The 56,960-nt window shown below is 38.8% G+C and carries 60 protein-coding genes, 3 pseudogenes and 5 riboswitches (1 of these 68 cut by a window edge); of the genes and pseudogenes, 24 read left to right on the top strand and 39 right to left on the bottom strand.

Annotation, left to right across the window (positions count from 1 at the left end; all coding sequences use genetic code 11):
* The 4 genes from pdxS to MHH87_RS10965 form a co-directional block, all read left to right on the top strand.
* A protein-coding gene (gene pdxS, locus MHH87_RS10950) for a pyridoxal 5'-phosphate synthase lyase subunit PdxS (protein WP_340749343.1) crosses the window boundary here: on the top strand, positions 1 to 415 show its end. Its footprint begins 473 nt before the window's first position; the window shows 415 of its 888 coding nt (coding positions 474–888); its start codon lies off the left edge, out of view; it ends in the stop codon at positions 413 to 415.
* The gene (pdxT, locus tag MHH87_RS10955) at positions 415 to 1,005 is read left to right on the top strand and encodes a pyridoxal 5'-phosphate synthase glutaminase subunit PdxT (protein ID WP_340749344.1); all 591 of its coding nucleotides are present in this window, start codon (positions 415 to 417) and stop codon (positions 1,003 to 1,005) included. Before pdxS ends, pdxT begins: the two co-directional genes overlap by 1 nt.
* 460 nt (positions 1,006 to 1,465) lie before the next feature.
* A complete protein-coding gene (locus MHH87_RS10960; protein ID WP_340749345.1) occupies positions 1,466 to 2,326 on the top strand; it encodes a DMT family transporter in 861 nt (286 codons plus the stop codon).
* A gap of 230 nt (positions 2,327 to 2,556) precedes the next feature.
* Positions 2,557 to 4,503 (top strand): translation factor GTPase family protein, encoded by a 1,947-nt coding sequence (locus MHH87_RS10965; RefSeq protein WP_340749346.1) that lies wholly within the window; start codon positions 2,557 to 2,559, stop codon positions 4,501 to 4,503.
* A gap of 357 nt (positions 4,504 to 4,860) precedes the next feature.
* On the opposite strand, the gene MHH87_RS10970 is transcribed toward MHH87_RS10965, so the two are convergent.
* Positions 4,861 to 5,082, bottom strand: coding sequence for a phosphate-starvation-inducible protein PsiE (locus MHH87_RS10970; RefSeq protein WP_340749347.1), 222 nt, complete (start codon positions 5,080 to 5,082; stop codon positions 4,861 to 4,863).
* A gap of 214 nt (positions 5,083 to 5,296) precedes the next feature.
* Positions 5,297 to 5,410: riboswitch (FMN riboswitch) on the top strand.
* A 143-nt stretch (positions 5,411 to 5,553) separates the two neighbouring features.
* Positions 5,554 to 5,667, top strand: a riboswitch (FMN riboswitch).
* Between the two features lie 158 nt (positions 5,668 to 5,825).
* Positions 5,826 to 5,939, top strand: a riboswitch (FMN riboswitch).
* A 145-nt stretch (positions 5,940 to 6,084) separates the two neighbouring features.
* Here MHH87_RS10970 and ribE point away from each other — a divergent pair.
* The 3 genes and pseudogenes from ribE (at position 6,085) to ribH (ending at position 7,826) form a co-directional block, all read left to right on the top strand.
* Positions 6,085 to 6,714 (top strand): riboflavin synthase, encoded by a 630-nt coding sequence (gene ribE, locus MHH87_RS10975; RefSeq protein WP_340749348.1) that lies wholly within the window; start codon positions 6,085 to 6,087, stop codon positions 6,712 to 6,714.
* Between the two features lie 12 nt (positions 6,715 to 6,726).
* A pseudogene (ribB, locus tag MHH87_RS10980) lies at positions 6,727 to 7,314 on the top strand (3,4-dihydroxy-2-butanone-4-phosphate synthase); the annotation flags it as partial.
* Positions 7,315 to 7,355: 41 nt separating this feature from the next.
* Positions 7,356 to 7,826 (top strand): 6,7-dimethyl-8-ribityllumazine synthase, encoded by a 471-nt coding sequence (gene ribH / locus MHH87_RS10985; protein WP_340749349.1) that lies wholly within the window; start codon positions 7,356 to 7,358, stop codon positions 7,824 to 7,826.
* A gap of 153 nt (positions 7,827 to 7,979) precedes the next feature.
* On the opposite strand, the pseudogene MHH87_RS10990 reads toward ribH, so the two are convergent.
* From MHH87_RS10990 to MHH87_RS11050, 13 genes and pseudogenes are all read right to left on the bottom strand, one after another.
* Positions 7,980 to 8,166: pseudogene (locus tag MHH87_RS10990) on the bottom strand (hypothetical protein); the annotation flags it as partial.
* Between the two features lie 18 nt (positions 8,167 to 8,184).
* Positions 8,185 to 8,802 (bottom strand): nitroreductase family protein, encoded by a 618-nt coding sequence (locus MHH87_RS10995; protein WP_340749350.1) that lies wholly within the window; start codon positions 8,800 to 8,802, stop codon positions 8,185 to 8,187.
* Positions 8,803 to 8,946: 144 nt separating this feature from the next.
* Complete coding sequence (locus MHH87_RS11000; protein WP_340749351.1) at positions 8,947 to 9,540, bottom strand: NADPH-dependent FMN reductase; 594 nt, start codon at positions 9,538 to 9,540, stop codon at positions 8,947 to 8,949.
* Positions 9,541 to 9,847: 307 nt separating this feature from the next.
* Positions 9,848 to 10,276 carry a GatB/YqeY domain-containing protein gene (locus tag MHH87_RS11005; protein ID WP_340749352.1) on the bottom strand — a complete coding sequence of 143 codons (429 nt, stop codon included), beginning with the start codon at positions 10,274 to 10,276 and terminating at the stop codon, positions 9,848 to 9,850.
* A gap of 76 nt (positions 10,277 to 10,352) precedes the next feature.
* The gene (locus MHH87_RS11010) at positions 10,353 to 10,520 is read right to left on the bottom strand and encodes a hypothetical protein (RefSeq protein ID WP_340749353.1); all 168 of its coding nucleotides are present in this window, start codon (positions 10,518 to 10,520) and stop codon (positions 10,353 to 10,355) included.
* A gap of 742 nt (positions 10,521 to 11,262) precedes the next feature.
* The gene (locus MHH87_RS11015) at positions 11,263 to 11,922 is read right to left on the bottom strand and encodes a hypothetical protein (protein ID WP_340749354.1); all 660 of its coding nucleotides are present in this window, start codon (positions 11,920 to 11,922) and stop codon (positions 11,263 to 11,265) included.
* A gap of 155 nt (positions 11,923 to 12,077) precedes the next feature.
* Positions 12,078 to 12,731 (bottom strand): phosphate signaling complex protein PhoU, encoded by a 654-nt coding sequence (phoU, locus tag MHH87_RS11020; RefSeq protein ID WP_340749355.1) that lies wholly within the window; start codon positions 12,729 to 12,731, stop codon positions 12,078 to 12,080.
* A gap of 11 nt (positions 12,732 to 12,742) precedes the next feature.
* On the bottom strand, positions 12,743 to 13,564 hold the full coding sequence (gene pstB / locus MHH87_RS11025; protein WP_340749356.1) for a phosphate ABC transporter ATP-binding protein PstB: 822 nt from the start codon (positions 13,562 to 13,564) through the stop codon (positions 12,743 to 12,745).
* 12 nt (positions 13,565 to 13,576) lie between these two features.
* Positions 13,577 to 14,455: a phosphate ABC transporter permease PstA gene (gene pstA / locus MHH87_RS11030; RefSeq protein ID WP_340749357.1), complete on the bottom strand. Its 879-nt coding sequence runs from the start codon at positions 14,453 to 14,455 to the stop codon at positions 13,577 to 13,579.
* Between the two features lies 1 nt (position 14,456).
* Entirely contained in the window at positions 14,457 to 15,401 is a 945-nt protein-coding gene (gene pstC, locus MHH87_RS11035) for a phosphate ABC transporter permease subunit PstC (RefSeq protein WP_340749358.1), read from the bottom strand.
* Positions 15,402 to 15,556: 155 nt separating this feature from the next.
* A complete protein-coding gene (locus MHH87_RS11040) occupies positions 15,557 to 16,519 on the bottom strand; it encodes a PstS family phosphate ABC transporter substrate-binding protein (RefSeq protein ID WP_340749359.1) in 963 nt (320 codons plus the stop codon).
* Between the two features lie 348 nt (positions 16,520 to 16,867).
* A complete protein-coding gene (locus MHH87_RS11045) occupies positions 16,868 to 17,281 on the bottom strand; it encodes a response regulator (protein WP_340749360.1) in 414 nt (137 codons plus the stop codon).
* A gap of 61 nt (positions 17,282 to 17,342) precedes the next feature.
* Positions 17,343 to 19,559, bottom strand: coding sequence for a peptidoglycan D,D-transpeptidase FtsI family protein (locus MHH87_RS11050; protein WP_340749361.1), 2,217 nt, complete (start codon positions 19,557 to 19,559; stop codon positions 17,343 to 17,345).
* A 199-nt stretch (positions 19,560 to 19,758) separates the two neighbouring features.
* Between MHH87_RS11050 and crcB (MHH87_RS11055) the strand changes: the two genes are divergently transcribed.
* On the top strand, positions 19,759 to 20,124 hold the full coding sequence (gene crcB / locus MHH87_RS11055) for a fluoride efflux transporter CrcB (RefSeq protein WP_340749362.1): 366 nt from the start codon (positions 19,759 to 19,761) through the stop codon (positions 20,122 to 20,124).
* The gene (gene crcB / locus MHH87_RS11060) at positions 20,121 to 20,462 is read left to right on the top strand and encodes a fluoride efflux transporter CrcB (protein ID WP_340749363.1); all 342 of its coding nucleotides are present in this window, start codon (positions 20,121 to 20,123) and stop codon (positions 20,460 to 20,462) included. The genes crcB (MHH87_RS11055) and crcB (MHH87_RS11060) overlap by 4 nt, the downstream gene beginning before the upstream one ends.
* 53 nt (positions 20,463 to 20,515) lie before the next feature.
* Here crcB (MHH87_RS11060) and MHH87_RS11065 read toward each other — a convergent pair whose 3' ends face one another.
* Positions 20,516 to 21,121 carry a superoxide dismutase gene (locus tag MHH87_RS11065; protein WP_340749364.1) on the bottom strand — a complete coding sequence of 202 codons (606 nt, stop codon included), beginning with the start codon at positions 21,119 to 21,121 and terminating at the stop codon, positions 20,516 to 20,518.
* A 219-nt stretch (positions 21,122 to 21,340) separates the two neighbouring features.
* Positions 21,341 to 21,820, bottom strand: coding sequence for a DUF456 domain-containing protein (locus MHH87_RS11070; RefSeq protein WP_340749365.1), 480 nt, complete (start codon positions 21,818 to 21,820; stop codon positions 21,341 to 21,343).
* A gap of 204 nt (positions 21,821 to 22,024) precedes the next feature.
* Here MHH87_RS11070 and MHH87_RS11075 point away from each other — a divergent pair, with 204 nt between their 5' ends.
* The 4 genes from MHH87_RS11075 (at position 22,025) to MHH87_RS11090 (ending at position 24,844) form a co-directional block, all read left to right on the top strand.
* Positions 22,025 to 22,534 carry a DUF1189 family protein gene (locus MHH87_RS11075; RefSeq protein WP_340749366.1) on the top strand — a complete coding sequence of 170 codons (510 nt, stop codon included), beginning with the start codon at positions 22,025 to 22,027 and terminating at the stop codon, positions 22,532 to 22,534.
* 45 nt (positions 22,535 to 22,579) lie between these two features.
* Positions 22,580 to 22,915 carry a hypothetical protein gene (locus MHH87_RS11080; protein ID WP_340749367.1) on the top strand — a complete coding sequence of 112 codons (336 nt, stop codon included), beginning with the start codon at positions 22,580 to 22,582 and terminating at the stop codon, positions 22,913 to 22,915.
* Positions 22,916 to 23,137: 222 nt separating this feature from the next.
* Positions 23,138 to 24,253 (top strand): flavodoxin-dependent (E)-4-hydroxy-3-methylbut-2-enyl-diphosphate synthase, encoded by a 1,116-nt coding sequence (gene ispG / locus MHH87_RS11085; RefSeq protein ID WP_340749368.1) that lies wholly within the window; start codon positions 23,138 to 23,140, stop codon positions 24,251 to 24,253.
* Positions 24,254 to 24,265: 12 nt separating this feature from the next.
* Positions 24,266 to 24,844 carry a 5' nucleotidase, NT5C type gene (locus MHH87_RS11090; RefSeq protein WP_340749369.1) on the top strand — a complete coding sequence of 193 codons (579 nt, stop codon included), beginning with the start codon at positions 24,266 to 24,268 and terminating at the stop codon, positions 24,842 to 24,844.
* 180 nt (positions 24,845 to 25,024) lie between these two features.
* Here MHH87_RS11090 and MHH87_RS11095 read toward each other — a convergent pair whose 3' ends face one another.
* Positions 25,025 to 25,153 (bottom strand): hypothetical protein, encoded by a 129-nt coding sequence (locus MHH87_RS11095; RefSeq protein ID WP_340749370.1) that lies wholly within the window; start codon positions 25,151 to 25,153, stop codon positions 25,025 to 25,027.
* A 485-nt stretch (positions 25,154 to 25,638) separates the two neighbouring features.
* Between MHH87_RS11095 and MHH87_RS11100 the strand changes: the two genes are divergently transcribed.
* Positions 25,639 to 26,142, top strand: coding sequence for a 23S rRNA methyltransferase (locus MHH87_RS11100; protein WP_340749371.1), 504 nt, complete (start codon positions 25,639 to 25,641; stop codon positions 26,140 to 26,142).
* 218 nt (positions 26,143 to 26,360) lie between these two features.
* Here the strand turns inward: MHH87_RS11100 and MHH87_RS11105 are convergent, their stop codons facing one another.
* Positions 26,361 to 26,726, bottom strand: coding sequence for a DUF1878 family protein (locus MHH87_RS11105; RefSeq protein WP_340749372.1), 366 nt, complete (start codon positions 26,724 to 26,726; stop codon positions 26,361 to 26,363).
* 190 nt (positions 26,727 to 26,916) lie between these two features.
* Here MHH87_RS11105 and MHH87_RS11110 point away from each other — a divergent pair, with 190 nt between their 5' ends.
* The 3 genes from MHH87_RS11110 to MHH87_RS11120 all read left to right on the top strand — a co-directional run bounded on the left by MHH87_RS11110 (position 26,917) and on the right by MHH87_RS11120 (position 30,511).
* On the top strand, positions 26,917 to 27,315 hold the full coding sequence (locus tag MHH87_RS11110; protein ID WP_340749373.1) for a hypothetical protein: 399 nt from the start codon (positions 26,917 to 26,919) through the stop codon (positions 27,313 to 27,315).
* Positions 27,316 to 27,629: 314 nt separating this feature from the next.
* Positions 27,630 to 28,079: a helix-turn-helix transcriptional regulator gene (locus tag MHH87_RS11115; RefSeq protein ID WP_340749374.1), complete on the top strand. Its 450-nt coding sequence runs from the start codon at positions 27,630 to 27,632 to the stop codon at positions 28,077 to 28,079.
* Between the two features lie 260 nt (positions 28,080 to 28,339).
* A complete protein-coding gene (locus MHH87_RS11120; protein ID WP_340749375.1) occupies positions 28,340 to 30,511 on the top strand; it encodes an EAL domain-containing protein in 2,172 nt (723 codons plus the stop codon).
* Between the two features lie 102 nt (positions 30,512 to 30,613).
* Here the strand turns inward: MHH87_RS11120 and MHH87_RS11125 are convergent, their stop codons facing one another.
* Positions 30,614 to 31,261 carry an alpha/beta hydrolase gene (locus tag MHH87_RS11125; RefSeq protein ID WP_340749376.1) on the bottom strand — a complete coding sequence of 216 codons (648 nt, stop codon included), beginning with the start codon at positions 31,259 to 31,261 and terminating at the stop codon, positions 30,614 to 30,616.
* A 14-nt stretch (positions 31,262 to 31,275) separates the two neighbouring features.
* Complete coding sequence (locus MHH87_RS11130) at positions 31,276 to 31,842, bottom strand: DNA helicase (RefSeq protein WP_340749377.1); 567 nt, start codon at positions 31,840 to 31,842, stop codon at positions 31,276 to 31,278.
* 216 nt (positions 31,843 to 32,058) lie between these two features.
* On the opposite strand from MHH87_RS11130, the gene MHH87_RS11135 reads away from it, so the two are divergent.
* Positions 32,059 to 32,781: a TspO/MBR family protein gene (locus tag MHH87_RS11135; protein WP_340749378.1), complete on the top strand. Its 723-nt coding sequence runs from the start codon at positions 32,059 to 32,061 to the stop codon at positions 32,779 to 32,781.
* Positions 32,782 to 32,822: 41 nt separating this feature from the next.
* Here MHH87_RS11135 and MHH87_RS11140 read toward each other — a convergent pair whose 3' ends face one another.
* Positions 32,823 to 33,530 carry an O-linked GlcNAc transferase gene (locus MHH87_RS11140; RefSeq protein ID WP_340749379.1) on the bottom strand — a complete coding sequence of 236 codons (708 nt, stop codon included), beginning with the start codon at positions 33,528 to 33,530 and terminating at the stop codon, positions 32,823 to 32,825.
* Positions 33,531 to 33,720: 190 nt separating this feature from the next.
* On the bottom strand, positions 33,721 to 34,047 hold the full coding sequence (locus MHH87_RS11145) for a heme oxygenase (protein WP_340749380.1): 327 nt from the start codon (positions 34,045 to 34,047) through the stop codon (positions 33,721 to 33,723).
* A gap of 474 nt (positions 34,048 to 34,521) precedes the next feature.
* On the opposite strand from MHH87_RS11145, the gene MHH87_RS11150 reads away from it, so the two are divergent.
* The 3 genes and pseudogenes from MHH87_RS11150 to MHH87_RS11160 all read left to right on the top strand — a co-directional run bounded on the left by MHH87_RS11150 (position 34,522) and on the right by MHH87_RS11160 (position 38,490).
* Positions 34,522 to 35,973 carry a bifunctional metallophosphatase/5'-nucleotidase gene (locus MHH87_RS11150; RefSeq protein ID WP_340749381.1) on the top strand — a complete coding sequence of 484 codons (1,452 nt, stop codon included), beginning with the start codon at positions 34,522 to 34,524 and terminating at the stop codon, positions 35,971 to 35,973.
* A gap of 457 nt (positions 35,974 to 36,430) precedes the next feature.
* Entirely contained in the window at positions 36,431 to 36,970 is a 540-nt protein-coding gene (locus MHH87_RS11155) for a hypothetical protein (protein WP_340749382.1), read from the top strand.
* Between the two features lie 12 nt (positions 36,971 to 36,982).
* Positions 36,983 to 38,490 (top strand): annotated as a pseudogene (locus MHH87_RS11160) (SPFH domain-containing protein).
* A 124-nt stretch (positions 38,491 to 38,614) separates the two neighbouring features.
* Here the strand turns inward: MHH87_RS11160 and MHH87_RS11165 are convergent.
* The 14 genes from MHH87_RS11165 to MHH87_RS11230 all read right to left on the bottom strand — a co-directional run bounded on the left by MHH87_RS11165 (position 38,615) and on the right by MHH87_RS11230 (position 51,127).
* The gene (locus MHH87_RS11165; RefSeq protein ID WP_340749383.1) at positions 38,615 to 39,685 is read right to left on the bottom strand and encodes a branched-chain amino acid aminotransferase; all 1,071 of its coding nucleotides are present in this window, start codon (positions 39,683 to 39,685) and stop codon (positions 38,615 to 38,617) included.
* A gap of 89 nt (positions 39,686 to 39,774) precedes the next feature.
* Positions 39,775 to 40,818 carry a ribonucleotide-diphosphate reductase subunit beta gene (locus tag MHH87_RS11170; protein WP_340750973.1) on the bottom strand — a complete coding sequence of 348 codons (1,044 nt, stop codon included), beginning with the start codon at positions 40,816 to 40,818 and terminating at the stop codon, positions 39,775 to 39,777.
* Positions 40,819 to 40,824: 6 nt separating this feature from the next.
* Positions 40,825 to 43,038: a ribonucleoside-diphosphate reductase subunit alpha gene (locus MHH87_RS11175; protein ID WP_340749384.1), complete on the bottom strand. Its 2,214-nt coding sequence runs from the start codon at positions 43,036 to 43,038 to the stop codon at positions 40,825 to 40,827.
* Between the two features lie 213 nt (positions 43,039 to 43,251).
* Positions 43,252 to 43,433: riboswitch (cobalamin riboswitch) on the bottom strand.
* A gap of 133 nt (positions 43,434 to 43,566) precedes the next feature.
* Positions 43,567 to 44,235 (bottom strand): hypothetical protein, encoded by a 669-nt coding sequence (locus tag MHH87_RS11180; protein ID WP_340749385.1) that lies wholly within the window; start codon positions 44,233 to 44,235, stop codon positions 43,567 to 43,569.
* Positions 44,232 to 44,723 (bottom strand): ECF transporter S component, encoded by a 492-nt coding sequence (locus tag MHH87_RS11185; RefSeq protein WP_340749386.1) that lies wholly within the window; start codon positions 44,721 to 44,723, stop codon positions 44,232 to 44,234. Before MHH87_RS11185 ends, MHH87_RS11180 begins: the two co-directional genes overlap by 4 nt.
* 2 nt (positions 44,724 to 44,725) lie before the next feature.
* On the bottom strand, positions 44,726 to 45,139 hold the full coding sequence (locus MHH87_RS11190) for a bifunctional adenosylcobinamide kinase/adenosylcobinamide-phosphate guanylyltransferase (RefSeq protein ID WP_340749387.1): 414 nt from the start codon (positions 45,137 to 45,139) through the stop codon (positions 44,726 to 44,728).
* On the bottom strand, positions 45,079 to 45,690 hold the full coding sequence (locus MHH87_RS11195) for a histidine phosphatase family protein (RefSeq protein WP_340749388.1): 612 nt from the start codon (positions 45,688 to 45,690) through the stop codon (positions 45,079 to 45,081). The genes MHH87_RS11190 and MHH87_RS11195 overlap by 61 nt, the downstream gene beginning before the upstream one ends.
* A complete protein-coding gene (cobS, locus tag MHH87_RS11200) occupies positions 45,663 to 46,436 on the bottom strand; it encodes an adenosylcobinamide-GDP ribazoletransferase (protein WP_340749389.1) in 774 nt (257 codons plus the stop codon). Before cobS ends, MHH87_RS11195 begins: the two co-directional genes overlap by 28 nt.
* A gap of 12 nt (positions 46,437 to 46,448) precedes the next feature.
* The gene (locus tag MHH87_RS11205; protein WP_340749390.1) at positions 46,449 to 47,000 is read right to left on the bottom strand and encodes a bifunctional adenosylcobinamide kinase/adenosylcobinamide-phosphate guanylyltransferase; all 552 of its coding nucleotides are present in this window, start codon (positions 46,998 to 47,000) and stop codon (positions 46,449 to 46,451) included.
* A 63-nt stretch (positions 47,001 to 47,063) separates the two neighbouring features.
* On the bottom strand, positions 47,064 to 48,017 hold the full coding sequence (locus MHH87_RS11210) for an ABC transporter substrate-binding protein (RefSeq protein ID WP_340749391.1): 954 nt from the start codon (positions 48,015 to 48,017) through the stop codon (positions 47,064 to 47,066).
* Positions 48,017 to 48,562, bottom strand: a complete 546-nt coding sequence (locus MHH87_RS11215) for a hypothetical protein (RefSeq protein WP_340749392.1) — start codon at positions 48,560 to 48,562, stop codon at positions 48,017 to 48,019. Before MHH87_RS11215 ends, MHH87_RS11210 begins: the two co-directional genes overlap by 1 nt.
* A 227-nt stretch (positions 48,563 to 48,789) precedes the next feature.
* Positions 48,790 to 48,970: riboswitch (cobalamin riboswitch) on the bottom strand.
* A gap of 120 nt (positions 48,971 to 49,090) precedes the next feature.
* The gene (locus tag MHH87_RS11220) at positions 49,091 to 49,501 is read right to left on the bottom strand and encodes a Fur family transcriptional regulator (RefSeq protein ID WP_340749393.1); all 411 of its coding nucleotides are present in this window, start codon (positions 49,499 to 49,501) and stop codon (positions 49,091 to 49,093) included.
* A complete protein-coding gene (locus MHH87_RS11225; RefSeq protein ID WP_340749394.1) occupies positions 49,498 to 50,364 on the bottom strand; it encodes a metal ABC transporter permease in 867 nt (288 codons plus the stop codon). The genes MHH87_RS11220 and MHH87_RS11225 overlap by 4 nt, the downstream gene beginning before the upstream one ends.
* Positions 50,365 to 50,380: 16 nt before the next feature.
* Entirely contained in the window at positions 50,381 to 51,127 is a 747-nt protein-coding gene (locus MHH87_RS11230; protein ID WP_340749395.1) for a metal ABC transporter ATP-binding protein, read from the bottom strand.
* A gap of 103 nt (positions 51,128 to 51,230) precedes the next feature.
* Here MHH87_RS11230 and MHH87_RS11235 point away from each other — a divergent pair, with 103 nt between their 5' ends.
* On the top strand, positions 51,231 to 51,467 hold the full coding sequence (locus tag MHH87_RS11235) for a hypothetical protein (RefSeq protein WP_340749396.1): 237 nt from the start codon (positions 51,231 to 51,233) through the stop codon (positions 51,465 to 51,467).
* Between the two features lie 98 nt (positions 51,468 to 51,565).
* Here MHH87_RS11235 and dacB read toward each other — a convergent pair whose 3' ends face one another.
* From dacB to MHH87_RS11250, 3 genes are all read right to left on the bottom strand, one after another.
* Complete coding sequence (gene dacB, locus MHH87_RS11240; protein ID WP_340749397.1) at positions 51,566 to 53,005, bottom strand: D-alanyl-D-alanine carboxypeptidase/D-alanyl-D-alanine endopeptidase; 1,440 nt, start codon at positions 53,003 to 53,005, stop codon at positions 51,566 to 51,568.
* Between the two features lie 112 nt (positions 53,006 to 53,117).
* Positions 53,118 to 54,005 carry a deoxyribonuclease IV gene (locus tag MHH87_RS11245; RefSeq protein WP_340749398.1) on the bottom strand — a complete coding sequence of 296 codons (888 nt, stop codon included), beginning with the start codon at positions 54,003 to 54,005 and terminating at the stop codon, positions 53,118 to 53,120.
* Between the two features lie 12 nt (positions 54,006 to 54,017).
* Positions 54,018 to 55,322 carry a DEAD/DEAH box helicase gene (locus tag MHH87_RS11250; RefSeq protein WP_340749399.1) on the bottom strand — a complete coding sequence of 435 codons (1,305 nt, stop codon included), beginning with the start codon at positions 55,320 to 55,322 and terminating at the stop codon, positions 54,018 to 54,020.
* Between the two features lie 125 nt (positions 55,323 to 55,447).
* Between MHH87_RS11250 and vrrA the strand changes: the two genes are divergently transcribed.
* Both vrrA and MHH87_RS11260 read left to right on the top strand, forming a co-directional pair.
* Entirely contained in the window at positions 55,448 to 55,903 is a 456-nt protein-coding gene (gene vrrA, locus MHH87_RS11255) for a VrrA/YqfQ family protein (RefSeq protein WP_340749400.1), read from the top strand.
* An 88-nt stretch (positions 55,904 to 55,991) separates the two neighbouring features.
* The gene (locus tag MHH87_RS11260; protein WP_340749401.1) at positions 55,992 to 56,960 is read left to right on the top strand and encodes a 4-hydroxy-3-methylbut-2-enyl diphosphate reductase; all 969 of its coding nucleotides are present in this window, start codon (positions 55,992 to 55,994) and stop codon (positions 56,958 to 56,960) included.

Here is a 56,960-nt window from a genome sequence, read left to right on the forward strand (position 1 = left end):
TGTAGAAGCCGTTCGTCACATGCGAAAAGTTAATGCACAAGTACGTGCAGTTGTTGCGATGAGCGAAGATGAATTAATGACAGAAGCGAAAAACTTAGGTGCTCCATTCGAATTACTTTTAGAAATTAAACGTCACGGTGGTTTACCAGTAGTTAATTTTGCAGCAGGTGGGATCGCAACACCAGCCGATGCTGCACTGATGATGGAACTTGGCGCTGACGGTGTATTCGTTGGGTCGGGTATTTTTAAAGCAGAAAACCCTGAAAAATTCGCCCGTGCGATTGTTCAAGCAACAACGCATTACCAAGATTACGAATTAATCGCAGCCGTTTCAAAAGAGCTTGGCACACCAATGAAAGGAATTGAAATTTCAACATTGGCACCTAGCGCACGTATGCAGGAGCGTGGCTGGTAATGAAAATTGGTGTTCTTGCCTTGCAGGGCGCGGTTGCTGAACATGCGGCGGCTATTAAAGCAGTGGATGCACAACCCGTTATTATTAAACATGCGGAAGAATTAGCTGAAATTGACGGCTTATTATTACCTGGCGGAGAAAGCACAGCAATGCGTAAGCTGATTGATTTCCTTGATTTACTTGAGCCACTTCAAAAATTTGCTGCGGTGAAACCTGTTTTCGGAACTTGTGCTGGTCTTATTTTACTGGCAAAACAAATTGAGGGGCAGGATGACGCCCATATTGGTGCCATGAATATTTCCGTTTCCCGCAATTCATTTGGTCGCCAAGTGGATAGCTTCGAAGCTAGTTTGCCAATAGAAAATGTTGCCGCTGATTTCCCTGCCGTATTTATCCGCGCGCCGAAAATTGAGGCCGTTAGTGAGGGTGTAAAGGTTCTTGCAAAAATAAATGGTGAAATTGTGTGTGCACAGGAAGGTCATTTACTAGGTTGCTCATTTCACCCTGAACTAACAACTGATGTCCGTTTAATGGAACACTTTAAGCAAATGATTGCTACTTCCCTATTAGAAAGAAACATTTCGGTCTAAATGCAATCCTTTCTAATGTGGTGAAACAAGACATGCTTTTGTTTCAACCCTCTAAAAACCCTAAACAGTCGTTTAGGGTTTTAATCTTTATTAGATAGGAAGATACACTTTTATTTCATCAATATAGATCTGCCTCTGTTCCTATATCATCTACTACCTCATTCGCTTGAATCGAGCCCTCGCCCTTTTTAGGTTTGCCCGCTTGTTCGTAAATTTTGATTATCCGTTATGAGATGTCCTTGCCTATTTGTTAAAGTTTCTCTCTTCAATTCCTTGGAAATATGGTTTTTACCTTTTGCCTGGGTAAAGTCCCTCCTAAATCCATTTACATGCATTGTTACTCTTTATCAAATCCAATTCAAATTAGTCTGTTTTAAATGGGAAACTTCTGAATTGAAATTCTTTCTGAATGCCTCGCTATGCTATACTAGGGGAAAAAAAGGAAGAAGCGATTTACATAATGTCTCAGTCAAAAAATTCACTACTACTCATTACTGTACTCATTCTCATTTGGGGTGCTAGTTGGCCTATTTATAAACAATCTGTGCCGTATATTCCACCTCTGTATTTTGCGGGAATTCGGGCACTTGGTGGGGGGCTATTACTTTCCGCTTTATTATGGAAGATTCGCCACGAACTTCATTTCAAAAAGAATTGGTTGTTGTATGTTGTGTCAGCTATACTCAATACCGCATTGTTCATAGGCCTTCAAACAAAAGGATTAAACTATTTACCAGGAGGAATGTTTTCAGTACTCGTTTACTTACAACCTGTACTCGTAGGGGTTTTATCGTGGCTTTTTTTAAAGGAAAAGATGACGCCCATAAAATTTTTCAGTTTAATTATTGGGTTTACGGGTGTGGCAATAGTCAGTATTAGTAACCTTGAGCAGTCATTTAATTGGGTCGGCATCTCACTTGCACTCGCAACCGCCTTTTTTTGGGCAGCTGGTGTGATTGTCATTAAAGGTTTTGCTGGCGATGCAAACCCCTACTGGATTGTCTCCATGCAATTATTAATTGGTGGATCCTTGTTATTAGGGGCAAGCTTTATGACTGAAACAATAACAAATGTTGAATGGAACTTACCTGTCATCATCGGAATTTCATTTGGCGTTACGGTAGGGTTACCATTATCTTACTTAATTTATTACAAGCTCATTCGAGAGGGTGAAGCGAGTAAAGTGGCTACTTCTACATTTTTAGTTCCAATTATCGCTGTTTTAATAAGCGTACTTTTTTTAGGGGAATCTTTAAACATTACTATGTCGTTTGGCATTATTCTCGTTGCAATTAGTGTATTCTCTGTCAATCGCACATAAACTTTTCAAGAAAAAAGCCCTAAAAAGTGATATACAGTTCACTTTTCAGGGCTTTTCTTTAGTTTACGAGTGTTAATCTATCGTCTTCCATTTGGTACTCACGGTCAAAGTAAGAAAGCATTTGCTCATACTGTTAATCTTGGAAATAACAATTTTCTTTTCAAGTTGTAAAATAATATACTTGTAATTTGCTACAATAAGTATCACGAATGAAAGAAATGAGGACAGTTATGTTTAAAACAATTGGCGTGCTTGCTCATGTGGATGCGGGAAAAACCACCTTTTCAGAGCAGCTCCTTTATCATACGAAAAGCATTAAAGAACGAGGACGCGTTGATCACCAGGACGCATTTTTAGATAATCACAGTATTGAACGAACGCGCGGCATTACGATTTTTGCTGAGCAAGGACGTATTCAATTTGGCGATGATACATACACGCTCATCGATACACCCGGACACGTCGATTTCTCGCCTGAAATGGAGCGTGCCATTCGCGTAATGGACTATGCGATTATTATTATTAGTGCAGTGGACGGTATTGAAGGTCATACAGAAACAGTGTGGAGGTTACTACGCGAGTACCATATACCAACTTTTTTCTTCATAAATAAAACAGATCGAGAAGGTGCCGATGTACATGGCGTGATGAACCATCTTCATAAAGAATTCTCTACTGATGCCTTATTAATAGAAGAAAATGTAACGGAGCATTCTGTTCCTGAATCTGTGATGGAATGGCTAGCCGAGCGTGATGAAGAATTATTAGAACGCTATATGGCAGGTACGCTTGATGCTGTCCTATGCATGGAGTCTTTGCGTAATTTTATTAAACAGGAGCAGGCGTTCATTTGTATGAGTGGTTCTGCGCTTAAAGACATTGGCATAATGGAGTTTTTCGAGCAACTCGCACTTTTTACATACACCGACTACGAGACCATTCCTCCCTTCAGCGGACATGTATTTAAAATTCGCCACGATGAACAACATCAACGGATTACGTTTATAAAAGCAACACAAGGCCTATTAAATGTGCGTGATGAATTTACATTTGGTGAGACGATTGAAAAAGTGACAGAAATCCGCCTCTATAACGGCAGCCGATTTGAAACAGTACAACAAGGGCAGGCAGGAGAAATCTTAGCTGTAAAAGGCCTACCCAGCGCGAACATTGGAGATGTTTTAGGTAAGAGCACAGTGACACAACCATTTGAACTCGTTCCAACATTGCAAGCAAAAGTCGAATATCACGGCAATGAGCATATAAAAGACGTACTTCGTGCATTTCGCATGCTTGAAGCGGAGGAACCATCTTTACGTATCGTTTGGAGTGAACAGTTTCATGATATTCATGTTCATGTGATGGGGGTTATTCAACTCGAGGTTTTAGTAGAAGTTGTACGTGAGCGGTTTGCCATGCACATTACTTTTGAAGACCCGAAAATATTATTTATGGAAACGATTGAATCTGTGGTTACCGGCTACGGCCATTTTGAACCCCTCAAGCATTATGCAGAAGTACATTTGAAGTTGGAGCCAACAATACGTGGGAGTGGCATGAAATTTAGCAATGCATGTCACACTGATGATTTAACAGTAGGTCAGATGCGCCTTATTGAAAAGCATTTATTTGAGCGCGAACACCATGGTATATTAACTGGCTATCCAGTAACAGATATTCATTTTACGCTTCTAACTGGTGCCGCACATAATACGCATACAGAAGGCGGCGATTTCCGTGAAGCTACTTTCCGCGCTCTGAGACAAGGGTTAGAACAAGCACAAAATGTGTTACTTGAGCCGTACTACCGTTTTAAAATGAAAGCGTCCAATAATTATATTGGCAGGATGATGACTGATATTCAGCAGGCAAGCGGGATATTTGACCCTCCAATTATGACGGAAGATCAAGTTATCCTTACTGGCCGCGCACCGGTTTCAACATTTATGAACTATAGTACAGTATTTGCTTCTTACACGAATGGTAAAGGTGCGCTAAGCTTGCAGTTTGATGGCTATGATCGTTGCCATAACACCGAACAAGTAATTGATATGCTTGCTTACGATAAAAATGCTGACCCTGAATATTCTTCGTCCAGTATTTTTTGTGCGAAAGGTAAAGGCTATTCGGTACCGTGGGACGAAGCACGAGCTGCAATGCACTGCTTGAAAAAATAAATAATTATTAAAGGCATTGTTAAATACTACTGTTGATTTCTCAACAAGGGTAAAATTATTTTGCTTCCTTATTTTTCCTGATTAATTTCAATCGAGCTTAAAAAAACCTTCATTTACTTCAATTGGCGATATGGACCTACAACATATTCGAAATCAAGCGACATTGGCACTTATTTACAGTTAAGTTGTATGCTGAATTCGCCTTTTTTAGTTTTTGCGATTTATTATTAAACTATTAGAAAGACACAACTCGCAAAAAATTGGACGGATTTAGGATGAGAAAGTTCTACTTCCTTTTCCACTAAAAAAGAGCCGTATGAAAATCAAAACTGATTTCATCCGACTCTTTCTATCATTTTATAGTTTGCTAACTAAAGCATGTAACGTTTCTTTTAATTCTGCGTCGTTATCAGAAAGTTCTACTAGGTTTCCTAAACGCTCACGTAATACTGGACGCTCGATTACTAGTTGTTCATCAAGAACTTTAATTAATAGTTCGATAATCATGCGGTCGCGTACATTTAACGCTTCTTCTAAACGATCCGGTGCAATTGTATACCCTACTGTTTTTTTTGCCATAAAAATAGCCTCCCTTATGTTTATACATCGTTATTTTAGCATATGCATTTTATATTTTGGGAATTTTATTTTAAATTATAGTAAAAACAGCTGTAATCTCTTTTTCTTATTAAAAAGAAATAATTATATACCCCATTCAATACTTTTCAATAATTTTTACCCACTACTTTATTGCTAATTATCTTTTTATTATGCTACACTAACTATACAATTTAAAATCCTTCGGGGTCGGGTGAAAATCCCAATCGGCGGTAAAGCCCGCGAGCGTTAGCATGATTTGGTGGAATTCCAAAGCCGACAGTTACAGTCTGGATGTGAGAAGGAACAACAGTAATCGTTTTGTCGATTGCTTATTTTCTCATGTCCCCCCATTCATTGGTGGGATTTTTTACTAGATAAGAAAGTATAACTTACTTATCTACACAAGTAAGGACATCATCTCTTCGCATATTGGGCGAGGTGTGTCTTTCTAATAGTCTTCGGGGTCGGGTGAAAGTCCCAATCGGCGGTAAAGCCCGCGAGCGTTAGCATGATTTGGTGAAATTCCAAAGCCGACAGTTATAGTCTGGATGAAAGAAGACATTCATTTACGTTAGCACTTTTGCTAGCTTATTTAATGATGCCTAAACCCCGTAAAATTTACGGGGTTTTTTATGTGGATAAGAAAGTATAACTTTCCCCCACACATGAGTCAGGACATCAACTTACCCTATTTTGGGCGAATTATGTCTTTCTAAATTGAATAAGTCCTTCGGGGTCGGGTGAAAATCCCAATCGGCGGTAAAGCCCGCGAGCGTTAGCATGATTTGGTGGAATTCCAAAGCCGACAGTTACAGTCTGGATGGAAGAAGGCGTACATTGTTGTTTTTTTGAATTGGCTTCAAAAGGCTTATTTCAATATGCAAAAAAACATAATACACGCAAACTTCTAATGATTATTAGAAGTTTTTTTAGTTGCTTATATAAGCCTTACTAAAAAAATATGGATAGGTGGTGAAAATTATGTTTACAGGCATTATTGAGGAAGTTGGGAAAATTGTACAGGTCAAGCAATCAACGAGCAGTATGCAACTACAAATCGAAGCCACAACAGTAGTAGGTGATGTCACACTCGGAGATAGTATCGCGGTAAACGGCGTTTGTTTAACTGTAACATCTTTTACAAAACTATCGTTTGTTGCAGATGTTATGCCCGAAACATTTTACACAACGACGTTAAAGCAGTTAAAGAGTGGGCAACTCGTCAATCTAGAACGGGCGATGCCAATGAACGGTCGCTTTGGTGGACACATTGTATCAGGACATGTTGACGGGATCGGCACAATTATTAAAAAGCGTCCACTTAGTAATGCTGTCTATTTGGATCTTCGTTTACCAAAAGAGCTTATACGAGGTTGTATTAAAAAAGGCTCTGTCACGATTGATGGCACGAGCTTAACCATTTTCGATGTGCGTAGTGATGGAATTACTGTATCACTCATCCCGCATACTTATAAGGAAACAATTTTCGCTAACAAGGCAGCAAATTCGGATGTAAATATCGAAACTGATATTGTGGGCAAATATATTGGGCATTTTATGCAGCAAGAAAATCAGCTATCAGCAGATTTTTTACGCCAACACGGATTTTAAAGGAGGAGTACGATGTTTCATCCAATTGAAGAAGCTATTATCGCATTACAAAATGGTGAAATGATCATTGTAGTTGATGATGAGAACCGCGAAAACGAAGGCGATCTTGTTGCCCTTGCAGATTTGGCAACACCTGAAATCATTAACTTTATGGCTACACATGGTAAGGGGCTCATATGTACACCCATTTCACTAAGACTAGCTAACCATCTTCAGCTAGCTCCCATGGTCCATAATAATACAGACTTTCATCAAACTGCCTTCACCGTAAGCATTGATCATATTGAAACGCAAACTGGTATTAGTGCATTTGAGCGTTCCTTGACGATTCAAAAATTGGTTGAGGAAAATGCTACCGCAGCCGACTTTCGAAGACCTGGACATGTTTTCCCACTAATTGCAAAGGACGGTGGAGTGCTTGAGCGTCGAGGTCATACAGAGGCAGCGATTGATTTAGCAAAACTTTGCGGAGCTAGTGAAGCTGGCGTTATTTGCGAAATATTAAAGGAAAACGGTCAAATGGCGCGCGTGCCAGACCTAATACTATTAAGTAAAAAATGGGCTATGAAATTGATTACGATTGAAGCGCTCTCAAAATATATAGAGCAGCAGCAATTAAAAACAGTAGGAGGAAGATAAAAATGGGACAAGTATTTGAAGCACAACTAATTGGCACAGAACTAAAAATAGGGATTGTTGTAGGACGTTTTAATGATTTTATTAACGCAAAACTACTAGATGGTGCACTTGACGGATTAAAACGACACGGTGTTGAAGAAAATAATATCGATATCGCATGGGTACCAGGTGCTTTTGAAGTTCCCTTCTTAATGAAGAAAATGATCTTAACAAAACAATATGATGCAGTAATTGGTCTAGGAACAGTCATTCGTGGTGCTACAACACATTATGACTATGTATGTAACGAAGCGGCAAAAGGTATTGCTCAAATCGCTCTACAAACTGGCATCCCAGCAATCTTCGGCATTGTTACTACGGAAAATATCGAGCAAGCAATCGAACGCGCTGGTACAAAAGCCGGAAACAAAGGCTATGATAGTGCTATATCTGCAATTGAAATGGCGAACTTAAGTAAACTTTTCGAAGTGTAACTGGCGCAAATTTCTACCTATACGAAATAGAAGAAAGCCACTCTGCGTTCAGAGTGGCTTTCTTCATAGTTAATCTAGTGAGTATACTTGAATCCAAATGAGCGACATTTTTAAGTGCTGATATTTGCCAGAATCATCGAAATTAACGCCTTATTTTACTAAACGTAGACCAAGTATCCCTGCATTCGAAAGACACAACTCGCCCAAAATAGGGCGAGTTGATGTCCTTACTTATGCGGATGGGAAAGGTATACGTTCTTATCCACTAAAAATTATTATTTTTCTGTGGATGCTCAACAATTGCTGTAATGTGGTGAATACCTGTTGTATGTTTTGTCATTACTCTCTCCTCCAAAACTTATATAAATTTCACAAATTCATTAACAGGCTTACGGTAGCCGCGTAAACTTTTGCTACTCTCTTTTTCTTTCCCAATCGCAATCATCAAAACTACTTCATACGTTGCTGGGATATTTAATAGTTCTCGAACTTGCTCCTGGTCAAAGCCAATCATTGGGCACGTATCTAACCCTCGATTTTTAGCTGCGAGCATAAACATCATCGAAGATAGCGATGCATTACGAATCGCATCTTCCTTCATAAACTGCTCCCCGCGACTTTCATAAAACTGCGTGTTTTCCTGTACCATTTGCTCAAGCTCTGTCGCATTCAAAATAGCTAAATCAAGCATGCCCTTATTTAAGCGCTCTGTTTGCATATACGCATAGCGGTCTGCCGTGACTATAATAACGCCTGAAGCAGAATGAACTTTATATTGACCGTAAGCCGCCTCTCGGATTTTTTCTTTCATGCCTTCCTCAAGCACAACAATATATTCTGTATGCTGTAGATTAAATGCTGATGGTGTCATTTTAATATCATCAAAAATCGGTTTAAGATCGGCTTCTGTTATTTTCACTTCTTTTAAAAAGTTACTAGCAGAACGACGCTTATCAATTAGTTTTGTAAATTCCATACGTCATCTTCCCTTCCAAATAAGTTCATTTATAAAAACTCGGCAAATACTTCAAATCGATTAATTTATTGGCCCATTTTTTATAAAGGGCAACCTGTGCAAGTGAATACACACCTACACAGATTGCTTTTGTTTCATTTACAATTAACGAATTGTGAATAATGCTTTTGACCAAGGGATTACTTGATCTAACATTTGGTTAACTGAATCCGCTTGAACTGCGGCTGGTTTGAAGTCTGTACCGTTTTCAAAGTCAGTAAATAATGATAATGCTGGATGTACACGAACGTCAGCGATTAATAACTCGCCCATAATCCCGCGTAAATGCTCTGCTGCACGAGCGCCGCCTACTGAACCGTAAGATACGATACCTGCTGCTTTGTTGTTCCATTCCTCGCGTAAGTAGTCTAATGCATTTTTAAGTGCACCAGTAATTGAGTGATTGTATTCTTGAACGATGAATACAAATCCGTCTTGTTCAGCTATTGCTTTTGACCATGCTGCTGCGCCTGACACGTCGCCGCCAGCTTCACCTAAAAGCGGTAATTTGTAATCCGCGATGTCGATAATTGTATAGTTTGCGTCGCCGCGTTTGTCCGCTAATTCTTTTACCCAAGCGCCAACTTGCGGGCTTACACGTCCTTCACGTGTGGAACCTAAAATAATACCAATATTTAATTTTGTCATTTCTTTTTCCTCCTCTTGTTGTGTGCCAAATAATTTTTTGAAAAAGCTCATTTCCATTCTCCTCTTTGCGAGTAAATAGTTTAATTTAAATAATCTCGAAACCGAGATATTAAGGTAAAAAATTTTCATCACCGCTTTTTATCTCGAACCAAAACATCTTTAATTCGAGATAATAATAACATGCCTAGAAATACCAGTCAACAATTTTGCACTAATATTAGTGTATTTAGAAAGGCACACTTCCCCCAAAATTGGAGCGAGGTGATGCCCTTACTTATGTGGGGGGTAATTTATACTGTTTTATGCACTAAAAAAGTCACTCCACATTTAGAGTGACTTCTAACACATAATTCAATTTTTATGCAATAACAGCTTTTACCGCTTTCGAAATGGTAGAACCATCTGCTTTACCTGCTAGTAATGGTTTTGCAATTTTCATTGCGTCGCCCATATTCATACCCGGTGCGATTCCTGCTTCTTTTAGTGCAATAATAATTTCTTCTTCTGACAGCTGTTCAGGAAGGAAAGTTTTTAACAGCGTTAGTTTCGTTTGTTCTTTTTCGATTAAATCTTGGCGTGCTGCTTTTTGTGCGCCTTCTAAGGATTGGTTCGTTTGTTTAATTTCACGGTTAATGATGGCGATTTCTTCTTCTGTTGATAGAACTTCACCTTTTTCCTTTTCCGCTTGGTCAAGCGCAGACTTAATAAGTGTTAATACACCTTTAGCGAGTGCATCTTTATTTTTCATCGCTTGCTTTAATTGGTCGAATACGATTGTTTTTAACATGGTGAGACCTCATTTCTTTTGACGCGGTTGCGTTTTTCTTCCTATATTGTACTGCTATTAGCCGGTTTTTGGCAATTCACTGCGCTTCATCTAGAATAGCGCCGAGCTTTTGTGCTAGAGCAGCAAGTACTTTTGCGTAACGTGCATCATTTGGGATGATTTGTATAGCCTTTTTAGACTCGTTTGCCCAAATGTTATAATGTGTACCTTGTGTGGAAACGGAATAATCAGGTAGGCGCACCATACTTACATGAATATTTTCCTGCCATAATACTTGTTCGAGTAGTTCGGCAAAACGGAATTGCTAAACGTCTATAAAGTTAATGCCAATTGTTGTGTGCGTGCCTTCGTTTGTCGTAGCTTATTGCACAATTTTAGCATTGTAAATAGCCGAAATCATTTAAGAATGATAGGGCAATGTAAAACTAAAAAACGAACTGCGCTAGGATAGTGGGCATTGAAAAACTTACTTTTTTATTATGACGAATCTTTTTCAGTTAGTAGCTTCAATATTCCTTTCAGATTCACAGCGAATATCGTTGTGGCACAACCATATCGTAAATCGCCATGTATGGACTTAGGTTAAAGGTTACATGATTTGAAATCATCGGGAGCACCACCTGTAATTCGTTCCTTTTAGTAGACAATAAAATCACTCTTTTTAGATGAGAGAATGATAAATTGATTCTTAGCCGTTACCAGTTGATTGGAGTGGAGGCGACGACTTCTAGGGGATTAGCGAGCAGCTTGAGACCCTGGACTGAGGACAACACGATGTTGGTCACAAAGGCGTTGCCACAGGACGTGGCGTACTTAGCCTTTGTTCCTTTATTCCCCGGAAGCGGCTCAAGGCTCGCCCCCAGAAAAGCGTTCGCCGCAACGGAAATCAACGACATCGAAGAAAAAAGCCAGTTCTTGAACGATGACTCGTTCAAGAACTGACTAAACTACTTTATAGACTTTTTCAGGGTCCTGCCTTTTTAGCGTCACTTTACTATTTGCAAATTCAACTTTTCTACAAGGTATTCTCTTAAAGTATCTAAAAGATTTATTACTTCTTCACCCGTGATGTTGCTGTACATTTTCGCGGCACCCGACATCGACAATTGCGCTACGGCTACCGTATACCCATATAAATCCTGTCCTACAAGATATTCAATAATCCTTTGATCATGCTCAATCGATTTGCCTGCTAAAAACAGGTCAAAGGTTTCCGGAATGACAACTACTTCGATTTCTTGTTCTGAATCCAGTGAATTGTACGAAGCAAATCTCTTCATAGTGTCTTTAACTGTCGCTTGATTTGTAAACAGAAGTTTAATCGGCTTTGTTGACTGGCTCACCTGTTCAAAAAACGGTGTATCTATTTTTAATACAGGCACCTTTAAATTGAGCACCTGATCTTCTAGTAGCGTAATATAATTTGTGCACGTCACTAAGATGAACTCAACCCCAGTGCACTCGATTTCATGTAATTGTTGGATTACTTGCTTCGATAATTGCTCGTTAGCTACATTTGTTCTTAATAATTGAATAAGCTCCGTATCCACAACATGAGAAAGTGTCACATCAATATCTTTAAACGCTTGTTCGATATAAGGAATATTTAAAGAATGGGCGTGTAAACAACCAATAGTCAATGTCATATGTTTTCCTCCTCACTTTCATTTCTCTATTATGTAAACCTTAATACATCTTCCAGTTATCTACAATAGTAGTTGCTAATTTTCTTGGTACTGTTAACATAGATCAATAAAAAAAACCATATAAGCACCCGCTCACATGGTCATCAACATTTTATTTAGTTATTCAACTCATAATGCTGGCCCTTTACTAAATAAAAAAGATGCTCGGCTATATTCGTTGCGTGATCGGCACAGCGCTCAATATAGCGACAAATAAATGATAAATACGTAATTTGTGCAACATTTCCGTGTGTAACAGTTAGTTGCATAAGGTTACTAACCGTACTGCCGTAAAGTGCGTCTACCTGATCATCTAAATCAGCAATTTCCTTTGCCTTCACGGTATTTTCCTCGATAAAGGCCTCGACAATTTGGCGTAGCATGGAAGTTGTTTTTATACACATATCTTCAATTGGCTCGACACTTGTAATAAACGGCTCGCGCCCAATACGAATCGTTTCCTTTGCAATATTTACCGCATAGTCCCCAACCCGCTCCATATCTGCTGCCGCTTTAATGACGACCATTAGACGGCGCAAGTCTGTTGCCACAGGTTGCTGCTTGGCAATCAGTAAAATTACTCGGTCATTAATCGACTCTTCTAAACGGTTAATGTAGAGATCCGTTTCAATGACCTCTAGCGCTAAATCTATATCTTTTTCCATGAATGCCTTAAAAGCTAGCTCGAGTGCATAAATACTTTTATCACATAGCTCCATTAAATTCTGCTGGACACTCATTAAATCATGTTCAAATCGCTCGCGTACCATTTTCATCCCCCTTATCCGAATCTTCCTGAAATATAATCTTCCGTACGTTGATCCGTAGGTGTAGAGAAAATTGTATCCGTATGGTCAAACTCAATGACTTCTCCATTAAGGAAGAATGCTGTTTTATCTGAAATACGAGCTGCCTGCTGCATATTATGTGTCACAATGACAATTGAGTAGGATTCTTTTAATTCTTGTACAAGCTCTTCTACCTTCAATGTTGAGATTGGGTCAAGTGCTGAAGTTGGCTCATCCATTAAAATAACATCTGGTTCAATTGCAAGGCAGCGTGCAATACAAATACGTTGTTGCTGTCCACCTGATAAGCCATATGCATTTTGGTTTAAGCGGTCCTTTACTTCATCCCAAATTGCTGCACCACGCAGTGATTTTTCAACGATTTCATCTAGTACTTTTTTGTTTTTAATACCGTGAATACGTGGTCCATATGCAATATTATCGTATATTGATTTTGGGAATGGGTTTGGTTTTTGGAACACCATCCCTACCTTAGTACGAAGCTCTTCTACTTCATAGCCGCTACCAAAAATATTGCGATTGCGGTAATTGATTTTTCCGTTTGTACGAACGATCGGCACAAGCTCGACCATTCGATTTAATGCTTTAATATACGTTGATTTACCACAGCCAGAAGGACCGATAATTGCCGTTACTTCGTTTTCTTTAATATCTAAATTAATGTCCTTTAGTGCGTGGTGCTCCCCGTACCAAAGATCAAAGTTTTTCGTTTCAAACACAGTTGTCTTTTCTGTAAGCTGCGTTAATATAGTAGCCTCTGAAGTCTGTTTAATTGGCTGCGCGATTTGAACCATGATGCCACCCCTTTAATAACGTTTTTGGAATTTATTTCGAATGAAAATTGCAATCGAGTTCATAAATACGAGCACAACCATCAAGATGATAATGCCAGCTGATGCAACATATTGGAATGCTTCTTGTGGACGTTTTGCCCAGTCAAAGATTTGCATTGGTAATGCTGTAAATGAGCTCATGAAACTCTCTGGTAAAAACTGTAGGATAACCGGAATCCCGATCACGACTAGCGGTGCAGTTTCACCAATTGCCCGGGATAACGCTAAAATACTCCCAGTTAATATTCCTGGAATCGCTGCAGGTAGCACGACACGTACGATGGTTTGCCACTTTGTTGCCCCCATGCCGTAAGATGCTTCACGTTGCTCTTTCGGTACTGCGCGAATGGCCTCCTGCGCTGCCACGATAATAACCGGTAAAATCAGTAAACTCATCGTTAAACCAGCTGCCAGAACACTTTTCCCCATACCAAGCATACGTACGAAAATTGTTAACCCGAGTAACCCGAATACAATTGAAGGTACACCAGCTAAGTTTGAAATATTCATACGAATAAAATCATTAATTTTATTCTTTTTCGCATATTCCTCTAAATAAATCGCTGTGCTCACACCTAATATAATGGATACTGGCGCAACTACTACCATTAGCCAAAGTGATCCGATAAGTGCCGCTTTAATCCCGGCATTTTGAGGTATGCGTGATGCGAAATTTGTGAGGAAGTCCAAATTTAAATATCCTATACCCTGTGAAAAAATACGGTATAGCAAAATGGCTAATGAAATGAGTGCAAAACTCGTTGCGGCAATAAAAATCGCCTTCCATATTTTATTGAACACAAGTCGTTTTTGCATACGCTTCATTACTAAATCATCTTGTAAATATCTCATGCTAGTACTCCTCTCGGAAGCGTTTTGAAATATATTGCGCGAGTAAGTTCATCGCTAATGTAAACATAAATAAGGTAAATCCAACTGCATAAATTGAGTAGTAAATTGTTGTACCATAACCAGCATCACCTGTTGTTACTTGAACAATATACGCTGTCATCGTTTGAATGGAGTCCGTAACTCCGAATTCAAAGCGAGGTGTTGACCCACCAGCAAGCGATACGATCATCGTTTCACCAATTGCCCGGGAAATTGCTAATACGACGGATGCGATAATGCCTGATAAAGCGGCTGGTAGTACTACTTTAATAGAGACTTCCAATTTTGTAGCTCCTAATGCAAGCGCGCCTTCACGAATGGATCTTGGTACCGAGCCCATTGCGTCCTCAGACATCGACGCGATCATAGGTAAAATCATAATCCCGACAACAATCCCAGGGCTGAGCGCATTAAATATTTTTAAACCAGGAACAATTTGTTGAAGCAGTGGCGTAACGAATGTTAAAGCAAAGAATCCATAAACAATCGTCGGTACACCAGCTAAAACTTCAAGAATAGGCTTTACTGTTCGACGTACTTTTTCTGACGCATATTCACTTAAGTACACAGCGGCACCAAGCCCAAATGGAACGGAAACTATAATAGCAATAAACGTAACTTTAAATGTTCCTATAATGAGTGGTAAAATGCCGTATAACGGTTCGTTCCCGGAGAAAGGTAACCATTCTGTACCGAATAAATAATCTGTTAATGAGACACGTTGGAAAAATTCAAACGTTTCAAAAATAAGTGTAAACACAATCCCAAAAGTCGTTAGTACCGAAATCGCTGCCGCTAAAAACAACCCTAGCGGTATAAGCTTTTCAACTACTTTCTTTCCTTTGCGATTACGAGACTTCGTTATCATCTCTTGAATGGTTTGTTGTGGTTGTATTTTAGAAGTCATTATGAAAACTCCTTTCTATATCTATTAGAAAGACACATATCGCCCCGAAATAGGACGATATGATTTCTTTTCTTATGCGGATATCCTAAAATTCTACTTTCCTATCCGCTAAGAAAATGTGTGGGACAACTCTATCCCACACTTATTTCCCTTGATTATTTTAAGCCTTCTAATGTTGTTAAACCGGCTGAGTACTTTTCTTCTGGTAAGCTAACATACCCTACTGCTTCTGCCATATCGCCGCTATTTTCTAGTGAAAATTTAATAAAGTCATATACTGCTTCATTTTCAGCAAGTGCTGTGTTTTTCACATAAACGAATAGTGGACGTGATAGTGGTGAATATTCACCTGATTCAATTGTTTCGTTTGTAGGTTCTACACCATCTACAGTAACAACTTGCAATTTGTCTGCATTTTCAAGGTAGTATGCATAACCGAAGAACGCAATTGCATTTACATCTGCCGTAACCCCTTGTACTAATACGTTATCATCTTCTGATAATGTTGCAGTTTTTACTAAGTCTTCTCCGTCTAAAATTACTTCATCAAAGTAATCAAAAGTACCTGAGTCAGCGCCTGGTGAGTAGAATACGATTTCTTCGGCTGGCCAAGATGGATCAATATCAGACCATTTTTTTGTTGTACCATTTTCAACCCAAATTTGTTTTAATTGGTCTACAGTTAAGTTTTTTGCCCATGTATTTTCTGGGTGAACGACTACTGATAAACCGTCGTATGCAAGTTCAAATTCTGTATAGTCAATGCCAGCTGCTTCTAGTTGCGCTTTCTCGTCATCTTTAATTGGACGAGATGCATTTGAGAAGTCTGTTTCGCCGTTAATGAATTTTTCAAAGCCGCCACCTGTACCAGATACGCCAACAGATACTCGAACATCCTTTTGTACAGCTGCATATTCTTCAACTAATGCTTCTGTAATTGGCGCTACTGTTGATGAACCATCGCCGACTACATCACCAGTTAATTGCGCTGTGCCAGCTTCAGCTTGTTCGTTGTTGTCAGTTGATGTTGTTGCTTCGTCATCTGAGTTACCACATGCACCTAAAAATAATGCCGATCCTAGTACTGCTGTCATAGATAAGTACTGCCACTTTTTCATTGTTATTCCTCCGTCAAATTCGAATTAAGTTTTCTTACATTCCCTACTATAGAGATAGTTTGTTGAGAACATATAAACCAATTGTAAAGGGTCTGTAAACCATTGTTCAAAATTGTAAAGAACAAAAGCGCTAAAGCGCCTGCTTAGCCCGACAAGTTGCTTGCGAGTCCGAAGTGAAGGCGCTCCCTTTGCCTTCGCCCGAGGGATCGAAGCGACCTCGAGGGGCTGGCGCTTTAGCCTAGACGTTGCATTTACTTTTTTTAAAAGTTGTCCACATGGCGAAAATTTTTTATTTTCTTAACAAGAACAAAAAACGATGCAAGGAGAACCCCTGCATCGTCTTGTAAGCTATTGAACTTTCTTTACTTCTAAAATGTTAGCAAGCATCACTTGATGACTTGTCACGATTGCCGCCTGCTTTTTCGTTTTAGGTGTTGTCACATCCAGCACGATTGTTTTCGCATCTTTACTATGTATGTACCTAGTAAATGCCGCATTATAAAGCGTTTCACCATTTTCCAACTTAATCGTTGCACGCTTTGCCTCTAGTAAATCTCTCATAAATGGATACTTCTTTACATTACGTTTCCGCACCGCTAGCACTAGCCTCGGCTCCAGAAACAAAATAACGAGCTCAAACAGTACCACATACAATATCGTCGTTGAAATAATGATCACGCTTGAGGCATCCGTCATGGACAAGGCAAGCGCATTGCTAATTGCACCTAAGAAAATAACCCCGTGAAATAATTTTTTTCTCATTCTAAAAAATTCCTTTCTCTAAAAAAAATCCCGTAGCCAACACTACGGGATTTTAGATCAATTATTCATTAATTGTTTCTACAGCTTCGTCCTCATTCAGTTTTTTCTCTGTCGTAGGAGAAATCATCGTTTGTTGTACTGAACTTGTTGACACACCTTCATCAGCATATTTCTTTTGTAAATCGAAATAAACGTCCAGAATTTCACGTGCAATATGGTTCGCTTGCGATCTATACTGTTCAAAGTTCGTTGTTGCCCATGGAATCATTACCGCGTACGCTACTTCTGGATTTTCAAATGGTGCAAATCCTACGTGTACGAGGTTTAAAGTATTTGTACCGTATTTATCCTTCTGTGGTCCGTAGTAAACTACTTGGGCAGTACCCGTTTTACCAGCTCCGGTATATGGTGCATTTCTAAATGCAGAACCTGCAGAACCTTGTGAACCAAAGTAAACACGGCGAAGCCCTTCTTTCACATGGTCAATTTCCTCTGTTGAATTTGAAATACGATTTAAAATCGTTGGTGTCACCTCTTGTACGAGTGAACCTATTGTTTCCCCGTCTGTAGAAGGGTTACGAATTTCTTTCAGCATACGGGGCTGAATGCGGTAACCACCGTTTGCAATTGTAGAAATATATTGTGCTAACTGCATCGTTGAATACGTATCAAACTGTCCAATTGCTAAATTGAGGATTTTACCATTATTATCAAGAATCCCCTGGTATCCGGTAGCTTCACCAGGTAAATCGATTCCGGTTGGCACCCCTAAACCAAATTGTGCGTAACCATTACGCATAATTTGTAATGTATCGTCCTTAATTTTAAATGGCATATTATAGTAATACGTTTGGCCTGCAATCGCCATCGCAGTTTTAAACATATAGACGTTAGATGATCGTTCTAGTGCTGTTAAATCATTCAATTGAATACGGCCAGAACGGTTAAAAATAGAACTTTTTGGCACTGTACCCGCAAGTTTAACGGGCTCATCGACAAATGATTGACCTGGAGTAATTGCCCCTGCTGAGTAGCCTGTTAATAAGGTTGCTGCCTTAACTGTAGATCCAGCTTCATAAGCAGTCGTAAATGTTCCGTAAGAATAATCTACAATATAACGCTTGCCGGTCTCCTCATCATATTCAATCTTCTTACCAACTACAGATAATAATTCACCAGTATTTGGATTCATCATGACATAAAAAGCACGGTCTAGTAGACTTGAACTCCCCATTGATTTTAGTTCAAGCAGTTTCTCCTCGACTATTCGCTCTGCTTCTTTTTGCAGCTCAATATCAATAGTGGAAACTAAGTCTTTGCCTGGCTCCCCGTCATAAGTTGTGAGCGTCTCAACAACTTGACCTTGTTTATTTGTTAAGTTTTTAACAACGGATTTTTCACCTTGTAAAATTTCCTCATACTGCGCTTCAAAATAACTTTCGCCGACGCGATCATTACGTGAATAGTCTCGCGCTAAATAATAGTTTAGCTTTGCCTTCGGTACCCCTTTACTCGGCACGGTAGTACGACCTAAAATCGCGAGTGGTGATAAACGTACACGCTTCCAATCGGTCGTCGTGTTAACCCCTGCTAAATCAGCTAGGCGTTCGGATACACGGGCAAATTCCTCATCCGTTACATTCTCACTTTTTATTATTTGTGGAGATAAATTATAACCGGATGTCATCTCACGATAGATTGCTAGTACTTCAATATCAAAATCTGTTAACTGCGCCAGCTCTTCTTCTGTAATGCGCTCACGCACTCGGCGATCCAGCTCTGCATTGACCGTGCTTTCTTCCATTTCCTCATCTGTTGCACGAAATTCTTTCATTTCATCTTCTGTTACTTTATCGTAAGCAGCTTCTTTATTTTTCATAATCCAGAAATCGAGCTTATCACGATGTGTCACTCGTTTTGTTGGTTGATCAATTAACTGTGCTAGCTGCTCTGCAATTATTAGCATGTCTTCCGTTTTCGTCGCTTGCATTTTCGTATATGTAATCGCATTTTCTGGTTGATTATCTACTAGTACACGACCATATCTGTCAAAAATTCGTCCTCGCGGCACACTCGTATTCACACGAACCTCTTCAGTTCGCTCAAGTGCACGTACATAATCTTCACCTTTAACAATTTGTAAATAACCTAAACGGAAAATTAACAATGAAAATAGCACAAAAATAGTGAAGAAAAGGACATTCATTCGAAATGTTAAACTTGATCGTTGCTTCGATTTTACATTAGATGCACGATTTTGTGGTGATACTTTTCGCATTCGAAACTCCCCTTTCTTACAAAAACTAATTGTTTCATATAATTAAATCAATACCTTTTAGTATAGCACTCTGTAGGCTTTGAAAAAAGACTCATCTGCTATGAACTTCACTTTTTAGACGGCAATTATTAATAAAGGTTTCATTTTTTATAAAGTTAGCGGAAAATAGTATTTATTATTATGGATTGGGGTGAGTCATTTGAATATTTTCGCCGTCGGGATTGGCGGCGCACTCGGAGCAATGCTACGTTATGTTGTGAGCGAAGTTATACCATTTAACGGCGGATTTCCGATTGCTACATTAATCGTCAATCTACTTGGCAGCTTCTTACTTGCCTTAATAGTAACAAAATCTTCTCTTGTGAAAAATGCACACTTAAAACTCGCCATGACAACAGGCTTTTTAGGAGCCTTTACAACATTTTCAACCTTTAGCTTCGAAACGTTTATACTTATTGAGAACGAAGCATATTTTACCGCTGTTTGTTATGTAGGGATATCTTTAATTGGTGGCATTGCTCTTAGCTTTTTCGGCTTTTGGTGCGGAAAAGGTGAGCAGGTATGATATATGTAGCGATTGGAGGCTTCTTCGGTGCGATTGCTCGTTTCCTAGTAGGTGGCTGGATAACAAATTGCACGAGCAGCACCTTTCCTGTGGGAACATTGTTCATCAATGTTGTCGGGTCATTTTTATTAGGGATTTGCTTTAGCTTAAACCCGTTGGAATCCGTTGTCTTATTATGTGCAATTGGATTTTTAGGCGCCTTTACAACATTTTCGACTTTTTGTTATGAGATTGTAAAGCTGTGGCACGATAAAAAAAGAACTGTGGCATTAGTTTATGTTGCACTGTCATTTATTATTGGAATTAGTGCAGCCGTCCTTGGATTTCAACTAAACTAAAAAGCGGTGCTAAGTGGTTGTCCCACTGTAGCACCGCTTTATTTATATTTAAATTATTTTGCGTCTTGGAATTTAGCTTCTACTACGTCCCAGTTCACTACGTTCCAGAAAGCGCCGATATAGTCTGGACGACGGTTTTGGTAGTTTAAGTAGTATGCGTGCTCCCAAACATCTAAGCCTAGGATAGGCGTTTTGCCTTCCATAACAGGAGAGTCTTGGTTTGGAGTTGAAGTAATTGCTACGCCGTCACCGTCAATGATTAACCAAGCCCAACCTGAACCGAAGCGAGTAGTTGCCGCTGCAGCGAAAGCTTCTTTGAAAGCTTCGAAAGAACCGAATTTAGCTTCGATAGCTGCTGCTACTTCGCCAACTGGAGTGTTAGAACCGCCTGGAGCGATTACTTCCCAGAATAATGAGTGGTTAGCGTGACCGCCACCATTGTTGCGTACAGCTGTTTGTTTGTCAGCTGGTAAAGCGTCGATAGCAGCGATTAACTCGTTGATGTCTTTGCCTTCGAATTCAGTACCTGCGATTGCAGCGTTTAAATTTGTTACATACGTATTGTGGTGTTTAGAGTGGTGAATCTCCATTGTTGTTGCATCGATATGTGGTGCTAATGCGTCATAAGCATAAGTTAATTGTGGTAATTCATAAGCCATTGTAAATTTCCTCCCTGGAACTAATTTAATGTTGATTACAATACTAGGTTATCAAAATACTAGCTTTCATTCAATGAAAAAAATCCATTAAAGGATATTTCAGTCTTTTGACGGAAGTCTTAGATTTCTCTAACTAAGCTGAGCATTAAACTCACTTGTAATCTTTCCCAATATCAGTGTACGCCAAACATTTTCCGCTATCAACTAATATGCCTTCAATTAAATAGCAAATACAAAAATCACGAGCATTACTACTTGAATAATTCCCTTTGTGACAACGGATGTTAAAAACCCGATAACAGAGCCAATACCGATTTTAATCGCCTGCTGTATAGACGTTCGAGTAATTATTAATTCTCCGATAACTGCACCTAGAAATGGGCCGACTAAAATCCCAAAAATCGGAATGACGAACGGACCCACTAATAATCCAATTGTACTACCCCACATGCCCGCCTTTGAACCGCCGAACTTCTTCACGCCAACTAAGTTTGCTATAGTATCTGCAGCAAATAATAATACAACAAATAATAGTTCAATTAACCAGAACCACCATGGTAGCTCACTAAAACTATAAAAAAGGCCATACGCAATAAAGCCGCCTAGTATAAATAGCACGGACGGAATGATCGGATAAATAAGACCAATAAATGCGATGATAAACAATGCAATAATGACAATCCAAGCTATACTATCCAACGTGTCACTTCCTTTCAAAACTACTTAGTTATACGGAAACGTTTCTTAAAAGTTTCAAATTCAAAAAAACGTTCATTTCTCTAGCATCCAAGTTCATGTTAAAATACTGCTTAGAAAGACACATCTCGCCTTAAAATGAGATGATGTCCTTTATTATGTGGTTGAAAAAGTTATATTTAATTAACCACTAAAGGAGCATTACATATGAAAATTTCTCACATGCAATTATTAGTTGATAGTTTAATCCATCCAAAAAAGCTTGCCGCTTACCGCATTATGTCGATCGGCAAGGTTATTCAGTATGTTTTCTTACTGATCCTACTCGTGACGGCATTTTCGCTTGGTCAATTTATCACAACAGGTGCACAGGAAGTATTTAATTATGAAGAGATTGAACAATATGCTACCGACTTAAAATGGCTTGTGTATCCAATTGCCGCAGTGTTGTTATTCGTTATGAATTCACTCATTATGTTCGCTAAAATTAGCTTTTATGCTTTTGCTTGTTCATTTTTACTAAAGCCGATGAATCGTCGCGGTGAGTATCGTCAAATTTGGCGTACTACTGCCTTTGCCATTACATGGGCAACTTTATTATCCATTGTATTTGCTATTTTCCCTGTATCTAGTAAATTTATTACAATTGTGAGTATTTTTATTACAATGATGATCGTAATTGTTGCACTAACAAAATATCCTTTACTAAAACGGTGAATGATTCCCTTCTCTTTTCATATAGTGAAAAAAGGGGGGATTTTTTTGCGCTTTCTAGTAACTGCTGCCGTACTTATTTTGATTGGTATAGTTATCAAATTTGATTTACAGCAAGGGACTGTCCCGCTTACGTCGTTTTATCAAGATACCGTACCCTGTGTGGAGCAGGAGAGTTACCAGTCTATTTCGGTTCGCGTAACAGAGGGTGACACAATTTATAGTCTATTCGCAGCTACCCCTTCCCCAATAGCAATGCCATTTCCTGAGCGTCTTGCCAGATTTTACGAACTAAATCCACATCTACAGCTACAATCCCTTGTCGCAGGAGAACTCATTCTGCTTCCAATTCATGCGAGAACGAGCGAAATCTGTTCGAAATGAATTGTTAATGTTTCATCCTTGTTCTTACTTTCCTACACTGATAAAATAAGTCTCAGTGACGGCTTACATAAGAATAGCCAAATACGCTCGCTTCTCCCCATTTCGGCAAAATCGTCGCGATCATGCGGCACTGCCGAAATGGGGAGAGCGCATTTGACTAAACATGGACTAAAAAATAAATTTCTTAGTCCATGATAAGAGCCCGAAAAGGAGAGAATTTTCATGAGTGAGATTATTCACCGTTCAAAAACACGTCCTGTACGTGTAGGTAACTTAACAATTGGTGGTAGTAACGAATTATTTATTCAAAGTATGTGTACTACTAAAACACATGACGTAGAAGCAACAGTAGCAGAGATTCTACGTTTAGAGGAAGCGGGCTGTCAATTAGTACGTGTGGCCGTTCCAGATGAGCGCGCAGCAGATGCTATCGCAGAAATTAAAAAACGTATTAATATTCCATTAGTTGCTGATATTCACTTTGACTATAAACTAGCATTAAAAGCTATTGAAAATGGTATTGATAAAGTACGTATTAACCCTGGTAATATCGGACGCCGCGAAAAGGTAGAAGCCGTTGTAAATGCTGCCAAGGCTAAAAATATTCCAATTCGTATCGGTGTAAACGCTGGATCATTAGAACGTCATATTCTTGAAAAGTACGGCTACCCTACTGCTGACGGTATGGTTGAGTCTGCTCTTCATCATATAAAAATTTTAGAAGACCTTGATTTCCACGACATTATCGTGTCAATGAAGGCTTCTGATGTTAACTTAGCAATTGAAGCGTATGAGAAAGCATCAAAAGCATTTGACTACCCGCTTCATTTAGGGATTACAGAGTCAGGTACATTATTTGCAGGTACTGTGAAATCTGCAGCTGGTCTTGGTGCGATTCTTTCTAAAGGCATCGGTAATACATTACGTATTTCACTTTCGGCTGACCCAGTCGAAGAAATTAAAGTAGCACGTGAATTACTTAAATCATTCGGCTTAGCATCAAATATGGCAACACTTATTTCTTGCCCAACTTGTGGCCGTATTGAAATTGACTTAATTTCAATTGCTAACGAAGTAGAAGAATATATTTCTACACTTAAAGTACCTTTAAAAGTAGCTGTACTAGGCTGTGCTGTAAATGGCCCTGGTGAGGCACGTGAGGCGGATATCGGCATTGCCGGTGCACGTGGTGAAGGTTTGCTATTCATGAAGGGGAAAACAGTTCGTAAAGTACCTGAGGCGACAATGGTAGAGGAACTGAAAAAAGAAATTGACAAGCTTGCTGCCGAAATGGAAGAAAAGATTGCCGCAGAGGAAGCAGCAAACGCATCGAAATAAGGAGAATTACCTATGACGAAAAAATTAAAGCCGCGCTTTGGGATTGATATTGACGGGACAGTCACTTGCCCGGCGACTTTAATTCCTCATATAAATAATCAATACAATGTCAATATAACAATTGCGGATATTACAGAATATGACTTTTTAAGCGGTTTCCCTCACCCTGTAGACCGCAATGAATTTAATCAGTGGTTTAAAGCGAATGAACCTATGATGTATGAAGTAAGTGAACTTGCTCAAGATGCAAAAAAAATCTTAGTAGATTGGCAAAATTCCTATGAGCTGTTTTATATTTCAGCACGTGGTGAAAACGTATTTGATGTTACGCAAAATTGGTTTAAGAAGCATTCGTTGCCATTTGACCATATTGAGTTAATCGGCAGTCATGACAAAATTAGTGTGGCAAAAAAACATGCAGTAGAAGTGTTTTTTGAGGATAAACATGATAATGCGGTGATGATAGCTGAAGAATTAAGTATTCCAGTTATATTGTTTGACACGCCGTATAACCAAATGCCTGCCCCAACTAATGTCATACGCGTTAATAACTGGATTGAGGCAAATGACTGGATTCGTAAAAACTATTAGTCCTATTAGAAAGACACATCTCGCCCAATATAGGGCGAGATGCTGTCCTTTCTTATCTACTAAAAATTGAAGGACTGTTTGAAAGTGTAAATTCACTTTCAAACAGTCCTTTTCTATTAAAGTTCAATGGCGTCATGGGCATACGAATCATCATCTTGCTGTCCAACTGCTTCAATACCATTAAATATCTAAAATCCCTCTTGACCAACGATCTACAAAACTTTCGAACGTAATGCCATATCGATCATACACTTGATGATAGACAAAATAAACACCCAATTTGTCTAACATTTCATCATCAATTTTCATCTTACCAGTCCCTCCGCATAAAATTGTTAACGATGTCGGCGAGTGCTTTCCGTTGCAACTTGTAATGCTGTAGACTATACAATATCCACGTAAAATCCCCTTTATTACACTGTTTAGGATTATTAATAATATTTTAGTAAGGGTTTTTACCAGATCATATGCTTTACTTTAAAAGAAAGTGTACTACTTTATTAGCACATAGAACAGAAGGCGGCGACTCCTGCGGGAAAGCGTGAGCCTTGAGACCCCGCACGTAGCGAAGCGGAGGAGGAGGCTCAAGCCACGCCCGCGGAAAGCGTCCGCCTGGAGTGGAATGTGCTGACTAGTACAGATTTTGGTATAGAGCCTTTAGTAATATACTATTTTTTTAGTGACTCCACATATTGTGACAAAATTTTCACATTCAATTTGTAAAACAGCATGTTTGAGGTTGTACATTTTAGTAAGATGAATAATGACTAAGTAGAATAATTGGAGGTAGAGTAATGCGGCATATACAGGCATTTTTAATGCTCATGTTAGTAACAATTATTTTGACAGGCTGCGGGGAAACGTTTGAGGAGTTAAAGGACGCAGCATATGGTATTAATTCAAAGGCAGATGAGGCAGCATCAGCATTGTCAATGGATGTACACTCCATTCGAACGACCGAAATTCAATTCAACAACCAAACATTCACAATTAATGACTTATATAAAACCATTTTACGTGACGTTCAGTGGCATTATGAAAAAATAGATGAAGTTGACACGTTAACAGTGACGGGTACATGGAAAAATAATGGACTATTCAGTGCCTATAAATTTGATGAAGACATAAAAAAGCAACTACTTGAACATGGAGAAATCACAGTATTTTTAACATTCCCTAACGGAAAATTGAGTGAAGAGGATGCGGTAATTTCGATGCACCTGAACGATGAAACAGTTGTTCAAGATATAGGAACAACGGCTTTACATGCTTTATATGATGTGTATTTAAACCTTTAGGAGTAGTAATTAGGGCTCTAATTTAATTATTGGAATTGTTTGAATGCTAAAGTAGATTTTTAAGCAAGCATACAATCATTCAACACGACGTTGGTCATGGTGGCAATACCGCATGGAGGCGGTGTTTTTGCCAGCCAGCCGCTATGTAAGGAGCGATAGTAATGATTTTGCATTCATATTATCTCACTCAAAATATCCATAATGAAATTTAATAAAGCCTAATAGTTAAAATGGTCTGCTAGTCGCTTAGACATGCCGAAGCTACCGTCAATCCCCTTTAGCCATGCTTTCGCAAATTGGTCGTAGCTAAACACTCTTACCTCATGCCCTAATGCTTCCTTGAATTCTTCTAAAAATTCATGGTGTAAAACAGGTTGCCCTATTTCTAATTGATGCACATATTTTTTTGTAATATCTAGCAGATTTTGAAATTGATTTCTAGATAAATCATGTGAAATAATTTCATCAAATAAACTATTTTCCTCATAGCTTCGCGTTAATTGCTGCAGTAAAGATTTATGAAATTCTAATTTTTCAATTCGTTGTTCAAGCAATTGTAATTTTTCAAGTAATTCTATTGTCATTTTACTTCCCCCAATTCTATACAAAAAATAATAATAATTCTAACTCCATTATAAACAACGTCTATGCACAATCAATGCATTATTATTTTGTTCCCATTTACGACAAATAATTTGAAATTTCTACCACATTAATTTTATACTTATTAAATAATTGAAACAAGCAAACATTTATCAACAGGGAGGAATTACTATGTCACTATTTTGTATGAAACATACGTACGGGATTCATGAGATCTCAGATGTTAAAAAGCATAAAACAAACATTGAACTGCGCACGTCAACGAACGAAGTATTACATATTATTATTATTACCGATGAAAATTACACGGTATATGATGATCGCTTTGCTGGTGCTTCTAAGCAACTGAGCTCGGTGGAGGCTTTTGATATTAATAGCAGCTTCCGTAATAATGATTTTGATCATATGCGTGAATTGTTTACGAATGCGTTTACTGAATTGTTAGAAAAATTAGCTACATATGTTGGCAAAGAGACAATCTTAGATTTAGATAGCATTCGTCATGATATTAGTGATAGCCATAAAGGTATTTATTTTAAAGTCATCTCGGATACGAAAATGTATGAATAGTTTAATAGAATTCCAATTAAAGCTTTTTGGAGGCTATGTTACATAACACTGTAGTTTTTAAGAACTAAAAAGTGCTACACAAGTAACGGTAGGTGGTTTAAATAAAGTACAATCAATAAAGAAACAATAGTGACAACCACAACGAAACAAGTTAAAGAGGCTGTTGAGTAAGTATACTTCTATACTTATTCAACGCCTTTTTTATGGTTAACTCAAATAGTGTGACGTCAGCTTTATTCTCGCATTTTATTGCTTTTTCATTTAAAGTGGAACTTATACAATTAGAGTAAATTTACACGAAAAGGTGAGGTAAAATGGACCGAGATTTTGCAATTGATATTGTATCTGAAAAGTTGAAGCTTATTCGGACTGAAAATGACTACACACAGGATAAAATGGCAGAAGTAATCGGAATTTCTAAAAAAACTCTTGTGCAAATCGAAAAAGGACGCATTTCCGCTGGTTGGACAACTTCTGTAGCGGTTTGCGCTTTGTTCCGTGAAAGTTCCATTTTGCAAAATGCATTTGGCGGTGATCCATTAGAAGTCATTGAATTAACGGCTCACGATGTCATTAGTAGACCAAAGGAGAAAACACTCGGAGGCTATATCTGGTGGCGTGATGTCAAGATAGGGAACGGCTATCGCTTACAACAAAATATTTTAAGTCAACATTTTCGTATATTAGATGAAGATAACTATCGCCTTTATAGCTCATTCGAGGAACAAATTATATTAAAAAAATGGCAGACTATCGTTAACTAAATATATCCCATTTATTCGAAAGACAAAACTCGCCCAAAATAGAGCGAGTTAATGTCCTTTCTTATGTGGAGGAGAAAGTTATATTTTCTTATCCACTTAAAAACAGTTACGAATTACATCGTATATTTAATGATTTACACCAAAAGTCGAAATATATTTGTATTTTTTAGAATATTTCGTGTGTTACCAGCAGGAAGTTTGATATACTTTTATAGAAAATCTTACATTTAGGGGGAATTTTTCTGTTAATCAATCATACAATGCCCCTATCAAAGGAACAGTTATTTTCATGGTTAAAAAATGTAGGTGAACAGTATAGTACGGGTGTCGTTATTATTGACCCTTCCGAAGCATGTTTACCGATCGTTTACTACAATGCAGCTTTTACTAATCTATGTGGTTATACAGAACAACAATTAATTGGTAAAAGCTTATCAGTACTAAATGGAATTAAAACCGATTCTGAGATAGAGACCGAACTAAATTATCATCTTCAACAAGCAATATCAAATCAGTTTACTATTTTACAATACGCATGTGACGGAACAGCTTATTGGAATTTCATGACGTTACATCCGTTTCGCGATGCAGGGGATACGGTTCAATTTATTTTTCTAACATGTGAAGACGTTACAGAATTAATGCTCAACAAAATGCTCTCTAAGCTAGAAAGAGAAGTGTATATCGAGCTTGACAGAGACGATGAGTTAGAAACAATTTTAAATGTCATTACTGATCAAATAGAAAAACATTATATTCGTGACGCCTATTGTGCAATTCATCTAGTTCAGCCTGACGGGTCGATAAAAGCGGTCGCAACTGGCTCCTTACCTCACTCGATAGTAGAACAATTGCAAACGGTTGAAATGGAGCTACTAGCAGATTGTAGTGGAACGGCAATTGACTTAAAGGAATTTATTGTTGCAGAGGATGTACTTAATGATTGGCGATGTGAAGGATTTCATGACTCTGAACTGAATTCCCATATAGTAACATGCTGGGCTAAGCCAATACTAAATCAACAACAGAAAGTGCTCGGTTCCTTCACCTTGTACTTCAATGAAAAGACGGAGCTAAAACGTACAGACATTGATTTCCTCAATCGTCTAATTCCACTTATTTCCTTGTCGGTTAAGTACGCTGAGCAAAAGCAGCAATTATCGCGATTAGCCTATTATGATGTAGGAACGAATATTCCTAATCAGCATTATTTTAACAATGAATTATCAAAATGGATTGTTGAGGGTCATGAAGGTTTAATTATATTAATTCAACCTGGGGAATATTCTAATATTGTTGAATTATATGGTCGCAAAGCTGGTGATGAGTTACTTAGCCAAATTGTGGAGCGCCTAAATCAGCATTCTGGTAACCATGAGGAATTTATTGCACGATTCACTAATTCAGCCATTATTGTCGCGAGTAAATATAAGCTAACAGAACTGGATACATATGATTTCCGGGTACGCCAATTAACGATTATTCCGTACTTTATTAATGGAAAAGAGTTGTATATTACACTTAAATTAGGGATTGGCTTTTTTAGCGCGGACCTGTCTGCAGAAGATTGTATTCGTCAGGCAGATATAGCACTAACAAAATCTCGTGCGACAAGCGGGACGAAGGTAGTATTTTTTGAAGAAGAAAGTGATGCTAAACTGCAGCAAGAAATGGATATATTGAATCAGTTATCTTATGGGCTTCAGCATAATGAATTTACGATCTATTTACAGCCTAAAATCAATTTTGAAACATCTGAAATTGAAGGATTCGAGGCATTGTCTCGTTGGAACTCACATGTTTTAGGCGCTGTCTCTCCTGCTATTTTTATTTCAGCGGCTGAACAATCTGGGAAAATTAGAGAAATTGATACACTGGTCATCAAAAAGGTGCTAAGTTGGCAGCAACAGCGCCTAATAAAAGGTTTAAAAATAGTACCGATTGCAGTAAATATATCACCTGACCATTTTTATTACGAATCGTTTATTAATGATTTTTTAGCGTTATTGTCCAAATATAATGTGCCAACACAATATATTAAACTTGAAGTAACTGAAAGCATAGAGCTCGTTGATTTTTCTAAAGCGAAGGATATATTATCGACTTTAAAAAGTGCGGGTATTAATAGTTCGATTGATGATTTCGGGGTAGGCTTCTCATCGCTGAGCTATTTACCACAGTTGCCCTTTTCTGAAATTAAAATTGATCGAAGCTTTGTCAATGCAATGGATGATCCCGGTATGCATGCTGTCGTTCAAACAATCGTTCAATTAGCCTCTAATTTACATATGTGTGCTGTAGCAGAAGGTATTGAAACACTTGAGCAGTTTATGATGCTTAAAGCAATGGGCTGCCATACTGGACAAGGCTTCTATTTTTATAAGCCAATGCCACTTGAGGAAGCTACAACACTGTTAGATCTAAAACTATAAACGTTAGAAAGACACATCTCGTCCAAACTAGGGCGAGATGCTGTCCTTACTTATCTACTAAAAAAAGAGCTGACGATTTAGCGCCAGCTTTTATTTTTCATATTAGTTTAAAGTCGTAACCAAGTCCTGCGCGATAAATGCGACTAAATCTCGAAGATTTTCCGGTGTTACCCCATGACCATCCGCATATGTTTTAAACGTCACATCTGTTCCATAATCTGCGAAAAATGTAGCACTAGCTTCCCCCCATGCGAACGGGTACACATAATCATATTCCCCATGTGAAATAAAAATTTTCGAGTTGTCCATTGATTTTTTACTGTACTCAGTAGCAACAAACTCTGGAATATAACCGCTCAGTGCAGCTGTCCCGCGAATGGCATTGCCCATTATTAGTGCAAGAGTTTGCGCGATAACAGCACCTTGGTTAAAACCGACGACATAAATTTTTTCAGCGTCTAGATTAAATTCATGTATCGCCTCTAAAATAAATGCCTCTGTAAATTTTACGACTTTATCAAAAACGTCGCGTTGCGGCTTACCCTCTTCTTCAAATGTATAAAATGCATAGCCCGGCTTATGCTGAATTGGCCCTTGTAAGCTGAAAATATGACATTGTGCTTTAAAATCCCCAACTAATTGTACTAAATCCTGTTCATTGCTTGCTAAGCCGTGTAATAAAAAAATTGCTGGTTGCTTCTCTCCTGTTACTTGCGGTGCTGTACGTTGAAATATATATGGTGAATTCATATGATCTCTCCTCTCTAAACAAGTTCCATTTTATTAACGAACTGATCTGCATAATATGCAATATAGCCATCAATCATTTTTAAAGTTGCTCTCACATCGCCCTCAGCTAACAGTGTCGCTTCTTTTTGCAACGTAACATACGTTAAAAAATCGAAGCGCAACGAATGTTCTACCGATGCATAAGCATAATCATAGATAACAGCATCTTCCGTTACTTTTAATGCCTTGTACTGGCTATGAAACACTTTTTTATAATCGTCCATTTTTTCCGACACAAATTGCCGAATCCGCATTTGCTGTGCTATCAATTCGTTTTCAATATACGAAATTTTCGGTACGGAGCCTGTTCCATACGTATCAGTAAAAACTTTTGTCCATGCCGCCTTGTTTTCCACATAATATGTAATGTTGAGCATTAAGCGGTCATAAAAATCTTCTTGAGAAGTGGACGATTCTTTTTTCATCGTAATATTTTTTTGTATCGTTTGTTCCAGTTGCTTGACATCCGCTTTTGCTGTTAAATGAAAAAATTGTTGCTCAATATATTTTGTAATATTTTTTTGCAGTTGCTCATTTATCATACGTTTCACTTCCTTAAAATCTTCTGTCTTTTGCCCTTTCTATCGTACCATTCATTTTCATTTAAGGCACGAGAGATCCGAACGAAAGCAATTTTTTTTTAAGCGTTGTACATTATTAAGGCTCTATAGTTCCATACAATCTATAAATCCTAAAATGTAAAGTTAACTATTTTACTAGCTCGACTACAATTATAAATAGGAACAGGAGGAGTCAAAATGAGAAATGTGGTGCTGATGGTCATTGCTTATATTGCAATGGTGACCGTGAACATATTGTCAAATACATTGCCAATTAATGGCCAAACGACACAAGAAATTTCCGCTAAACAAGTTGTGTTATTTACACCGGCTGGGTATGTATTTTCGATTTGGGGCCTTATTTATTTCCTGCTAGCAATTTGGCTGATTATCCAATTCTTAAGACGCAATACTAAAGAGGCAACCTCAGATGACATTGCAATTTTATTTATTACAAGCTGTCTATTAAATATTTGTTGGCTATTAACTTGGCATTATGAATATTTCGGGTTGTCAGTCATTGTGATGCTTGGTTTGTTGGCTACATTAATACTATTGTACCAAAGCTATAGTATTGATGATTTTACATTTGGTGGTCGACTACCGTTCTCATTTTATTTAGGATGGATTTCCGTCGCAACCATTGCAAATATTACTTACACACTACAGTACTATAATATTAGCCTCGGAATTGATGAAGTAACAGGCACAATTGGCTTAATTATTCTTGCCGGTATATTGGCGATTACTGTACTGTATGTATCGAATGATATTTTTTTTGCACTAGTGTTTGTATGGGCCCTTATTGGGATAGCTCGTTCAAATAGTGATATCCGCATCGTCACAGCTGCCTATTTAGTTGCAGCGGTCATTTTCATAGCGATTGTTGCGGTTTTACTTATTCGAAAACCGAAAACCTAAATGTGAAATGGTACAGAAGCAAGTTGCTTCTGTACCATTCTTTAATTAAATACATAGTCGCGCATATTTTCAATCGTATTTTCTATTGCACCTTTCAGTGATTTTTGCACTGGTCGGCAGCTCGTTAATGCTTGTTCAAGCGCAATAAGAGCATTTTCTAAAAATGCCTCCTGCTGTAAATCTTTATAGAGCTGCGTTAGCACAAGCCCTTTATTCCAGTGCCAACGAGCATTTTGTGGGTTTAATTCAATTGCACGCTCTAAGTACCCCATCACTTCAAATGGTGACCAACTGAAACGGTGCATTGTTTGTGCAGCATAGCCGTAATAAAGCCCATGATTAGGATTGTATATTACAGCTTGCATGAAACAATGAATACTCTCATCATAATGATGTGCCAGTAAAAATAACTGTCCCTGAACAAAAAGAGACTGTGCCTTGCGTTCATTAGACCCCTCAATTGCATCTATTTCGAGTTGCTTAATTGCTTCTCCGAACTCGGCTTCTCCTTTAATTGCACGAATGGTTTCTACTTCATCTAACTCAGCATATGTTTCGTCTTCACGTTCTTCACTTTGCTTGTGTTCACAAGTTGTATACGTAGGAATCTTTTCGTATTGATATTGCGAGAATAATTCGATAAATCGACATGCAACTTCACCTTGCTGCATATCTTCTTTAAGTTGTGTTGCTAATTTGTAGCAAGCATGAAATTGACCATTATAAAAATATGTTTCCATGTCTGTCATCTGTTGAACTCCCTCTATGTAATTTCATAAAAGTATACACTACAATTTCATGAAATCCTATGTATCTTACACAACTGATGACAGAATTAACAGAATTAAAAAAGCATAAGTAATGATGAGGTTTACCTCTCTACCTATGCTTCACTATCTAGAAAGGTCAAAGCCAGTAAACTGACTTTGTCCTTTAAATTTATTTAGAAATTGAACCTGCAACTTCAGAAATAATAATTTGGGATTTAATTACTGGTGAGTTTGGATCTGGCTCACCTGAACCTTCAGATGGACGCTTGTGAGCTGCTTTAAAGGCATCGCTTGCACGCCAAACTTCAAACACTTCTAATGAATCCCAGTACATAACTACGTTCATTTCGTCATATTCTTCAAATTGAGTTGATACGGTTACCTCTACTTTATGGAAACCTTCAAATTGTTGTAGTGGACCTGGTTGAACGAAAGCTGGAGCCATTTTCATGCCCATGCCTTTTTTTACGTGGATACGGTTCGTAACTGTGATCATGTTAAGCATCTCCTTTAAGGTATGTAATTTAGTCGACAATAACGAGAACGATTATCATCTATGATAATTAAATCACAATGGTGACAAATGTGCTACTAATAAATCTTCTGTTTTTAAGGCTCTAAACCAAAATCTGTACTCGACGGCACATTGCACTCTAGGCGGACGCTTTCCGTTCCATGTGCTTATAAAGTAGTACGCTTTCTTTTAAAGTAAAGCACATGTTTTGGTAAAGACCCGTTTTTGATTTTCTGTTTTTTTAAAAGCTTACGTTGACAACACTGTATTTCCACATCTATAGCCAAAACAATCGTGAATGATTACAATTATTAGCATTGCTTGAACTTGCTACATGCTATGACAACAATAAAAACAAACCTTGTACTATTTGACGTTGCTACGACGGTTCTCCCCTTCTAGCAACGTTTTTTTATATTATACTATTAATACATACATATTAAACGAGGGATCAACATGAAATTTACAATACTAGCAACAAGTGATGTTCACGGGCAGGCGGAGCGATTTTCAAAGCTAGCACATATGATTTGCAGCAAACAGCCTGCCCTCCTTATTGATAACGGAGATTTTCTACAAGGGAGCCATTTAAGTTATTTTTATGAACGGGTAAAGAAGTCCCCTCATCCATTGCTTCAAATGGCCAACGAGCTAAAATATGATGTTGCTGTTTTTGGTAACCATGAATTCAATTATACGCTGAGCGAGATTGAAAAGATGCGTTTGGCGTGTAATTTCCCTTGGATTGCTGGGAATATTGGGGACTTTTCAAAGGCTTACTATATTAAAGAAATAGAAAATATACGTGTTGCTGTTGTCGGCATTGTCACGCATCATGTACCTGTTTGGGATGAAGAAAATCTCACACAAAATTTAACCTTCACAGATGCACTAGAAGCTGCAAAACACTGGGTCCATTATGTACGTGAGCAGGAGCAACCTAATTTAGTCATTCTTTGTTACCACGGTGGATTTGAACGCGATGTGGATACAGGAATCCCCTATGATGAAAATATGGGTGAAAATCAAGGCTATGCGATGCTTCAGGAAATTGACGGCATCGATATTTTCATTACTGGTCATCAGCATTTACAATTTGCCACAAAAGTAGGTACTGTTCCAGTTATACAACCTGGCTCACATGCTCACTGCCTTGCACAAATTGACGTAACAATTGAAAACGGTTGTATTTCCCATGAACCGAGCCTCGTTTTTGTTGATGAAGAAGCAGCTGGGGTGACTTTTTCTGAAGTCGATGCTTGGTTGGATTTGAAAGTCGGATATGTAAATGGAGACATGTCGTTTCATGATTTCATGGAAATACGTCTTGCGGATCATCCATATTTACAGTTTTTACACAATGTACAACTCGAAGCAAGTAACGCTCAGCTATCCGTCACTGAACTGTTTTATCATGATTGTGGTGGTTTCTCTGGTAACGTAACTATCCGCGACATACTAAAAAATTATCCGCGAGCGAACTATTTACAAGTTATAAAGCTTAGTGGAGCAGAAATTCGAGAAGCACTAGAGCAATGCGCTACAGTTTTTGCAATTGATAAAGACAGAGAAATTGCCCTTAGTACGATGGTGTATTATCCGGAGCCTCAACCTTATGTGTATGATTTTTGGGGCGGTATCGAGTATGAACTTAATATTTCAAAAGCTGTTGGAAAGCGTGTGACCAAGCTGTTATACAAAGGTGAACAAATTCTTAATGAAGCAACATTTGAAGTGGTCGTAAATAGCTACCGGGCTACAGGTGCACACGGCTTTCATATGATGAAAAAGCAGGCGATTCGTGAAATACGTATCGATATTCCTGAACTAATGATGCGTTATTTTAAAAAAAATAGCCCTATTCAACTAACAGACATTAAAAATTGGCATGTAATTAAAAATAGCTAATCTATCAACAAAATACATTGGGCTGTCAAATAAGTCAGATTTTGAATGAAACGGAGAAAGTCTTTTTACCATCGCTAAATACATAAATACGAAGGCACTGAAAAAGTTAATTTCTACTGAAAATTCTAATAAGTATTTGCTAAATAGTGAAAGATGATTGGTGCTCTGGCACTCGCTTTCTGAAAAAATAAAGAAGAAGCATAAAATTATTATGAAAAAATAATGTTTCGGGTTTTTTCAGTGCCCGCCATAAATACTAGCCCCTTTTTTAAACTCTTTCCTTCTTCAATCACTGAACACTCTGTTGATTAGTATTACAATAGTCTGCTACGAAATTGTTCAATGCTTTGCTAATACGAAAAATAAATCCTTTATTTTACAATTTATCCTTAAATCACGAATCTTTTTATGCAGTCATTCGTAAGTAGTAGTAATCCTCAACGAAGGGGGTGTAAGCATGTTATTCGGATTTTCAATAACGATGATTTATATGACCATTCTTGTCATTATCGGAAGCTGTACTCTTCTTTATTTATTCTTTGGAGATCTAACGGATGGTGTTAGTGAGGGTATTCCCTTTTTCGACCCAGCTGTTATTTTAGCATTCATCACGATTACTGCAGCAAGCGGCTACTTATTTGAAAAATTTACAGCTTGGTCAAGTCTCCTCGTTTTTATTGCAGCCCTTTTTTGTTCTAGTATCTTAACGGCATTACTGTACTTTTTCTTACTCATTCCACTTCGTTCGGCAGAGGTTTCACTCGCCTACACAGACGCATCACTTGAAGGTCAAACAGCAAAGGTTATTGTACCGGTACCTCTGGGTGGCTTTGGAGAAATCATTATTGAATCAGTAAACGGGATTATCGCGAAGCGGGCAGCAAGCTTTCACGAAGTAGAAATTCCTTATGGCACGGAAGTTTTGATTATTGAAGTAAAAGAAGGGACTGCTTTTGTAGCAATTTATGAACAGACCTGGCCTGAATACTTAAACTAAGGAAGATGGATTATGTTAGGAGCACTTATTGCCATTGGAATTGTGGCCTTTTTAATTGTGGCAATTGTGGCGGTGTATATTGCTAAATACCGCACAGCTGGACCAGATGAGGCATTAATCGTTACAGGAAGCTATTTAGGATCAAAAAATGTACATACAGATGATGCCGGCAACCGCATTAAAATTATTCGCGGTGGTGGTGCATTTGTATTCCCTGTATTCCAGCAAGCGAAGCCGCTTAGTCTTTTATCGAGCAAATTAGATGTGACAACGCCTGAAGTGTATACAGAGCAAGGAGTTCCCGTTATGGCAGATGGCACAGCGATTATTAAAATCGGCGGCTCGATTTCTGAAATTGCGACAGCTGCGGAACAGTTTTTAGGGAAAGAAAAGCATGAACGCGAAAGTGAGGCGCGTGAAGTATTAGAAGGTCACTTACGCTCCATTTTAGGCTCCATGACCGTAGAAGAAATTTATAAAAATCGGGATAAATTCTCGCAGGAAGTACAACGTGTTGCCTCACAGGATTTAGCAAAGATGGGCCTAGTTATTGTGTCCTTTACAATTAAAGATGTACGTGACAAAAACGGCTACTTAGATTCACTCGGGAAGCCGCGTATTGCGCAGGTGAAGCGCGACGCAGACATTGCAACAGCTGAAGCAGATAAAGAAACTCGTATTAACGTGCGCAAGCAGCTCAAGAGGCACAAAAGGCAGAGCTTGAACGTGCGACTGAAATCGCTGAAGCTGAAAAAGAAAATGCATTAAAAGTAGCCGAGTTCCGCCGTGAGCAAGATATTGCAAAAGCCCGCGCTGACCAAGCATATGAACTCGAAACAGCCCGTGCGAAGCAGGAAGTAACCGAGCAAGAAATGCAAATTCAAATTATTGAACGTCAAAAACAAATTGAGTTAGAAGAACGTGAAATTTTGCGCCGCGAGAAGCAATATGATTCAGAAGTGAAGAAGAAGGCTGATGCCGAGCGTTACGCTGTTGAGCAACGTGCCAGTGCGGAAAAAATGAAGCAATTTGCAGAGGCGGATGCCGAAAAATATCGTATTGAAACACATGCACAAGCAGAAGCAGAGCGTGTTCGCTTAGATGGTTTAGCAAAAGCTGACGCCGAGCGTGCACAAGGTACAACAGAAGCAGACATCATTCGCTTACGTGGTCTTGCTGAAGCCGAAGCAAAACAAAAAATTGCGGAAGCGTTCGAGCAATATGGCCAGGCAGCTATTCTTGATATGGTTGTACGTATGATGCCAGAATATGCGAAACAAATTGCGAGCCCATTAGCGAACATCGATAAAATTACGGTAGTAGATACAGGAAGCGGTGTTGGTGGTGGAGCCAATAAAGTGACGTCCTACGCAACAAATTTAATGTCGACACTGCAGGAAACATTAAAAGAATCGTCCGGCATTGATATGAAGGATTTAATTGAAACGTATGTAGGGAAAGAAAAATCAGTGAAAGCCCCTGTTTTAACTTCAGAAGCAAAAGAGCTAATCAAGCAATAGTAAGACACAACTAACTATAAAGATGATGTCCCTTATTATATGGTTGTGGAAGGTATACTTCCTTAATCACTAAAAAAATTGGGATGGACGATAAGTTTCCACCTATCGTCCATCCCTTTTCAATTTATAGCTTAATTGTCCAACCGAATGCATCTTCAATTGTGCCGTTTTGGATACCTGTTAATGTTTCGTAAAGCGTTTGTGTAACTTCACCGATTTCACCATTGTTCACGATGATTTTTTCGTCCTGCCATTTGAATTCGCCGATTGGAGAAATAACAGCAGCTGTACCTGTACCGAATGCTTCTTCTAAAGTACCAGCTTTCGCAGCTTCTAATACTTCTTCAAACGCAATTTGTCGCTCTTCTACCGGAATGTTTTTTGATTTTAACACCTGGATCATTGAATCACGTGTAATCCCAGATAAAATACTACCATTAAGTGCAGGAGTAATAACTTTTCCGTTAATTTTGAAGAAGATGTTCATGCTTCCTACTTCTTCCACATAACGATTTTCTTTGCCGTCTAACCATAACGTTTGAGAATAGCCCTCTTTACTTGCTAGTTCCTGACCTTTTAAACTGCTTGCATAGTTCCCGCCTGTTTTTGCTTCACCCGTTCCCCCTACAACCGCGCGTACATAATGCTGCTCTACTAGAATTTTTACGGGATTAATTCCTTCTTTGTAGTATGAGCCTACTGGTGACATTATAATAATAAATTGATATTTTTTCGAAGGTGATACACCTAAATAAGGCTCCGTTGCAATAATAAATGGTCGAATATATAGCGATGTGCCTGGTGCATTTGGAATCCATTCACGGTCTACTATTACGAGTTGCTTTAATGCCTCTAATGCAAGCTCCTCATCAATTGTCGGAATGCATAAACGATCATTTGATGCATTTAAACGTTTAAAGTTGCGATCTGGGCGGAATAATAACACTTCGTTTTCCGCCGTTACAAATGCCTTTAAACCTTCAAATACCGTTTGCCCGTAGTGAAAAACCATGGCAGATGGGTCAAGTGATAGTGGTTGATACGGAATAATACGAGCATCATGCCATCCTTGCCCTGCTGTGTAGTCCATTACAAACATATGGTCTGTAAAGATTTGCCCAAAGCCTAGCTGATCCACAGTCATTTTTTGTTTTTTATTTGTCGTTAATTCAGTTGTAATTTGGTATGTAGTCATGATCATAGCCCCTTATTGTCATTTTTCACACTCTAATCATACCATGTTATTATTTTAAATATTTGTAATTTTTCATTTTCCATCAAAATTTATAGGTCATCAAATCCATTATCTTCAATATTAATTTTTGTATATTGACGTGAACGTTGCTCGAAGAAATCGGTTTTGCCAAGATCCACTTCCTCATAAGCTTTAATCCATTTTAACGGGTTTTTGCGGTAGCCTTCAAATGGGCGCTCATAACCAAGCTGATGACAGCGGACATTCGCATAAAAGTAAATATAGTCCTCGACATCTTCTACATCTAGCCCATCAATTTTATCGCCAATGACTTCTCGAGCCCAGCCAACTTCAAGCGCTGCTGCCTCACGAAAAATGGCTTGTACTTCAGCTTCCCACTCAGGTGTATTGTACTGCGGATATTCTTCTACTAGCTCTTTGTAAATTTTCACGAATAAGTCTACATGTAGCTGCTCGTCGCGGTTAATATAATTGATCATCGTACTTGTCGCAACCATTTTTTGCTTGCGTGCAAGATGGTAAAAGTACGCAAAGCCAGAATAGAAAAACAGCCCTTCTAAAATAACATCATAAACGATGGCACGAAGCATATTTTGAACATTTGCTTCCTCTGAAAATGCCGCATAACCTTTAAAGACAAAATCATTACGTTCCTGTAACACAGGCTCCGTACGCCAAAAATCAAATGTTTTATCCTGCATATCCTTCGTCACCAAGCTCGATAATATATACGAGTAGGAATGATTATGGATTACTTCCTGCTGCGCTAAAATAATCATAAGCGCATTTAGGCTAGAATCGGTTAAATAGTCCGCAACTTTACCGGCAAAATCAGTTTGAATACTATCAAGTAATGCCAGAAGTCCAATAATTTTTAGAAACGAATCTTGTTCATCTACATTTAGCGTTGGAAACTGCTTCACATCTGTACTCATATTAATTTCAAATGGCGTCCAGAAATTACCGAGCATTTTTTTGTATTTCGGATAGGCCCAACTAAAACGCACATCATCCCAGTTTAAAATATTTGAAGAGCGCCCGTTCACAATTGCTGTCGAACGGTTTGGTGCCTCTTTATCCATTAATTTACGTTTCGTTACTTCCACAGTAATTCCCCCTTAGCTTGAGCAAGACTCGCATTCAAGCATTTCGTCCGATGTTGAACGTACATAATACGTCGTTTTAATGCCGCTTCCCCATGCATCTAAATGTAATTGCAGTAGCTCTTTTGCTTTAACCGTATTTTGTACATAAATATTGAGTGAAATGCCTTGGTCAATATGCTTCGCTCGCGCTGCATTTTGTTTAATGGTCCATGCTTGGTCGATAAAGTAAGCAGACTTGTAATACCAAGTTGTTTTAGCATTTAAATCTGGCACAGTTACGGGGATTTTATAGTCCTTCTTCTCCTCGGAGTAGCTCTTTTGGAAAATAGGATCAATGGTTGCTGTCGAGCCCGCTAAAATTGACGTTGAAGAGTTCGGTGCAATCGCCATTAAATAACCGTTACGGAGTCCGCCTGCTGCGACTAGCTGTGCAAGCTCACGCCATTTTTCATCCGTTAAGCCGCGTTCTGTAAAATACGCACCCGTTTGCCAGTCTGAGCCTTTGAATAGTGGATAAGCGCCTTTTTCTTGAGCGAGTGCATTCGACGCACGAATTGTTAAATACGCAATTTCCTCGTAAAGCTTATCTGCAAAATCAACTGCCTTATCACTTTCCCAAGCAATTTCCTTAAGTGCCAGTAAATGATGCCAGCCGAATGTCCCAAGGCCGATGCCACGGTAACGTTTATTTGTGCGATCTGCCTGCACGACTGGGATCGTATTTAGTTCAATAACATTATCAAGCATACGTACTTGAATCGGAATCAAGCGCTCAAGGACACCTGCTGGCACTGCACGACCAAGGTTGACCGAACTTAAATTACATACAACAAAGTCACCTGGCTTACGGCGTGTCACAATGACATCATCCTCTAAAGTTACCGACTCAAACTGTGTAGGTGACATATTTTGAAAAATTTCTGTACACAAATTACTCGAGTAAATCATTCCCGCATGCTTATTCGGATTTTTACGGTTCACCTCATCACGGTAAAACATAAACGGTACGCCAGTTTCAAGCTGACTACGCATAATGCGCTTCATGATTTCAATCGCCGGGATTGTTTCTTTTGAAAGCAATGGATGTGCAACACATTCCGCGTAACGAGTACGGAAGCTTCCTTCACCACGTTGCTCATCATAAATATCTTCTAGAGAATAGCCCATCAATGTACGCACTTCATGTGGGTCAAATAAATACCAATTTGAGCGTGCTTCCACTGCCTCCATAAAAATATCGGGCAAACATACACCAGTGAAAATATCATGTGCGCGCATACGCTCGTCACCATTATTAAGTCGCAAATCTAAAAACGTTAAAATATCTTTATGCCAAACGTCTAAATAAACTGCGATCGCACCTTGTCGCTGTCCAAGCTGATCAACTGAAACTGCGGTATTATTTAATTGTTTAATCCAAGGAAGAACGCCGCTTGATGCGCCTTTATAGCCACGAATTGATGAACCACGACTTCGCACTTTGCCCATATAAACACCAATTCCGCCACCATATTTAGACAATGTCGCCACATCTGTATTCGTGTCATAAATGCTTTGTAAACTATCATCCACAGTATCGATAAAGCAACTTGATAATTGGCCATGTGTTTTCCCCGCATTGGATAATGTCGGTGTTGCTACTGTCATATATAAATTACTTAATGCCCAGTACGCCTCTTCTACTTTTTGCAGGCGACTATCCGTTTCATGCATCATGAGTGTCATCGCAATAATTAGCCAGCGCTGTTGCGGGAGCTCCGCATTTGTACCGTCAAAATCACGCACAACATAGCGGTCCATTAATGTACGTAGGCCAATGTATGTGAAGTATTGGTCGCGCTCAGGCTGAATGATTGTGCCTAGTAATTGGCGCTCGGCTTTTGAATATTGTTGAATGAGTAACTCGTTTAGTAAACCTTTTTCAACAAGCACCTCAATCCAACCACTGAAATCGGCATACGGCTGTTCTATATTAAATTTTTGCTTCTGCGCTTCATATATTTTTTCAAGTAGCAGGCGCTCGGCAACAAACGTCCAGTATGGCTCCTGTTCGTCAATATAACTAATCGTTTCTAAAATGCACGCATCTGTCCATTGTGCATATGTCGCTTGTTCATTTTTACGTCGCCATTTTGCTGAAAAACGAATAAATTGTTCGAGCTGTTCCTCACCGAATTCTTTGATTAAATTTTCTACTACTTGCTGCTCATCTTTTACCTCAATCATCCTGACACATCCTTTTTGCATTTTAAAAAAGACACATCTCCCCCAAATATAAAAAGAGATGATGTTCTTTCGTTTGTGAATAACATAAATTTTCATTTTTTATCCACAAAAAAGCGAATCCTGCATTTAACAGGATTCGCTTATATAAGAAATGGAAAGAGAAGCACACTGAAAAGAGAGCTCTCGCTTCCATTTCCTAGCCCCCGAAGAAATGCGCAAATTGTTTACAAGGCAGGTCTCCTGGCTTCGCTTCATCCTCATCATTCACCTTCCCGTACCTTCGTACAGTGGCTATTGAATATTCGTCAGCGTTACAGTTGCGGGGACAGCATCAGCATCTCACTGATTTCCCTTTTAATCTACATATAGTAGAACCTTAATAAACAAAACACTATATATTGTATCGTTAGAAACTCATGTCATTGTATCACACGTATTAATGTCACTTCAAGCACTATATTTTTTGTGCCATTTTAAAAACGGGGATATGCGCTGAAACTATGCTGTAAAAATGATTTTTCATAAATTTCACGCACGGTAAATTTTCTTCACCGGGGCTGTTATTAACTTATTAAATTTTTCCACAAACTCTTCGCGCACTGCGACAAGTACTGCCGTGGATGGCCCTGCTGAGCATTGTAAATCAATGTCACATGTATAGCCTGCTCCGATAAAGCGCTCAATTTCTGCACCAATTCCTTTTGAACCAGTTGGCCACACTGCTGTAACGATATTCGCTTGCAGTGCCGTATGAATTTCTCCTAGCTTAGCCACCTTTTGCGCGTTCGCTATAACCGCATCTCCAACGAGTGGCATACCTACTAGGAAAAATTGGCAATCTATTTTTGTTACATGAAACGTCGGACGCCCAATAATCGTTAACGATAAACCCGATTGCAGCGACTCAAAATTGGATTCACTAGAACCTGTTACTGGTGGCAACGGCTCACTTATTTCATCAAAAACTTGCTGAAAGCCGCGCAAATAACCGTCCCATGCATCATTGCCCGAAAAATTGGCAAGCAGAAGTTGCGCTGGCTTAGCTCCTGCGCACCACTGCTCAAGTACGGCCACACGCGCTGTAAAATAAGCATTTACTTCATTTGGTACCTGCACAAGGTCAGCTTCCTTTTCACCAATACAGCCGGCATTATCAATTGTGACAATCATTTCATCAATAGCTACTGCATTTCTCATGATTGTAATCCTTGTTTTTGTACGATTGGTTTTAAAATTGGCATCACAACCATGACAAGTACTACATTAATCACTGTTGCTACGAGTAGTGAAGGCACTGATCCAATATAAAACTCCGGGGATACTAAGAAATAAAACGGGAATGGTGAAATAATACCGTTCGCGATAATTAAAAATATCCATTTCAATAGTTTAAAGTTTTTACGGTGTAATACATTAAATACATAGACAATAATAAACATTTCCGCTGCGATTAATGCATGAAATACACCTAGGGGCATCCCTGCGCTAAGTCCCGTTGCAAGATGACCAATCGCTCCTGCAAAGCCAGAATACAGTGGTGGTAAAAATAACACACTTAAAAAAGCTGGTGCAGAATCAAGTGCCGCTGTTGTAATAAATCCTGGCACTTTAATGAAACTACCAATCACACAAATTGCTGCTACTAGTGCCGTTAACACCATTAAACGTAATTTTACTTTATCCATGTTTATTCTCCTTTTAATAGCTGCGGAATGCCGTACCAAACACGTACAACCTGCTCGCTTTCTTCGCATAATTTTTGATATAGCCTGCCACATGTATCACGCAGCTGTCTTTGTTTTTGATCAAGTGGTACAACTCCGCGGCTCATATCGGTGCAAATGCAAATAACAGTTGTCTCTTGGTCAAGCTGTACAAGCTTTGCACTTAGTTTTTCCGCAACAATGTCTTCATCTATGTGAAGCCTAGTTTCGATTATTTTTTCAAAGCTCCCAATAATGATAAATTGCTCTTTTGTAAATGCTTTATCAGCGGGGAGTTCTCCTTCAAATGTAAAAATCCGATGCGAAGCAATAGCTTTTAATTGTGTTTTGACGTATTGTCTTTTTCCGTTAAAAGCGCCTCCGAGTATAACTTGCATCGCGCACCTCCTTGAAAGTCCTTAATGTTTGACCATTCTAAAGTATAGAGTGTTCGGTGATTCGCCATTACTTGCTGAAAATTGGTTACATCTGGCGCAAATTGTGCAAGTAATATCCGAATAACCCCTCCGTGTACAACGAATGTATACTGTCCAGCAGCAACCACAATGTCCTTGACTGCATTTAATACGCGTGCTTGAAACGCAGCTAAGCTTTCACCGTTTAGAGGTGGATTATTTCCTGGGCAATCAATCCATGCACGATACGACAAATTATCTTTTAATTCTTCATACGTCTTCATTTCAAAATCACCGAAATGCGTTTCACGTAAATCCGCATGTGCTTTAAACTTAGCAGATGGAAAATACAGTGCTGCCGTTTGCTCACAACGCATTAAATCACTTCCGTAAACGACAGTTGTTGCTACTGGAATATTCATATGTACTTGCTCTGTCACGATTGGTTCATCTGTCCAGCCAATGTATTTACGGGCTATATTTGCCGCTGTTTTTTCGTGGCGAATTAAATGAAGAATAACGCGGTCATCCATAACACAAGCTCCGTCCCTTCACATAAAGCACCGAGCAGATCCCCGCTCATGCCACCAAAATTTTTCGTCGTCCAGTGACGATAAATTACTACAATTATCGCAATTATCACGAATAACACTGCTAATCCTGTCAGTTGCAACCAAATAACAGCTGCTAGTAAACCCATTACATAAACAGCCACCAACCATTTTAATAAAACAGGCTCTACAGTCTTCTTAAAATACGCAGCTAAGCCTTTTTCCTTTGATGGCTTCATTGTTAAAAAGTACAGTAAAATCGCCATACGAGCGAGCATAGGTATACAAATGAAATACGGAAGAAGGGCAGTACTTCCATGCTGTAACGCTTCATAGATGACGCCTATCTTTAACAATAGTAAACACATTAAACTGATAGCACCGAATGCACCCGTGCGAGGATCATCTAAAATTTCTAGACGCTTTTCCTTATCCCCATACGAAAAATATGCATCACTTAAATCAACCCAGCCATCTAAGTGAATGCCACCTGTAAATGCTATTGTAGCCACGACGAGTAGTATTACTAAAAATAGCGTAGAAACCGGTGCAACCGTTGTGAAAAGCAGTACCAAACACGCAAGAACGGTTCCCATTAGTAAACCGATAAAAGGCAACCAACCATACATCCATGTTACACTTCTCGCATTCATAGCAACCTGCTTCTGAACGGGAATCGCCGTAAAAAATTGGATTGCTAAAACAAATCCAGTTAAACTATTTTTCAATCTTATTTCACCTTACTTCCATTGTTGTACGAGTTGAAACTGTACTTCATACGCCTCATCACTATTATAAACAATCCACTGGTGCAATTGCCCTAAAGTTTGGCGATATAAATTGACTTCCTCGTACCCTGAAGGCGGTTCGTCTAACACCTCATTTGAAACGATAACGACATTTACTCCATTTGTCTTCCAAGTAGTAAGTTGCTCCTTAAAGCCGTTTATATACGCTGCGATAGCGCGATGACGGTCAGATGCTTGCTCTGTATAGTAAAGTATGTTGGATAACCAAGTCGTTACGCATTCGAAAAGCACGATTTCTTTACGTGCGTATGTCTCTACAACTTTTGGAAACTCCGTCTGCATTTCGATTGTTTGCCACTTGAGCGGTCCTTGATTACGATCTTGTTGATGGCGTTCAATCCGTTTTTGCATTTCCTGATCAAATGCTACACCGGTAGCAATATAAATACACTCTTTTCGGTACCCTAACTGTTCAACGAGGCGTTCGGCAAAGGCACTTTTTCCGCTTCGTACCCCTCCAGTAATAAAGGTTAGCTTTCCCATTTCACGTCACCACCTTTAATGACTAAAAGAGCAAACTCATGGCCCGAGCTTGCTCTTTTCGTGTTATTTAAATAAATCTGGATATACCGTTTGTGCAACAAGTTCTACTGCTTCACCAATACGTGTTGCAGGACGGGATAACACATCACCATCTACTAAGTAAACTTCTTTATTAGTTACTGCTTGAATTGTATCCCAACCTGCACGTGATAAAATTTCACCTACAGCGTCGTCTAAATACGTAGCGGGTGTTAGAATTGTTTCTGGGCTACGTGTTATTACGTCTTCTTCCGTAACACTTAACCAACCTGTTTGATCAACAAATACGTTGTCTACACCAGCCGCTGTTAAAATCTCGTGCTGGAATGTTTCGCTACCTGCTGTCCAAATGTCTGGAGCTGGAGATACTTCATAATATACTTTTTTCTTTGTTTCTAATGTATTTGTTTTTTCCTGAACAGCTGCAATTTGTGCTTGAACATCTGCAATGACTTTTTCGCCTGTTTCTTCAACGCCCATTACTTCAGATAATTGCACAACATCTGAATAAACATCCTCAAATGAAGCTGCAGATTGAATCATAAATACTTTTAAGCCCGCATCTTCAAGCTGGGTAATTTGAGCCTCATCAGCATTCGAATAAGCGATTACTACGTCTGGATTTAATTCTACAACACGTTCAGCATCAATTGTTACAGATGTAGACACACGCTCGATTTCTAATGCTTCAGCTGGGTAAGTATCGTATTCTGTAGCACCAATGATTTTATCCCCTACACCTAGTGAGAATAAAATTTCTGTACTACTAGGTTGTAGCGAGACAATTGTTTCTGGTACTTCGTCAAATGTTACTTCCACACCACGATCATCTACTACTTTATAAGGACCTGCTTCTTCAACCACATCTTCCGTTTTTCCTTCTTTAGGAGATAGTTCTAACGTTTCTTTATCGTCTGAGCATGCTACTAAAAGTAGTGTTGCTGCAAGTGGCGCTAACCATTTCAGTTTAAATTTCATTATTGTTCCTCTTTTCGTTTTTTCGTTGGGTACGATTTACTTTCAAATGGAATTTCTGCGTGATCATGCTGCTTGTTCATGTACACTGCCATAACAAAAAATACATTTGCTAGTAAGCCTAAGTAATCAAATAAAATTTCAGGTACTTCACGTTCCAAGCTTACTTTATGTAAGGCGCGGTAAGATTTCTTCGCTTCGCTTCGACAAATATGAAGACGAGCCGCGCTTTCAACTCCTTGTGGTAATAAGAACTGCTGAATCGTGCCTTCCACATGGCTAACATAAAAATCATAACGTGCGCTTAACCAGCTTAAGTCCTCCTCTGTTACAGCTAGCTTACCGCGTACGGACCCATTAACATCATAGGCCATTGGATGAATGATACGTAAATCGTCCAGTACAACTTGAGCTGTTTCATCATCAAGAAGCGTTGGTAATACGGCCCCAATACGTGTTGTTAGTGAATCTGTGCGAATTTCAAAATCTACTAAGCTAATTTTTTCACGCATAAACGGATAGCAAGAGTATCGGATGTCTTTCTTCATAAATAGCGCTCCTCCTAATGAATTCCATGAATAATAAAAGCCTTCGGAAAATTACAAAGATACTTCTCATCCAAAAGTAAAGCGGGATGATTCTTTTATTAGGTGGCCATGAAAATGGGGCTTTCTTAACCACAAAAAAAGCCACCCAAGAATGGATGGCATACTAAATAGATTGTCAAAAAAACTCTACTAAATCGCCGTACATTCTCTTTAATTCCGAAGAGCGTTGTTACGTTCAGAAAAAGATTGGTCTCCTGGCTTGCGCTTCACTTTACTTATGAACGCCTTCCCATCCATTTGATAGTGGCAATATGTTCATGTTCATCAGCGCTTACAGTTACGGACATAGCTTCGGATTTTCACCGAATTCCCATTTATGCATAATGCATCTTTCCCCTGCAAACTTATTCACTTGAATAACAATGTATCATAGTATTTTGTGAATTTATAGATAAATCCTAAAAAATTTAAAATTCAGCTTTATTTTATACTATTTATTACATGAAAGCTATAATACCATATTCATAATTAGATACAATTCGGGCACTTACCATAAATTTCGAATTTATGTGCCTCAACTTCGTAGCCAGGTAATTTCTCGCCTAGCATTTCCATGGGACAAATGGATAATTCTTTGACATTCCCACAATCACTGCAAATAAAGTGATGATGATGGTGATCTGATTCACAATGCATGCGGAAATTACGCTCACCATTTAATTCTGTTTCTTCTAAAATCCCCAAATCAACAAATGTGGAAAGGTTACGGTAAATTGTGTCAAAGCTCATACCAGGAAAGTCTTTTTTCAATACTGTTAGTAAGTCACGTGCAGTCAAATATTTTTCAGTATTCGAAAACATGTCTAAAATGAGCTCTCGTTTATCTGTTTTTTTATAGCCGTTATCCTTTAATATTTCCCACGCGCGCGTTGAATTCACAGTACTTGTTCCCCTTCCTTTTTCGCTGATAATTTAAGCAACACTTGTTTCGCTACAATAACAATTAATAATATGAGAATTGACGTGACAACGATTGTTCCGCCTGGTGCTAAATTTAAATAAAACGCACTAACTAAGCCAACCAATACTGATAGCTCTCCGAATAAAATGGCATAAATAATCGCTTCTTTAAAACCATTCGCAATGCGCATTGCAGCCGCTACTGGTAATGTCATTAAACTAGACACAAGTAAAATTCCTACAATCCGCATACTTGCTGCAATCACAAGTGCAACAACAACCATAAATAATAAATGGATCCATTTTGCTGGAAGTCCGCTCGCCTTCGCATATTCTTCATCAAATGATAGCACAAATAATTCCTTAAAGAAGAAGAATAAAAATATGATTACGACAACAGCAATGGCAACAACGACCCATAAATCTTGGCGTGACACAGCTGACACCGAACCAAATAGATAACTCATTAGATCTGTACTAAAACCACTCGCAAGCGAAATAAAAATCGCACTAAGGCCAATTCCGCCCGACATAATAATTGGAATCGCAAGCTCCTCATAATGCTTATAAAGACGGCGCAAGCGTTCAATTAAAATGGAGCCACTCACAGATGCAATAATTCCTAAATATATCGGATTTAGTAGCGCAAGTGCTGTTACGGACTGACTTAAATACAGACTCCCGGCAATTCCAGCAAGTGTCACATGTGATAGTGCATCCGCAATAAGCGACAGTCTTCGTACAACGATAAATACACCTAACAGCGGTGCGATCACTCCAATAATAAGCCCTGAGAAAAAGGCGTTTTGTAAAAATTCATAGTTTAGTATTGCTTCAATCATGTTTGCCTTCTCCTCTTTAGTGAATCTTTCTTACGGCGTGACCATACCAAGCATCTAACTCATTTTGCGAAATCGAGTCAAAGTCATTTTTATAGCCGTGGAAATGAATCGTTTGATTTAAACAAGCAACATGGCTAATGCGATTTGATACCGTGTCTACATCATGTGTTACTATAATCATCGTCATATTATGTTCCGCATTTAAATGCGCTAGCATATCATAAAACGCCTGCACATTTTCATGGTCAATCCCAACAGTCGGCTCATCTAATATGAGCAGCTTTGGTTCTGCCACAAGCGCACGTGCAATAAACACACGCTGTTGCTGACCACCTGATAGCTGACCAATATTGCGCTTCGCAAATTGCGCCATGCCCACAGATTGCAAGGCTATATGCACTCGTTCATTGGCGTCTTTTGGCATAAGTTTAAATAGCCCGACTTTTTTCGTGAGGCCGCTTTTCACAACTTCCTCCACAGTTGCTGGGAAGCCGGAGTTAAAAGCATTCGATTTTTGCGACACATAGCCAATCAATTCACGGTTTTTAAACATATTCGCATTTTCTTCAAAAAGGTGAATTTCACCTGACATCGGCTTTAATAACCCTAAAATTAATTTTAGTAATGTGGATTTGCCCGAACCATTCGGGCCAAGTAAAGCAAGAAAGTCTCCCTCTTCCACACGGAATGAGATATTTTTCAACACTTGCGTATAGTCATATTGAAACGACACATTTTTCAGTTCAATTAAAGTTTTTTTCATTCGTTTCTCTTCTTTCCAATTCAAAATCATTACGATTTACAATTTGTTAGTATAGTTTACTTTAAATGCTTTGTAAAGGAAATCAACTTGAAAGGATGCGAATTTGAATAAATTAGAATGGTTAGAAAATTTACAGACGATGTCAGATGAGGAATTACAAAAATTTGCCCAGGGAGAAGGACTTAGTTTTTCGCTAAAGGAAATCAAGAAACTGCGAAAATTATTTCAGAATGCCTCCGTTACTTGGCTATTTACTGGCATACCAGAAGACGTATTTGTTCGTGCAAACGGAATTATCGGTGAAGACCGCCTTAAACGATTACAACGACTACTTCTATAATAGATTATATCACTTAAAAAAAGAAAAGCGCCGGAGCAATATGCCGGCGCTTCTACTATAAAACAGTAAACTCTAGGCATGAATTTGCTGTTTTCTCATTAATAATTCGTAATAATCGATTCGACGACGCGGTCCATTGACTTAATAATTGTTGGATTTTTATTATCTGCCATTATCGAGAATGCAAAGGTGCGACCGCTTTTCGCTGTTACATAACCTGCTAATGTATAAACATTCGTAATCGAGCCCGTTTTTGCCACAACTCGCCCCCGTAATGCCGTCGCTGTAAAACGATTGCGTAAGCTGCCTCCAACTAAACGATCCTTTATTCCACCAACTGGAAGCCCTTTAGAAAATACCGGATAAATTTCTTCGTTTCGCATATTTACTAATAATAATGTTTGATTATTCGCTGATACCCGATTTTGGTGAGACATTCCAGAACCATCCTCTATCGACCACTTGTTCATTGCTAGGCCGATTGATGTACCATAATCACTCACTACCTTTAATCCTGTCGCTGTATCGCCAACACCATATACTTCGCGCCCCATTGCCTTCACTAAAATATCTGCAATGCTGTTATTGCTTAATTTAATAAATGTTGGATAAAGCGCTTTTAATGTTAACGAGTTTTTCGTATAAATTTTATTTGCTTGTTTCGGTACTTCTTTCTGACTCACAGTAGAATTGGAACGGAATTTCAATCCAGCTCCTTCTAAAATAAACTTGGCTGAATGTAATGTATTGATCGTCGGGTTTTGGAAGGTTACCCATTCCTTTGTTGAACTTCCTAAAGGTAAATTACCTGAAATGACGATTTCATTTGAGTTGTACTTACGTTTAATTGAGATCGTGTTTTTTAATCCTTTAGCTACGGTTTTCGCTTGATTAATGACTTTCATCCCGCTTAAATTTGGAATTGCTTCGTAGCTTACTGTTTTCCCTACTTTTGTTGACATGGCCGTAATAATAAGTGTACTTGCGTCATAATCACTATTCGGTGACATCGTTAAAGCCGAAGTCCGTGCCGCAAAGTAATACGTTTCTTCTTTTGCTACAATACCCGGTGTTAATGTCGAACCCGAGAATGCACTATCATCCCCGTATATATGGCCGTTAATTGTGCGAATCCCTTCATGTTTTAACACTTTAGAAAACTGTAGAAAATCATCCTTTTGAAGCGTCGGGTCTCCACTCCCTTTTATGTATATATCACCATTTAAAACCGTATCCTCAACTGTTCCATCAATGTAAAATTCCGTTTTAAAACGGTATTCTTCCCCTAGTTTTGCTAGTGCCGCACTACCTGTTAATAATTTTAATGTGGAAGCTGGTTTCATCGCAGTATTACCGCCTTGCTCATATAATACTTTGCCTGTTTGTAAAGAACGTAATGAAACCGTCACACTAGAAGACCCTAGATTTTTTGTAACCGCCTTATCCATAATGCTTGAGGCTACCGCTTCTATTGGCATAATCATCGTTGAAAATGCTAGCATAAACATTAGGAATAGCATAATTATTTTCTTCCCCAATAAAATCCCTCTTTTCTCTGTTTATTATTATTATGAAATAAACTATTGCAATATTAAATAAATTATAATCAAAAAAAGTACCAAGAGTCCATCTCTCGGTACTTTTTTACGATTAGTCGCGCATAGCATCGATTAACTCTGGCTTAAATTCACCTGAGCGCAGCATGTCGATTTCATATTTATAAGGTGCCTTTTTGTTTTTCGCATCTGGACCAACAAAAGGTGTTTCCAATATTTTGGGAACGTGCATTAACTGTTCATGATGCACAATATATTTTAGTGCATCAAAGCCAATTTCACCAAAGCCGATGTTTTCGTGTCGGTCTTTACCAGCACCGCGCACATTTTTAGAGTCATTAATATGCAATACTTTAATGCGGTCAATGCCGACAATTTTGTCGAACTCGTTTAATACACCATCAAAGTCATTTACAATATCATAGCCTGCATCATGCGTATGGCATGTGTCAAAACAAACAGATAGGCGTTCGTTATTTGTGACACCGTCAATAATTCGAGCGATTTCATCAAAGCTTCGGCCAATTTCTGTTCCTTTGCCAGCCATTGTTTCAAGAGCGATTTGCACTGAAAGTTCCAGAGACAATACTTCGTTTAAGCCTTCGACGATTTTAGCGATTCCAACATCTGCCCCTGCGCCAACATGGGCACCTGGATGTAGGACGATTTGTGTCGCTTCAAGTGCAGCCGTACGTTTGATTTCCTCTTGAAGGAAATCAACGCCTAGCCGGAACGTCTCTGGTTTGGTTGTATTGCCGAGATTAATAATATAGGGAGCATGGACAACAATATTGCTCATGCCGTTTTCTTGCATATGCAGAAGACCTTTCATTATGTTTAGCTCTGCAATTGATTTACGGCGCGTATTTTGCGGTGCACCTGTGTAAATCATAAATGTGTTGGCACCGTAAGAAAGTGCTTCTTCGCTTGCACCAAGAAGCATATGCTTACCGCTCATCGACACGTGAGAACCTAGCAACATAAAAGAATCCCCCTAGTCATTATTACGGCGTGCTTTAATACGACGCTCGCGTTTTTTGACTTTTTCCATTTCCCATTTCATATTACGCTTGTAGCCTGGTTTAACTTTCTTCGGCTTACGTACTAATGCTTTGGCTTTGACATCAATTTCATTTTCTTGTTTCACACGATTTTTACGTTGGTGACGGTCTTTAAGATCTGTCCATTCACCATTTTTCACGTCTTTTTGAGCAAATGGAATACCCATTTTTTCAATACGCGCAATTGCATCCTCGTCCTCTGGTTGGAAAAGCGTAATCGCTGTTCCTTTTGTACCTGCACGCGCTGTACGACCTACACGGTGGATGAAGAATTCTAGATCCTCTGGAAGTTCGTAGTTAATTACATGTGAAATTCCTTGAATATCAATACCACGCGCAGCAAGATCAGTTGCTACGATGTATTGAAATTCAAGATCACGAACTTGCTTCATCATTTTTTTACGGTCACGTGGACTTAAATCTCCGTGAATTTGACCAACGCGAATACCTTGCTCCGCTAGGAAGTTAGCTACTGATTCCGCATTTTTACGTGTATTACAGAAGATCACCGCTAAGAATGGATTAATCCCTTTCATTACTTCCAGTAAACGTGTATTACGTGCTTTTGAACGAATCGGCACTAGAACAAAGTCAATGCCTTCTGCTACTGGCTTTTTGTCGTTCATATGGATGTGCACAGGTGCGTCCATATATTTTTTTAGAAATGGTTTTAAGTTCTCAGGAATTGTAGCTGAGAACACGTACATTTCTAGGTTTTCTGGCATATGTGAAGCAAAGCCATCAATTTCCTCAATGAAGCCCATATCAAATGCTAAATCTGCCTCATCGACAACTAAAATAGGTGCCGTGTGTACAAGTAATGCATTTTCTTTTACTAGGTCACGAATACGTCCTGGTGTTCCTACCACGATCTGTGGCTGAGTTTTTAATTTATCGATTTGACGTTGTTTGTCTGTTCCACCAATAAATAATTTTGACTGAATGTCCGTTCCTTCAGTTAATTGGTTTAGCGCATCAAAAATTTGTTGCGCTAGCTCACGAGTTGGAGATGTGATCACCGCTTGAACTTCTTGTTTTTCTTCATTAATACGTTGCACGATTGGCAATAAGAAACTATGTGTTTTCCCTGTACCAGTATGCGCTTGTCCGATTGCACTCTTCCCTTTTAATACGAGTGGAATCATTTCTTTTTGAATGGGTGTCGGTTCTGTAAATCCAAGTTTTGCAATGGCGTCCTGCAAAAATGGCTTTAAATTATAATCAGTATATTTCGACATTTTTCGTACCTCCTTACATCTATCCTAGTGTACCATAATTCGTACATTTAGTAGACCATTTGCATATGATAGCTTTAATCCCCCCTAGCGTCAAATAGTAATTGTTATAAAGAAAGGAGAATATGATGCGACCTCCGTATTTTTATCCACCAACGTATACGATGAATGCGTTCCAAATGCCCTATGCGGGTTTTTCGCCTTTTGCGATGAGACCTCCTATTCCAATGCAAGCGCCTTTTCCTATGCAACCGCAAATTCCAGTGCAACCGCAAATCCCATTGCAAGCGGCTACTGGTGCGATGCCAAGAATCGACAGCTTTCTAGCCAATGCCAATTCACTATTTAATAATGCGCAAAAATTTACGCCATATTTTCAACAGGCAGCCCCAATGTTTAAAAATTTGCCTGCCTTATGGAAAATTTACAAAGGCTTTAAAGATACACCAGCAGATTCAGATTTTGAATTAGAATCAACCGCGCCGCAAGCAACAGGACCTGCACAACCACAGCCACAGAGCCAAGTCCCATTAACACCTCGTCCATCTGTACCAAGAATTTACCAGCCGCCTTTTGATTTTTAAAAATAATAAAAATACAGCATGAACTTTTGTATTAAACGTGTCCCTCCGTTATAATAAATATACGGAAGCACGAAAGGAGTTCATACAGTTGAAAGTACTTAAAATCAATCCACGTGGCTATTGTTATGGTGTTGTTGACGCTATGGTCATCGCACGCAATGCAGCAATGGATAAAACATTACCTCGACCAATCTACATACTAGGTATGATTGTGCACAATAAACATGTAACAGATGCATTTGAACAAGAAGGCATCATTACTCTTGACGGAGAAAATCGTAAAGATATTATCGAACAAGTGGAACAAGGAACGGTTATTTTTACAGCGCACGGCGTATCACCTGAAATTCGTGAAATTGCTAAGCGTAAAGGACTTGTATCAATTGATGCTACATGTCCTGATGTAACAGTTACACATGATTTAATTAGGGAAAAAACGGCAGAAGGCTACGATATTATCTATATTGGTAAAAAGGGACATCCAGAGCCCGAGGGAGCAATCGGTGTTGCACCCGACCATGTTCACTTAGTGCAATCAATAACAGATATTGACAATCTGAAGTTTGAAAATAAAAAGATTTTAGTAACAAATCAAACAACAATGAGTCAATGGGATGTTTCATTTTTGATGGATAGTTTAAAAGAGAAATTCCCGCATATTGAAGTGCATAAGGAAATTTGTTTGGCTACTCAAGTACGTCAGGAAGCGGTTGCCGAGCAGGCTGGCGTTTCGGATTTATTGATCGTTGTCGGGGACCCAAAATCAAATAATTCGAATCGCCTAACGCAAGTTTCGGTTGAAATCGCTGGCACACCGTCTTATCGTGTGGCCGATATTTCAGACCTTAAATTAGAATGGTTGGAAGGTGTAGAAACCGTTGCTGTTACAGCTGGTGCATCAACACCAACACCGATTGTGAAGGAAGTTATTGCATTCTTAGAAAAATTTGACCAAAACGATCCTGCTACACATGAAATTGTTCGTACAGTAACGCTTGATAAAATTTTACCCAAAATTAAAGAACCTAAGCCTGTCGAAAAAATTATGCCTTACTAA

Origin of the sequence: Solibacillus sp. FSL H8-0538 (assembly GCF_038003525.1) — a bacterium.
GTDB lineage: Bacteria > Bacillota > Bacilli > Bacillales_A > Planococcaceae > JBBOPI01.

Excerpts from the sequence above, each read along its gene's own strand:
- pdxT (WP_340749344.1), top strand. The coding sequence starts at position 415 with ATGAAAATTGGTGTTCTTGCCTTGCAGGGCGCGGTTGCTGAACATGCG.
- MHH87_RS10960 (WP_340749345.1), top strand. The coding sequence starts at position 1,466 with ATGTCTCAGTCAAAAAATTCACTACTACTCATTACTGTACTCATTCTC.
- MHH87_RS10965 (WP_340749346.1), top strand. The coding sequence starts at position 2,557 with ATGTTTAAAACAATTGGCGTGCTTGCTCATGTGGATGCGGGAAAAACC.
- MHH87_RS10970 (WP_340749347.1), bottom strand. The coding sequence starts at position 5,082 with ATGGCAAAAAAAACAGTAGGGTATACAATTGCACCGGATCGTTTAGAA.
- ribE (WP_340749348.1), top strand. The coding sequence starts at position 6,085 with ATGTTTACAGGCATTATTGAGGAAGTTGGGAAAATTGTACAGGTCAAG.
- ribH (WP_340749349.1), top strand. The coding sequence starts at position 7,356 with ATGGGACAAGTATTTGAAGCACAACTAATTGGCACAGAACTAAAAATA.
- MHH87_RS10995 (WP_340749350.1), bottom strand. The coding sequence starts at position 8,802 with ATGGAATTTACAAAACTAATTGATAAGCGTCGTTCTGCTAGTAACTTT.
- MHH87_RS11000 (WP_340749351.1), bottom strand. The coding sequence starts at position 9,540 with ATGAGCTTTTTCAAAAAATTATTTGGCACACAACAAGAGGAGGAAAAA.
- MHH87_RS11005 (WP_340749352.1), bottom strand. The coding sequence starts at position 10,276 with ATGTTAAAAACAATCGTATTCGACCAATTAAAGCAAGCGATGAAAAAT.
- MHH87_RS11010 (WP_340749353.1), bottom strand. The coding sequence starts at position 10,520 with ATGGTGCGCCTACCTGATTATTCCGTTTCCACACAAGGTACACATTAT.
- MHH87_RS11015 (WP_340749354.1), bottom strand. The coding sequence starts at position 11,922 with ATGACATTGACTATTGGTTGTTTACACGCCCATTCTTTAAATATTCCT.
- phoU (WP_340749355.1), bottom strand. The coding sequence starts at position 12,731 with ATGGTACGCGAGCGATTTGAACATGATTTAATGAGTGTCCAGCAGAAT.
- pstB (WP_340749356.1), bottom strand. The coding sequence starts at position 13,564 with ATGGTTCAAATCGCGCAGCCAATTAAACAGACTTCAGAGGCTACTATA.
- pstA (WP_340749357.1), bottom strand. The coding sequence starts at position 14,455 with ATGAGATATTTACAAGATGATTTAGTAATGAAGCGTATGCAAAAACGA.
- pstC (WP_340749358.1), bottom strand. The coding sequence starts at position 15,401 with ATGACTTCTAAAATACAACCACAACAAACCATTCAAGAGATGATAACG.
- MHH87_RS11040 (WP_340749359.1), bottom strand. The coding sequence starts at position 16,519 with ATGAAAAAGTGGCAGTACTTATCTATGACAGCAGTACTAGGATCGGCA.
- MHH87_RS11045 (WP_340749360.1), bottom strand. The coding sequence starts at position 17,281 with ATGAGAAAAAAATTATTTCACGGGGTTATTTTCTTAGGTGCAATTAGC.
- MHH87_RS11050 (WP_340749361.1), bottom strand. The coding sequence starts at position 19,559 with ATGCGAAAAGTATCACCACAAAATCGTGCATCTAATGTAAAATCGAAG.
- crcB (WP_340749363.1), top strand. The coding sequence starts at position 20,121 with ATGATATATGTAGCGATTGGAGGCTTCTTCGGTGCGATTGCTCGTTTC.
- MHH87_RS11065 (WP_340749364.1), bottom strand. The coding sequence starts at position 21,121 with ATGGCTTATGAATTACCACAATTAACTTATGCTTATGACGCATTAGCA.
- MHH87_RS11075 (WP_340749366.1), top strand. The coding sequence starts at position 22,025 with ATGAAAATTTCTCACATGCAATTATTAGTTGATAGTTTAATCCATCCA.
- ispG (WP_340749368.1), top strand. The coding sequence starts at position 23,138 with ATGAGTGAGATTATTCACCGTTCAAAAACACGTCCTGTACGTGTAGGT.
- MHH87_RS11090 (WP_340749369.1), top strand. The coding sequence starts at position 24,266 with ATGACGAAAAAATTAAAGCCGCGCTTTGGGATTGATATTGACGGGACA.
- MHH87_RS11095 (WP_340749370.1), bottom strand. The coding sequence starts at position 25,153 with ATGAAAATTGATGATGAAATGTTAGACAAATTGGGTGTTTATTTTGTC.
- MHH87_RS11100 (WP_340749371.1), top strand. The coding sequence starts at position 25,639 with ATGCGGCATATACAGGCATTTTTAATGCTCATGTTAGTAACAATTATT.
- MHH87_RS11105 (WP_340749372.1), bottom strand. The coding sequence starts at position 26,726 with ATGACAATAGAATTACTTGAAAAATTACAATTGCTTGAACAACGAATT.
- MHH87_RS11110 (WP_340749373.1), top strand. The coding sequence starts at position 26,917 with ATGTCACTATTTTGTATGAAACATACGTACGGGATTCATGAGATCTCA.
- MHH87_RS11115 (WP_340749374.1), top strand. The coding sequence starts at position 27,630 with ATGGACCGAGATTTTGCAATTGATATTGTATCTGAAAAGTTGAAGCTT.
- MHH87_RS11120 (WP_340749375.1), top strand. The coding sequence starts at position 28,340 with ATGCCCCTATCAAAGGAACAGTTATTTTCATGGTTAAAAAATGTAGGT.
- MHH87_RS11125 (WP_340749376.1), bottom strand. The coding sequence starts at position 31,261 with ATGAATTCACCATATATATTTCAACGTACAGCACCGCAAGTAACAGGA.
- MHH87_RS11130 (WP_340749377.1), bottom strand. The coding sequence starts at position 31,842 with ATGATAAATGAGCAACTGCAAAAAAATATTACAAAATATATTGAGCAA.
- MHH87_RS11135 (WP_340749378.1), top strand. The coding sequence starts at position 32,059 with ATGAGAAATGTGGTGCTGATGGTCATTGCTTATATTGCAATGGTGACC.
- MHH87_RS11140 (WP_340749379.1), bottom strand. The coding sequence starts at position 33,530 with ATGACAGACATGGAAACATATTTTTATAATGGTCAATTTCATGCTTGC.
- MHH87_RS11145 (WP_340749380.1), bottom strand. The coding sequence starts at position 34,047 with ATGATCACAGTTACGAACCGTATCCACGTAAAAAAAGGCATGGGCATG.
- MHH87_RS11150 (WP_340749381.1), top strand. The coding sequence starts at position 34,522 with ATGAAATTTACAATACTAGCAACAAGTGATGTTCACGGGCAGGCGGAG.
- MHH87_RS11155 (WP_340749382.1), top strand. The coding sequence starts at position 36,431 with ATGTTATTCGGATTTTCAATAACGATGATTTATATGACCATTCTTGTC.
- MHH87_RS11165 (WP_340749383.1), bottom strand. The coding sequence starts at position 39,685 with ATGACTACATACCAAATTACAACTGAATTAACGACAAATAAAAAACAA.
- MHH87_RS11175 (WP_340749384.1), bottom strand. The coding sequence starts at position 43,038 with ATGATTGAGGTAAAAGATGAGCAGCAAGTAGTAGAAAATTTAATCAAA.
- MHH87_RS11180 (WP_340749385.1), bottom strand. The coding sequence starts at position 44,235 with ATGAGAAATGCAGTAGCTATTGATGAAATGATTGTCACAATTGATAAT.
- MHH87_RS11185 (WP_340749386.1), bottom strand. The coding sequence starts at position 44,723 with ATGGATAAAGTAAAATTACGTTTAATGGTGTTAACGGCACTAGTAGCA.
- MHH87_RS11190 (WP_340749387.1), bottom strand. The coding sequence starts at position 45,139 with ATGCAAGTTATACTCGGAGGCGCTTTTAACGGAAAAAGACAATACGTC.
- MHH87_RS11195 (WP_340749388.1), bottom strand. The coding sequence starts at position 45,690 with ATGGATGACCGCGTTATTCTTCATTTAATTCGCCACGAAAAAACAGCG.
- MHH87_RS11205 (WP_340749390.1), bottom strand. The coding sequence starts at position 47,000 with ATGGGAAAGCTAACCTTTATTACTGGAGGGGTACGAAGCGGAAAAAGT.
- MHH87_RS11210 (WP_340749391.1), bottom strand. The coding sequence starts at position 48,017 with ATGAAATTTAAACTGAAATGGTTAGCGCCACTTGCAGCAACACTACTT.
- MHH87_RS11215 (WP_340749392.1), bottom strand. The coding sequence starts at position 48,562 with ATGAAGAAAGACATCCGATACTCTTGCTATCCGTTTATGCGTGAAAAA.
- MHH87_RS11225 (WP_340749394.1), bottom strand. The coding sequence starts at position 50,364 with ATGATTGAAGCAATACTAAACTATGAATTTTTACAAAACGCCTTTTTC.
- MHH87_RS11230 (WP_340749395.1), bottom strand. The coding sequence starts at position 51,127 with ATGAAAAAAACTTTAATTGAACTGAAAAATGTGTCGTTTCAATATGAC.
- MHH87_RS11245 (WP_340749398.1), bottom strand. The coding sequence starts at position 54,005 with ATGTTGCTAGGTTCTCACGTGTCGATGAGCGGTAAGCATATGCTTCTT.
- MHH87_RS11250 (WP_340749399.1), bottom strand. The coding sequence starts at position 55,322 with ATGTCGAAATATACTGATTATAATTTAAAGCCATTTTTGCAGGACGCC.
- vrrA (WP_340749400.1), top strand. The coding sequence starts at position 55,448 with ATGCGACCTCCGTATTTTTATCCACCAACGTATACGATGAATGCGTTC.